The organism is Streptomyces sp. NPDC096311, assembly GCF_044763085.1.
In the GTDB taxonomy this organism is placed as follows: domain Bacteria; phylum Actinomycetota; class Actinomycetes; order Streptomycetales; family Streptomycetaceae; genus Streptomyces.
In genome coordinates this window covers 57672-113677 of the sequence record NZ_JBIWFN010000029.1, presented here as the reverse complement: position 1 = coordinate 113677, position 56006 = coordinate 57672, and the positions used below count along the sequence as shown (strand labels likewise).

Below are 56006 nucleotides of genomic sequence, written 5' to 3'. Positions count from 1 at the left end.
CCTGGCCGACACCGAGTCTGGACGGGAGCCAACCCTGAAGACACCCGGATCCTTACAGATCTGGCCCTGGTACGTCACTGGGGCGCGTATCACGGTCTACGTCCGCAAGGCGCAGTCCACGGTGGTGGTGGCCGTCGACGGCTGCCCGGTGGACGCGAAGGCATCGCGCGATTCCCACCGGCGCCTGCACCGTCGTCATGAGCTCAGAACTGGGGCATCGAGTCCACCCATGTGGCACGCCAGGCGGGCGGAGGGAACGGCTCCGCGAAGTACTGGGTCTCGTGGGCGACCTTGCCGTCGTGGAATTCCATAATGCTGATGGTGGACGCCGGTTTCCCGTCGTAGTCGATCACATATTCGGTGATCCAAAGATCCCCCCTACCGAGAATCCGGCGGACGGTGAAGGTGAGCTTGGCCGGGTGGTGTGAGCGCAGCGCCTGGAGATTGCGGCGGCCGTGGATGCGCTCACCCGACTGGGGGTAGTCAGTGATGACGTCGTCGTGATAGATCTCGTGCTCGACGTCTTGGTCCCCGGCAGCGGACGCTGCCCAGTGCCGGTCCAGCGCCGCTCGAGTCTGCTGGTCTCCCACCGCGTTCCCTCCGATCACAGAAGTATCGGACGAGATCCATCCAGGCCGTGTCCTCATTCTCTCCCCAGGCAATGCCCCCCGGCCAGCCGTAGCGGGCACTGCGCCAGGGCGATCGGCGAACGGATCACGTTCAGAAGACTTCATTGAGCCGGGTCTCCCCATCCGAGGTGCCGGCCGCCGTGCCCGATCCCCGCCGTGTGCGCGGGCGCCGCTGCCGCCTCGGCGTGCTGCCGGCCCTGTGCCTGACGACGGTGCTCGGCGAAGCCCGCCCCCTCGCGCAGACCGCCCGGTACGCAGCAGACACCGACCCGGAGGTCCGCGTCGGACGTGACCCGGACAGTGAGGCGATGCGCGGCTCGCGCACCGGCGCCAACTCGGCGGGCCACCCGCAGGCTGCCGCCCTGCACGGCACCCAGACCGTCATCACCCAGCGCCAGGTGGCGGCCGAAAAGCAACGAGATCCCGGCGTCCCCTCCGTTGTTGGCACGCTTCGACCTGCACGGCGTGGTCGTCATGGCAGACGCGATGCCGGACCACGCTTCCCCACGCCGTCCAAGCTGTCGAGATCGAGCGACGCCGCGTCAACACCAAGACAGGCAAGGTCCAGACGAGGACGGTCTACGCCGTCACGCCGACTGGACCAACATCACCCCCGCGGCCGACCACTCCCGGTCGACGGCGTCCGCCCGGATGCCGAGGTAACCGTAGTTCGGGCGTGACGGTGGGCCCAGGTCAGGGCTGCGGTTGCGGTCAGTGCGAGGCAGGGGACGGTGAAGCCGGCTCGTGTGCCGCCTGGACCGTCGACGAGTCGACCGACCGTGGCGGCAGAGACGGCGATGCCCGCCGCGCTCGCGGAGTTCGTCCAGGTGAAGGCTTGGGTCAGGACCGACCGATCCATGACCGACTCGAAAAGCGTCGAGGAGGCGATGATGCACGGAGCGACGCCCGCACGGGGGAGCAGGAAGGCAAAGCCGAGCTGCCAGGGGGAGTTGGCCAGGAGCGGCAGCAGCGATGCGCAGGCGAAAAGGGTCAGGATCAGGGACAGTCGGTCCGCGGGCGGGGTGTGCCGGCGGTGTCGCCCGTAGGCCAGACCGGCCGGCAGGCTCGCCGCGCTCATCAGCGGACTGCGGCCGGAACTGCGGTCGGGTGAGGACGGCAGCCCGCCGCCCGTCGCTGCCCTCCGCCAGCGACGCGCCGTGCTCCGCCGTGCCTTCCAGCGGCTCCCTGAGCGAGGCCAACTGCTGCTGTGGCACACGGAGGTCGAGGACATCGCGACACCCGCGGCCCTCGCCGGCCTGGAGGTCGACGAGGCGTGGCTCGAACTCGAACGCGCCCGCACGCGGCTGCGGGTGGAGTCACGGCAGGCCCATCTCGATCTGGCCCCGACGACTACTGCCGCCGATACGGCGGGCTCATCGGGGTCTACGCGTGCCCACGCGCCGTGCGGCCCATGCCCGACATCCAGCGGCACCTCGAGGGGTGCGCGTACTGCCGGACCGCGGCCGAGCAGTTCGACCAGTCGCCGACGCGGCCGCCGCTGTTGCTCGCTGAAGCAGTTCTGGGCTTCGGCGCCGCGGACTACCGCGTGCCGCGTGCCTGGGCCGACGACACGGAGCCGGTCCGGGGCGCACGACGCCCCCGGCACGGGGCCGGGACCGGGCACGGTGGACACCCCCATCGTCCGGTTGCGAATCCCGACTTCGGCGCCGGTGTTGAGGGTCGTCACGAGCCGGCCGCGGCGTTCCGCGGGGCCGTAGCTCGTGCTCGTCGGCGTCGGACTTGCTGGCGGCCACACGGGTGTACCGCGCGGTCACGGACGAGGGCGGGGGAGCGGGCTCCGGAGCCGAGGGAACGGTGTTCCCCGCGCCCACCGCCGGCGATCCGCCGACCGGCGGCTCGTCCGCAGTGCCACCGGACGTCTCCGCCACCGCGGGCGGTGGCACGGATACCCGTTTTCGGAACGCGCGGACCGGTCTGTGCCTCGACGACGACGGCGACCGGGCCACCATCGGTGGCCCCGCGATCACCGCCACCTGCACGGACCGGCCGGGCCGGCTGTGGAGACTCGGCACGGACGGGCTGCTGCGCAACGCGGCGGAACCGGAGCTGTGTCTCGACTCCCCGCAGCCGTTCGGCCTCGAACGCAGCCCGTGCATCATCGCGACCGGCGACCGCGCCGACGACTTCCGCTACGACCTCTCGGCCGATGGGCTGCTCAGCTCCCGTCAGGATTCAGACCTTGTGGTGAACCCGGTCAACGCGGCCACGGGCGCGCCCATCATTCTGAGGACCCTCGACAGTGCCGCACCCGGAAGGGGCTGCCTCTGGACCACGCAGACGGAAACCCCGTTGTCGGCGTACGGCCTCCGCTCCCCAGTTCCCTACGGATGAACGGGGTCTGACGCCGATCTTGTGTGCGCCGTAAGGCGCTGTTGCTTCGAGCGGAGGTCGAAGACCGGGCGCCACGGAGCGCACGCGTCACCCTCCAGGAAGACCTTCTGGCCCGGCTCGCGCCCATAGGTCGCCTCAGCAGCCAGCCGCGGGTAGTGAAGCAGAGTGCCCGCGCACCGTGCGCAGCGGGTGCCGCAGATCATGGGGGGAGGCACTATTTACCTGTAGATGCCTTGGGCGTGACGCGGCCGAGTGGCACGATCTACGGACGGTGCGACACGATGCTTTCTGACACGCTGGTCCAGCCGCGAGGGGACGCGTTCGCCGTCGTGGATGCACGTGGCGTAGTGGTCAGCTGGAGCCCCGGAGCAGAGCGTCTCCTCGGCCACACCGCAGCACAAGCACGGGGGCTGACCGGGGCGAGCCTGCTGTTCTCGCAGGCCGACGCGGCCCGGCTAGCGGGCCTTCGCCCCACCGAAGGTTCCGTCTTTCTCGGTGCCTCAGCACTGCGGCACCGAGACGGCCACGCAGTAGGGGTCGTGATGTGGGCGCACCCCTGCGCGCGCGACCACGCGGAGCAATGGCTCGTGCAGGCCGAAAGCGCGGAAGCGCTGCGGCAGTACGAGCTGCGGCAGGCACTCCTGAGAGGTCTGTTCACAGAGTCGCCGTTCATCATCGACATCTTCGATGCGCGCCTGCGGTTCCTGGCACAGAACCACTCACGCAACCGTGCCCCGGGATTCGCCGACACCGTCGTCGGTCACACTATGCGGGAAGTGGCTCCGCCCGGGCTGCTGGACATGAATGCGCTGGAGGAGCGCCAGCAGCAGGTCTTCGCCAGCGGCAAGGCACTGATCGGCACCGAAGTACACGGGCGTGACCCTCGGGAACCGGACCGCGACGCGGTGTGGTCGGAAAGTATCTTGCCCCTGCGCAGCAGCTCCGGAGAGGTGGTCGCTCTGGCGCACATGGTGTTCGACGTCACCGAGGAGGCCCGTGCACGGGAGCGGCTGGACCTGGTGAACGCGGCAAGTGCCCGGATCGGCAGCAAGCTGGATGTCCTGCACACCGCGAAGGAACTCACCGAGGTGGCCGTGCCGTGGTTCGCCGACTACGCCTACGTGAATCTGCTGGATCCGGTCTTCGGCGGCGAGGAGCCGGTGAGCGGACCGGTCCCGGACACGGTGCCGCTGCGGCGGGCCGCGGAGACGATGCTGCCCGGGGAGCCTGCTTCCATGGCGGTCGGTACGGGTGAGATCGACCCGTTCGCCGCAGCGCCCGGATCGCCCACCGCGCGGGCCCTCGCCCTTGGCAAGCCTGTGCTGCTGACCGGGCAGGAGCTTGATGCGGAGCTGACCACATCAGACTTGGGTCGGGCCGCGGAAATCCGGGAGCGCGGAGTTCATTCCTGGCTGATGGTCCCTATGCATGCGCGCGGTGCCGTGTTGGGTGTGGTGGTGTTCGCGCGCTTCGCCCGAGCGCATCCCTTCGAGACCGACGACATCCTGCTGGCCGAGGAGTTCGTGACGCGTGCGGGGGTCTGCATCGACAACGCGAGCCGGTATACCCGCGAACGGGCCACGGCCGCGGCGCTGCAGCGCAGTCTGCTGCCGCAGCACCTGCCGGTCCTCGGCGGCGTGGAGACCGTGTCGCGCTACCTGCCGGCGAACGGGCAGGTGGCACTGGGCGGTGCATGGTTCGACGTCATTCCCCTGTCGGGTGCGCGGGTCGCGCTGGTGGTGGGCGATGCCGGGGGACGCGGACTGCACGCCGCGGTGACCATGGCCCGGCTGCGGACCGCGGTACGCACCCTGGCAGAGCTGGACTACTCTCCCGAAGAACTGCTCACTCATCTGGACGACCAGGTCAAGCGGCTCCGGGACGAGCAGAGCGGCGGACCGGCTGCCGACAAGCCGTCGCCGACGTGTCTTTACGCGATCTTCGACCCGATCTCAGGGTCTTGCGCCCTGGCAAGCGCTGGCCATCCCCCGCCGACGCTGCTGGCGACGTGCGGAGGGGTGAAAGCCATCGAGATCCCCTCGGGCGCGCCGCTGGGCGCGGGCGGCATCCCCTTCGAATCCGGAGAGGTGACGCTCACCGACGGGGACACCCTGGTGCTCTACACCGTGGGGCTGAGCAAACCCTGGGGCAACAGTGCCGACGCCCGGGCCCGGCTCCGTACGACATTGTCATGGCAACGCCCCGTGCCGGCCCCGCAGGACGCGGGCCCGCCCGGTGGCGTCGGCGGTCTCTGCGACGAGGTACTGCGCAGGCTCCTTCCGGACCGCCTCCAGGACGACGTGGCGCTGCTGCTGGCGCGGGTACGCGCCCTGACCCCCGAGCACCACATGTCCTGGGAGTTGGCTGCCGAGCCCGAGTCTGCCGGGCAGGCACGTGCCGTGGTGACGCAGTGGCTGGCCGCCTGGGGATTGGAGGAGCTGGCTTTCACCACCGAGCTGCTGGTCAGCGAGCTGGTCACCAACGCGATCCGCTACGGCACGCCCCCCGTCACGCTGCGGCTGATCCGCGACCGCAGCCTGATCTGCGAAGTCTCCGACGGCAGTAGCACCTCCCCGCACATACGACGCGCCCTGGACACCGACGAGGGAGGACGCGGACTGTTCATGGTCGCGCAGTTCGCCAAGCTCTGGGGCACCCGGTACCACACGAGGGGCAAGACGATCTGGGCAGAGCAGCCGCTCCCGCAGAGTACGGACACCGACGGGGCAGGGGCTACATCGTCGGCGAACCGCTCCGTAGAACAGGGCACCTGTATGCAGGGCACCGGCCTCGAAGACATATGAGCGCGCATCCCGAGACGGCGCCGCTCCTTGGGAGGACCAGGCCGCAGTCGTCCTCGAACTGACGGCGACCGAGGCTCGGCACTGGACAGGACAACCGAAGAAGGAGGCGACTCCGGAAGTCGGCGTGTTGACCGTGGATTCCCCCGTCGTCCCGCCGATGAGGAGTCTCCTGGTGATCACACTGGGAATCGACCTGCACAAGTCCACGCACACCGCCACCGCGGTGGATCCAGCGACGCACCAACCGATCGCGACGATCCGTAGAGAAGGATCGCCATCATCCAGATTCGCAAGCCTGGCAGCCCCGGACGTATCTCCTACCACCGGAAGATCGCAGAAGGCAAGACCGCCGGGGAATCCCGATGATGCCTCAAAAGACGTCTGGCCGACCACATACGGCGCACCATGGTCAACGACCAGACGATCTATGTATGGCGTCGCCAGTACCTCATCGATACTGGGCAGTTGCCCGGCATGAACAGCAGCGACCTGTGCGAACTCGCTGCGGCCTGCAAGCATGTCGCCGAGCTGTCTCGCGCCTGCATCGTGACCACTTCGACCCTGACTGGCTGAAGCGGCACAAGTCCAAGGAGACCACCGTCGTGCTGACCGGCTACCCCGTCCCTGATCTGCATGACGCCTGAACAGGGGACCGACGACCTGCACGCGGCTTGCGGAGACAACCGGGAAGAGCCGTTCGAGACGGGGCGCCGGAGCGAGGTCACCGGCACGTCTTCCGCGCCCCGGCACACCGTCAGGGTGACCGTCGGCGCAGAGGGCGACGTCTCGGAGATTGACCTCCCCATCGATGCCTACCAGCCGATGGCCCCGAAAGAGCTGTCCGAGGTACTGGTGACCGCGGTTTCGGAGGCTCAGAAAAGGGCCTTGGAGCAGGTGGCCGAGTGGACCTCGGCCCCCCGCCCTCCGGAAGCCGAGATCGGCAATCCACCTCGAGGCGGGTGCGAACCGGCCCGACCGCCGTCCGAGAAACTCAACTCGCCGCCGTCCGTGGGCGCGAACGCCGACGACGGTAAGCCCGGGAACTCGGGTCTTCTCCGGTGGATTGCCCCGGGAGACTTCGCCGACTGACGGCAGGCCTTTCCGATCCGGATTGGCCGCAGGGTGAGGCGACAGGGGGCCGGAGGCAGGAAGCCCCGGGGCTCCGGGCAGCACTCCTGGCGACATGATTTTCGAAGTGGTTGGATCGCTCCAGGATTGGTGATCTGGGGGTGCGGGGTGGCACGGCCGAAGCCGTGGGAAGTCGATGACGAGCTGTGAGTGGTGATCGAGCCGCTGCTGCCCAAGGTTGAGCGTCGGATGCGGTACCCGGGGCGCAAGCGGCATCCTGACCGGCTGGTGTTCCAGGGCATCCTGTTCGTGCCGCATACCGGGATCGTCTGGGAACGCCTGCCGCAGGAACTCGGCTTCGGGTCGGTTGTGACCAGCAGGCGTCGCCTGGCCGAGTGGGCCGAGGCCGGGGCGTGGCCCCGGCTGCACGAGGTTCTGCTTGCCAAGCTGCGCGGCGCGAGCGTCCTGGACTTCTCCCGGGCTGCTGTCGACGGCTCCCGCATCCGGGCGTTAAGGGGGAGCCAAGACCGCACGAGGCCCCGTCGGCCGGGGCAGGACGGGCAGCGAGCATCATGTGATCACGGACGCCATCGGCATCCCGCTCGCCACCACCTTGACCGGCGGCAACCGCAACGACGTCACCCATCGACTCCGCAGCATCCGCTGTGAATGAGCTGTGCGTTCCTCTTGACTCGACGTACAACAACGACGATCCTCGTGGGCGAATCTCGCGCTGGGCATGACAATTTCAGGCCAAGGTCCACGGGGGCGTTGGCCGGCCTGGAGCGTCGACCGCGCATCCCGCCGACCGAGGGACGTGGGCCGTGACCCCGACCAGTCGCCCGTACCGCAGAGGCAAGCACGTCACCATGGTGTCGCTGCTGCTCCTCCTGTTGTCCTTCGCCCTTGGCCCCACCCCGAGTGCGGCGGCGGGCGGCGACTGGTGGGACCCGGTCGCACGGCCCGCACCAGACTCCCGGATCGACGTCATCGGCGAGCCGTTCACCGGCACCGACGCGGACGGTCACGTGCGCGGCTTCGTCGACGCCCATGACCACCTGTTCGCCAACGAGGCGTTCGGCGGCCGGCTCATCTGCGGCAAGGTCTTCTCCGAGGCCGGTATCGCCGACGCGCTCAAGGACTGTCCCGAGCATTACCCCGACGGCTCCCTCGCCATCTTCGACTTCATCACCAAGGGGGGCGACGGTCGGCACGACCCGGTCGGCTGGCCCACCTTCAAGGACTGGCCCGCCCACGACTCGCTCACCCACCAGCAGAACTACTACGCGTGGGTGGAACGCGCCTGGCGCGGCGGCCAGCGCGTGCTGGTCAACGACCTCGTCACCAACGGCGTGATCTGCTCCGTGTACTTCTTCAAGGATCGCAGCTGCGACGAGATGACCTCGCTCAGGCTCCAGGCAAGGATGACCTACGACCTCCAGGCCTACGTCGACAAGATGTACGGCGGCCCCGGCAAGGGCTGGTTCCGGATCGTCACCGACAGCGCCCAGGCCCGCGAGGTCATCCAGCAGGGCAAGCTGGCGGTCGTCCTCGGGGTCGAGACCTCCGAACCCTTCGGCTGCAAGATGATCCTGGACGTCCCGCAGTGCGACAAGGGCGACATCGACCGGGGTCTGGACGAGCTGTACTCGCTGGGCGTGCGCAGCATGTTCTTGTGCCACAAGTTCGACAACGCGCTGTGCGGCGTGCGCTTCGACTCCGGCACGCTCGGAACCGCCATCAACGTCGGGCAGTTCCTGTCCACCGGCACCTTCTGGAAGACCGAGAAGTGCACCGGTCCCCAGCACGACAACCCCATCGGTTCGGCCGCGGCGCCCGAGGCCGAGGCGAAGCTCCCGCCCGGCGTGAGCGTCCCGTCGTACGGCACGGACGCCCAGTGCAACAGCCGCGGTCTCACCGACCTCGGCGAGTACGCCGTGCGCGGCATGATGAAGCGCAGGATGATGCTGGAGATCGACCACATGAGCGTCAAGGGCGTCGGTCGCGTGCTCGACATCTTCGAGTCCGCCTCCTACCCCGGCGTGCTCTCCTCCCACAGCTGGATGGACATCGACTGGACCGACCGGGTCTACGGCCTCGGCGGCTTCGTCGCCCAGTACATGCACGGCTCGGAGGGGTTCGTCGCCGAGGCGAATCGCACCAAGGCCCTGCGCGACAAGTACGGCGTCGGCTACGGCTACGGCACCGACATGAACGGCGTCGGCGGCTGGCCAGGACCGCGCGGTGCGGACGCCCCGAACAAGGTCACCTACCCGTTCCGCAGCGCCGACGGCGGCTCCCTCATCGACCGGCAGACCACGGGGCAGCGCACCTGGGACTTGAACACGGACGGAGCCGCGCACTACGGCCTCGTCCCGGACTGGATCGAGGACATCCGCAAGGTCGGCGGCCAGAGCGTGGTCGACGATCTATTCCGCGGTGCCGAGTCCTATCTCGGCACCTGGGGAGCCACGGAACAGCACCAGGCATCGGTGGATCTGGCCAGAGGAGCGCCGGCCACAGCCAGTTCGACCGAGTGGAACCCGTTCGTCAGTTACGCGCCCAGCCGCGCCGTCGACGGCACCCGGGACACCCGCTGGGCCAGCGACTGGAGCGACGACCAGTGGTTGCAAGTCGACCTGGGCGCCACCCACCGGGTCGGGGGCGTCACCCTCGACTGGGAACGTGCCTACGCGAAGTCGTACCGCATCGAACTGTCCACCGACGGTGTGAACTGGCAGACCGTCTGGTCCACGACCACCGGCGACGGCGGACTGGACACCGCCCACTTCAGCGGCACACCCGCTCGCTACGTCCGCGTCCACGGCCTGCAACGCGGCACCGGCTGGGGCTACTCGCTCTGCGACGTCGGCGTCCACAGCGACTGACAGCAGCGATCGACAGTGCGCCCACACCGGCATCCCGCCCACAGGGATGCCGGTGCACCGCGCCAACCCCGTACAGCTGTGGCCGGATCGGCCGTCTGACGGGTGCTCACACGTGCGCTACGTCGGCGGCGCCGCCGACGAGGCAGCGCTCACCTACCCGAGCGACTCCCTCCGTCCTGCCGGAACCAGATTCACACAGCCCCATCAACGTCCTGCTCTTCGCCACCGCGTCGATGGGCGGCATGGGCAGCTCGGGCGCGCAGGGTGCCTACGGGCGGCTATGGGCATGGCGTTCGATGGCGGGGCGCAGCGGCGCGCTGGGCGACTGGATCCGGCAGGCCGAAGGCTGCGACCCGAGGTCGATCCGCATGGGTTTCTCGCGGTGGGGTGCGGGAGAGTGTTGAATACCCGCCGCGGAAGCCCCGTTCGCGGATCTGCTGGTACAGCTCGGTGGCAACGGTGTTGACGGCGGCGACCTCGGCCTGCGGATACGGCTTGAACCGGTCGAGGGGTACGTTCTTGCGGTCGCGGGCGGATGCGAGCAGGACGTCGAAGGCGGTGTCGCGGTAGCGGCGCACGGTATTGCGGTCCAGTCCGAGGCGGCGGGCGATCTCGCTGAGCGTCAGGCGGGCCAGCGGGGCCCGGCGGAAACCCAGGTGGCCTCAGGGCGCCATCTGGGTAGAGTCGGGCCATGCCCGAGCTGCAGCGACTTCAGGCCGGCCATGCGGCGGCGGTCCTGGCCTTCGAGCTGGCGAACCGTACCTATTTCGCTGCCGCGGTCTCTGACCGTGGCGACGACTTCTTCGACCAGTTCGCCGACCGGCACAGCGCCTTGCTGGCTGAGCAGGAGATCGGCACCTGCGCGTTCTATGTGCTCGTCGCCGAGGACGGCTCGGTACTCGGCCGGTTCAACCTGGTCAACATCGAGGATCGCACGGCGGAACTCGGCTACCGGGTCGCGCAACACGTTGCCGGCCGCGGCGTGGCGACGGAGACCGTCCGGAATCTGTGTCAGGTGGCGGCGACGTGGCACGGGCTGCGCACACTCAGGGCGGCTACTGCCCGCGAGAATGCCGCGTCACAGAAGGTGCTGACCAAAGCCGGGTTCGTCCCGGTCGGCCCTGCCGACCCAGCCGATGTCGGAGGTAAGCCAGGCACCTGGTATAAGCGCCATATCCAGCCTTGCCCCGCCAACCGACCCTGAAGCGCTCCCCGTTGGGACCGACCGTGACCCGGCGCTGTCCGCGCTGCCGGCACCCCGTCACCATCACGCTTCCCTCGCCCCCGGAGGCCGCACGTCCCTCCATCACCACAGCCATCCCCGACGTCCTTCCGCCGCGAAGGACTCCGTGACCGTTCACTGATCGTCCGGGAGGGCGCAGTCCCGGAGCATTGTCACGGCCGGGAGCGCCTCAGACGGCGGCCCAGGAGGACGGCTCCTGTGCCGGCGATCAACCAGCCGGCGGCGTGCCGGTGAGTGCGGTCTCGGCCCGGACGTCATGGGTGGTACCGGTGGCGGCCAGCGCAGGCCGGACGGGATCGGCCGCCGCGGCGGCTTGGGGGAGGGCGGTGACCGCGTCGGGGTGGGAGACCATGGCCACGTGGGAGGAGTTGATCTCCACCATGTGTGAACCTGCGCGTTTCGCCTCGAAGCGTTCCTGGTCGGGATTGATGGTCTTGTCCTGCTTCGCGACGAGGAACCACGAGGGGATGTGCTTCCAGGCGGCTACCTTGGCCGTCTCCGAGAACGCGGTCGTGGCCGCAGGTCGCTGGGTGACCGCCCTGACCCTCGCGGTGTTTTCCGGCAGGTCCGCGGCGAAGACCGGGTGGATCCTGTCGGGCTTGAGATACAGGTCTGTCCCGCTGACGCCGCCGGCCCGGTAGGGCACGGACTTCGTGGCGGCGCCGAGTTCACTGGGGAACCTGGCACCCAGGGACATTCCGCTCTCGCCCACGTCGGGCATCAGTGCCGACACGTACACCAGCGACTTCACCCGGGGGTTGGCCGCGGCGGCCGTGCTGATCACGGCGCCGCCGTATGAGTGACCAGCCAGTACGATCGGGCCCTTGACGCTGTCCAACACGGAGGCGATGTAGGCGGAGTCGGTGTACAGCCCGCGCAGCGGATTGGCGGGAGCCATGACGGTGTAGCCACGGCGTTCCAGCCGTTCGACTACCCCATTCCAACTGGAGGCGTCCGCGAACGCCCCGTGCACCAGCACGATGGTGGGTTTGGCCGTGGTCGTGGTGGTGGCCGTGCCGCCGACCGCGGCGACAGGGGCCGCCAGGGCCGTACACATGGCCACGGCGCACCCGGCCGCCATGACGTGTGTGCGACGTATTCGGCTCCGTGAACCCGGGACCGGAAATGCTGGCAGCGGAGGAGCCGCCAGGTCTTGGGGGTGGCGGCGGCCTGTTCGACGAGGGCCCGGATCTTCGCGTGGGCCCGGTTGACCGCCGGCTGGCCCGTGGACAGGCTTTCCCATCGGTCCCAGTGGGGGACTCGGACCGCCCCCGGCACCGCGGTATCCCTTGTCGGCCCAGTAATTGATGCGGGCCCGGGCGAGTGCGTCGATGATGCCGTTCTCGCGGGCTGCCCGGACATCGTGGACGACCGCGGGCAGGGCTGGTGAAGCCCGTAGGAGGCGTCCCTCGGGGTCCGCGATGACCTGCACGTTCATGGCGTGTCTCGTGTGCTTGCCGGAGGAGAAGGGCCGGTCGGCGGTGATCCGGTCGACCGGCAGCAGCGTCCCGTCCAGGATCACGAATGCCTTCGTCGACGCGGTCTTGACGGCTTGTGCGAGCGTCGGCGCGAGAGCGGCCAGACGCGCGACGGCCATCGTGATGTAGCGGTGGACGGTGGCGGTGCCGACAGCGAAGCCGGCCCAAGTGCGCGGCGTTTGTTCCCGCAGCCGGGCGGAGAGGAAGCGCAAGACAGCACCGGACATGTCGAGGCCGGACGGGTAAACAAGCAGCGAAGCCTCTGATGGAGACGGTTCTCTTGGTCGAAAACCCATCTACCAGGGGCTTCACCCGTCCGTCGGGCCAACTACCCAACCCAGCCGCCAGGTTGGAAAGGGAGTGCTGCTTCTGACATGCGGCGGGACGGTGACACCCCATGAGACGGTCAGAAGAAGCCGCAGCTGTCTTTGGTCATGGTTCGGCCGTCGCAGTGGAACGCACGCCGGGCGTCGCAGAGGCGGACGGCGGAGGATAACTCGGGTGCAGCGAGGGGGACAGCGGAGCCAGCGACTCGCACAGCGAGGACGGGAAGGCGGGCTCCTTGCGCTGCACGTCCCGGCAGCCTCCGGCCGAGGTCCGGATGATCGACTCCCAGCCCGATTTCTTCGCCCGGAAGTACCAGCGGTCGCCCAGCCGGGAGGAGCAGGCAGGGTCCGTCGAGTCGTCACAGGCCGGTCCCGTGCGCCAGGAGAAGTCCAGCACCAGCCACTTCCCGTCGCAGTTCTCCGCGTTCAGATACGTGTGCTCGGGCGCGCCGACCGCCATCAACGCCTGATCATAGGAGGCGGTGGTACAGCCGGTGACGGGCGGTGTGCAGCCCAGCTCCCCGCACAACCGCAGTGCGGGCGGCTTGGCACCCTCGGCGGTGAAGTGCGTGTAGTTGTCGACGATCACGTCCCGGTCGCCCAGCGGCTCGGGCAGCCTGACCTTTGCCGTGGCCGTGCTCTCCTTGGTGCACCCGGAAGCCCTGTCCCCGGACGGCGAGGTGAAGGTGACCTGCACCCGCACGAGGTCCGTCATCGGGTCGGTGAGCACTGCCTTGAGCTTGCGCACGCACGCGTGAGCGCCACTGGGCACCTGCGTGTCGAGGAGCAGCGTGCGGCGGTCCCCGCTGAGATGAACTCCGGTGACCGCGGAAGGCTGCATCGTGGTCCACGGGATCGGCTCGGTTGCCGCCGACGAGGGTGACCTCTTGCCCGCCTGACCGGCCACCTGTGTCCCGCACGCGCCGAGGAACAGCACGGCAACGGCGCAGAGCAAGACGGCTGCTCGACGTGTTCTACCTGATCGTCGCAAGAGCGCTCAATCCCCCCGGCACGCACCGACGTTTCCCAGGCCAATATAAGGCTGTGGCCGGGACGGCTCACCAGTTGGGTGGGTGGGCTACCGGGCCGACTCTGCCTCGCCTCATCAACCCGGCCTTGCTCGATGGCCCGTCGCATTCAACGGGCCATCGAACAGCCAGTGGCACTCGCTACGCGGCGTCACCGGGAGAACAGGGACGATCAGGAAGCGACCCTGGCGTTCAGCCCGTAGTCCAGTTCTGCACCATCGACCAGCACCGCCTCGACCGTGCGGGTACGGGGGTCGATGTCGGCCACGATCCCGTCCCCGGCGTAACGGGGGTAGCCCGAGGCGCCCGTCTCGCCCGTCGCCTCGACGACTGCCGATCGCACGGCCGAGTCCTCCACGGAGGCGCCGCCTCTGCCCTCGATGTGTTCAGGTACCAACAAGATACGGAAGCGCTGCGGCTCTGTAGTCATGCTCCGGTATTTAATCGCCTGTCCCACCCACCGTGGGAAAGGCGCACGATAGGTCTGCGCAAACAGGCTCCGTCGGCTGGGCTTCCCCATCCGGCACGGAGGTACGGCAGGAATCGAAACACCCGTCCGTCGCCTCGCTCTACCGCCCCTTCGCTGACGCCGAGGAGGCCGCCGCCGGGGCCCAGCAGGAGGCCCCGGCGGCGCTGCAACCCACGCTTCAGCTCTTCGGCGAGCGGGGAGAGCTCGGCGCGAGCCTCTTCTTCGCCCTCCTCGGACAGCTGCCCCGGTCTCTCGGGCGACGCCGAAAGTTGACGGTTGTTCGGTAGTCCAGCACTGGCAACTGCTGGTTGGGTCATGCGCGTTGGTCAGGGCACTCGTATTTCGTCACGATTTGATGACGAAGGGTCTTCGTGGGTGTGCTGGGCGGACGTCTGTGGCGTGGGGGTGGTGAGACGGCGGTGGGGCTCGCCCTGTGGTTCAGGCCGTCGGACCTTTCCTCCAGGACGAATGAAGGATCGACTATGCAGCACCGCACATGGGGATTTGCCGCTGTCGGCGTGGCCGCCGCGGGTCTTTGCGCCGTGTTGGCCACGACGGCGCTCGCCTCGTCCGATCACGGAACCGGGCGTCAGGCCATCAAGCAGTCGCAGACCGCGGTCCAGCAGCCCGCGAAGACGAAGGTGTCCACCAGCGACGGGACCAAGTCTTAGATGCCCGAGGAGAACCAACTGCTCTTGAAGATACAGATGGAGATCAAGGCGTCTACCAGTGGTCCGACCGCGGCCCAGGTCGCCAAGGCCACCAAGCTGGTCGGACAGTTGAAGGCGGAAGGCAGGGCCACGGCGGCGCAGCTTGCGTGGCTGGCGCTGACTCCCGCTCAGAAGCGCGTGGAGGCGGCCCCGGTGGGCACCAGCTGAGTGGAGCGTGAAAGCAATGGTGGCCGAGGGCGGCAGGCCGACCTGACGGGCTTCGAGGAGTTCTACCAGTCGGCGTACGCGCGGCTGGTCGGTCAGTTGTTCTCGGTCACCGGCAGTCTCGAGCAGGCCGAGGACGTCGTGCAGGAAGCGTTCATCCGGGCCTTGGACCGCTGGCCCCGGATCCAGGTTTATGACGTGCCGGAACTGTGGGTGCGCCGGGTGGCGATCAACCTTGCGGTCAGCGAGATCCGGAGGTTGCGCCGACGTGCTGCGGCTCTGCTGCGCCTGGGCGCCCAGCGCCCGCAGCCCCAGCTCACGCCGCAGACGATGGGCGTCGCCGAGATGCTGCGCCGGGTGCCGGTGAATCAGCGCCCCGTGCTGTTGCTGCACGATGTATTGGACCTGCCGATCGAACAGGTCGCCAAGCAGTTGGGCCTGCCAGTGAGTACCGTGCGCGGCAGGCTCGCCCGAGCCCGCGCGAACCTGGCACGCCACCTCGCCGCCCATCCGGAAGGAGCCCTGTCCCGCCATGGCCGACCCTGAGCGCAGCCTTCGCGATCTCGTCGAGGAGGGCATCCGGGCCTCGCGGCAGCCACCGGTCGCTGACCTGCGGCGCCGCGCCTGGCGTCGCCGTACGTTCCGCGAGGCCGCGATGATCGCGGCTGCGGCCATGGCCGTGACCGCAACGGTGGTGGCCGTCCTCCCTTTGGTCGGTTCCGAGCGTTCCGGATCCAGCGCGCCCGGTCCGACGGCGCCCAGCGCACTCCAGCCCACGGTTACCGAGTCCACGAAGTCTCTGGTCGCTTCGCCGATCGAGACCGTGTCCGGCGGCACGATCACGCTCAAGGGCACGGGCTGCGCTCCGGGGAAGGCGGTGTCCTTCGGGATCCGTTGGGACCGCGGTGCGAAGTTGAGCCTCTCGATGGAGGAGCAGAAGGCACAGGGGCAACCGCAAGCAACCGCTACGGCAGGCGGGTCGTACAAACTGATCTCCGTCAACGCACGCGCCACCGGGTCCTTCGAAGCCAGGGTCACGCTTCCGACCACCCCTGTGATCAGCAAGCCCAGGCTGTGGGCGCAATGCCAGACCCCGGCCCCGGCCCACCAGCTCACTCAGTACATCTCGATCCTTGTCCACAGCGCTTAGGGCGTGTACCGAGTGGGGACAGCGGGTCAGTGGCCAGATGGTGGTGCGACACGTTGGCGATGTGCCTGGTCAGCGGACTGGTGTGGGAATGGCAGCGGGTGATCGGTCTGCTGCTGCGGAGCGACTACGCGCCCGCGATCCGCGACGGGGTGCCGCACTCCAAGCTGAATTCGACGTCGGATCGGGCGGACCTCGCTGCGATGGACGCATCGTGCGGCTACCTGACCCAAGCGCGCGGACACCTGCCCCGAGACTGGCCCACCGTGACCCCGCGCAAGCCGGACGTCGACGAGCGTGCCGAGGCGGCCCGGAAGCTGGACGCAGCCGGGCCGCCTGACACCGGATCAGCGCCTCCTTCGCATACTCCTCGACGACGGCCAGCACGCCTTCGAGCAGGCTCTCGTGGCCCGGCTCATCGAGCACCGGAAGAGCGCGGGATCCGATCCCGCCCCCAGTACTCTGCTGCCGCTCACAGCCCTTGCCCTGGCCGCGCTTGCGGTCCAAGCGCACGGGTGGGAGTGGGGCGTCCGGTCCGGTTATCTGCCGCACGGCATGCTGGGCAGTCCGTCGAGCGCGGGCCACCGAGCTCGGCCTCACATCACGGACATCGTCCGTGTCAGTCGTGCAGGGCGGTCTTGAGTGCGTCGATGGCGAGGTGACGAGCGACCTTGGTCGCGTTGGTGTCACGGAGGAGGTCCAGCATCAGGAAGTCGTGGACCATGCCCAGAACGCGGACCGCGGTGACGTCGACGCCGGCTTCACGAAGCTTGGCCGCGTAGGCCTCGCCCTCGTCACGCAGGACGTCGGCCTCGTCGGTGATGATCAAGGTCGGGGGCAGGCCGCGCAACTGGTCGATGCTGGCCCGCAGCGGCGAGGCGTAGGGCTCGGCGCGCTGGGCGGCATCGGTGGTGTACTGGTCCCAGAACCAGATCATTCCGTCCCGGGTCAGGTAATCCCCGTCCGCGAACTGAAGGTAGGACGGGGTGTCGAAGTCGGCGTTGGTGACGGGGTAGAGCAGGACCTGGCAACCGACCCGGACATCATCGCTCCTGTCCTTGGCCATCAGGGCGAGAGCCGCGGACATGTTTCCGCCCACGGAGTCGCCGCACACGGCGAGGCGCGAGGCGTCCAGGCCGTGCTCTGCGCCTTCGCGGGCGGACCATTGGGCCACGGCGTAGTTCTGCTCGATCTGGGTGGGGTACTTGGCCTCGGGGGCCCGGTCGTAAACGGGGAAGACCACAGCCGCGTCGGCGCCGACGGCGAGTTCGCGTACGAGACGGTCGTGGGTGTTCTCGTCGCCGAACACCCACCCGGCGCCGTGGATGTAGAGGATGACCGGAAGCGTCCCGGAGATGCCGCGCGGGCGCACGATGCGGGTGCGTACCTGCCCCCACTTGCCGGCGTCGACGGTCACCCACTCCTCCTCGACGTCGGGTTTCGTGACACCTTCCCCGGTCTGCAGGCCGGCGAGGATGTCACGTCCCTGGTTCGGCGGCACCTCGTAGATGCGCGGGTGCGGGGAGGTCGCCTCGGCAAGGTCTTGCGCAGCGGGTTCCAGGATCGGAGTGGGAAACACTGAAGGCATGCTGATCTTCCTTTCCCTGCAGGGGGCGGGGCAGCAGCGAAGACGCCAGATGCACTATTTGCATAGATATATGCACCCCTGATCAGGATAGCGGGGCGGTGGTGCGCCCGCGATGGCACCAGTCCGTCCCTGGCTGGGCAGAGGAAGGGCAACGGCAACGTGCTGGGCGCGGCTCGGAAGAGCGGAGCAGATCCACGCGCTCACCCTCCAGGCGTACGACCGCATGACCGGCCTGGAGCTCAACGAACTGTCCGTGGACGGCTGCAGTACCAAGTCTCCGTGCGGTGGCGAGGCCGCCGGGCGCTCCCCCGTGGCTCGGGGCAACAGGGCCTGAAGCGCTCGGTGGCGACCGAGGCCACGGGCGTTCGGCTCGGCATTGTGGCGACAGGGGCCAACCGCCATGACTCCCCGCTGCTCGTGCCCACACTCAAGGCCGCAGACGAGCAGGTCGGCGGCCTTCCCGACCAGGCCAACGTGAACCTGGACCGAGGCTATGACAGCCACAAGACCCGGTCCGGGTAAGGGGAGTTGGGCTCGCCGGGGAGATCGGCCGCAAGGGCGTCCCTGTCCGATTCAGGCCGGCAAGAGGTGGGTGGTGGAGCGTAGCCACGTGTGGATGAACGGCTTTGGCAGGCTGCGGCGCTGCGCAGAGAAGTGCAGCCGCGTCGTGGACCTCTACCTCTCCGCCGCGATCGTCACACTGCGCCTGTTCGTTCGTCGGGCGACCCCGCGCTACCGCTGGGACAGCCGCTCCACCACCAGGCGCCTGAAGTGACGCCTGGAGTACGACCGCGCAGGGTCGTGTCCTGGCTACTGTTCTGCGGCCTTTAGGGCGAACCGGTCGGCGAGAAGTTCAGCGAGGATCTCTGCAGCGGTCTGCTCCACGGTCTGGTCACTTGAGTCGACTACGTGGTCCTCCAGCGCCCCCACGTTTTCGAAGGCGCCGGGTCGTCCTGTTGGCAGGTCGTGCGGAAGGGCGCCAGCAGCCAAGGGCTGAGGATGCCGTCCAGGACGACGTCGTATCCGCCGTGCGCGTTGGATTCACCGATCTCCGAATTAGCGTGAGGGGATCGCGAATGAGTAACCGTGGCCAGACTCCCCATGCCGGCATCGTCAAATGATGTTGAGGCAGTCGAGGAACGGTGTGGCGGCCGAGGCGTTTCCTGTGATGCGGCAGTGGTCGCGCCAGGGTTTGCGGGTGGTGGCCCACGCGATGAAGTCGAGTGCCGTGCTGTGCATCCGGGTGGTGGCGTTCGCACCGGGTGCCATGGTCAGCTTCCCGTCCGGCCCGGACGCAGGGAAGACGGTGACGGTGGTGGCGCCTGGCCCGGTCAGGTCGAGGACCAGGGGCCTATCGACGGTGGCGGTGAGTTCGGGTCCCTGCATCTGGGGGAGGCCGGCGAGCATGAAGTCGACGGCGGGGGAGACCTGGTCATCGGTCGGTTCCGGCAGGGTGAACGGGAGCGGGCCGTCCGGGGCGAGCATGTCGTTGCGCAGATGGCAGAAGACGTTGAACGCCATGGTGTTCGCCAGGAGGTGGCGCGGATACGTCCCGAGCCCGGGCACCTCGACAGCCTCGTCGGCCCCGGGCGGTTCCTGGGCGGCTTCCAGGAGGTCCAGCTGTCGGGGTGTGCTCCGCCGCCACTCGTCGAGGACTTCCGCATGGCTCCAGCCGCGTCGTTCGTCGACGCGCAGGTCGTGGTACCGCTCGCGGTTCGTCGGCAGGGAAGGATCGGGCGGCGGCGGGTCCACCGCCTCGGAGGCGAGGGCCGCGAGGTGGGCCACCACGTCGATGACACGCCAGCCGGCGCACGCGGACGGCAGCTCCCATTGCTCGTCGTCCACCTGCGGGATGATCTCAGCTAGTTGCGCCGTACTCGAACGTGCGGCGGCGATGCCGGCACGGGTCATCGGTCCTCCCTCGCCTCTCTCGGTTGGACGGCCCGGTCAGGATGCGGCCTTGCGGGACATGCGACAGGTCGCGGCGACGTCCGCGCGGCCGGGTCTGTCGTCGGCCGCGACGCGGAGGCGTTCGCGTACGACGTCCGCGCGGCTCAGGTGCAGGTCGGCGGCGCAGGCGGTGTCGGTGATCAGGCCGGCGTCCTTGGCCGGTCAGGACCCAGGCGTTGTAGGCGAGTTTGAGGCTGCTTGGCTGGCCGACCTCGTCGAGCCACACGGTGCGGGTGCCCACCGCCTCCAGGACCGGTCGCACCTCTTCCCTTGCCTCCTGCTGGGGAGAGGCAGCCAGCATGGTCAGGGTGCCGGTCGCGGCTGGTTCCTTGGTGCCGAGGAGGGGGGCTTCGACGTACGCGACGTTCAGGCGGGTCGCCTGTTCCGCGAGACGGCGAGACCCGTCCAGGGAGACCGTGCGCGTCTGCACCCACGCCGTGTGGCCGCCCAGGCCGTCGCGGGCCTGGTCCATCACGTCGGCTACCTCCTGCTCGTTCGCGAGCGCGGTCAGTACGATGTCGGCGCCTTGGCAGGCCTCGGCCGGCGTGTCGGACACCGCGGCGCCGGCGTCGGCCAGCGGTGCGGCGGCGGCGCGGTTCCGGTTCCCCGTGCGCAGCCCCACTCCCGCCGCCGCGATGTTGCGTGCCATGGCCTACCCCGTGGTCCCCGTGCCGAGCACGGCGACCACGGGCCTTCCGTGCCCGGACGACGGGGTCCGGTTCGTACCGCTCATCGTCGCGCCTCCATACGATCGACGCGCCGCGCGCCGCGACGGCCGGCGCGCATGCCAGTGCTGTCGACTGCCGCCCGGTATCGGGGGTTCAGGCGTCCTGGCCGATCCAGACGGTCTTGGCGTTCATGAACTCCCGCATGCCGAGGTCGGACAGCTCGCGTCCGTAGCCGCTGCGTTTGACGCCACCGAAGGGGATCTCGGGGTAGCTGGTCGTGTTGCCGTTGATGAAGGCCATACCCGACTGCACGTCGCGGACGAAGAGTTCGCGTTCGGCCTCGTCCTCGCTCCACAGGTTCGACCCGAGGCCGTAGGGGTGCCCGTTGGCTTCCCGCAAGGCCTCCTCCAGGGAGGGGACCGTCCACACCTGAGCCACGGGGCCGAAGACCTCCTCGTGGTACATCCGCATCTCCGGCGTGACGCCGGTCAGCACGGTGGGCGGGTAGAACCAGCCGGGCCCGTCCGGGCGTTCGCCGCCCAAGAGGACCGACGCGCCCTTGGCGACGGCGTCGTCGACGTAGGACTCGACGTCCCGTCGGCCGGACTCGGTGGCCAGCGGTTCGACGTCGGTGCCCGCGTCCATCGGGTCGCCCACCACCAGCGCGCCCATCTTCGCCACGAACATCTCGATGAATGCGTCACCGATGTCCTCGTGCACGAAGAAGCGCTTGCCGTTGATGCAGGACTGGCCGTTGTTCAGACACCGCGCCTTGACCGCGACGTCGGTGGCCCGCTCCAGGTTCGTGGAGGGCATGACGATGAACGGGTCGGAGCCGCCGAGTTCGAGGACCACCTTCTTGATCTCGTCGCCGGCGATGGTGGCTACCGACCGACCCGCCGGTTCGCTGCCGGTCAGCGTCGCTGCCGCCACGCGCGGGTCGCGCAGCACCTGCTCCACCCTCCCCGCGGAGATCAGCAGGGTCTGGAACACGTCGTCAGGGAAGCCCGCGTCACGGAAGAGTTCTTCGAGGTACAAGGCGCATTGCGGCACGTTCGAGGCGTGCTTGAGCAGACCCACGTTCCCCGCCATCAGTGCGGGCGCAGCGAACCGCATGGCCTGCCACAATGGCAGATTCCATGGCATCACCGCGAGTACCGCACCGATCGGCTGGTACGTCACGAACGTCTGCCGCGCGCCCACGCGCCCGCCGTCACCCTCCAGATGCCGCAGGAACGCGGGGCCCTCAGTGGCGTAGAAGCGCAGCCCGCGCACGCACTTGGCCACTTCCTCCTCCGCCGCCCGGAAGGTCTTGCCCATTTCCGTGGTGATCATCGCGCTGACGCTCTCGACCTCCTTCTCCAGACGGTCGGCCGCATGGTGCAGCCACTCCGCCCGCTGCTCGACGCTCGTCAGCCGGTACGAGGCGGCCGCAGCCGCCGCCCGCGCGAGCTTGTCCTCCAGTTCCTCAGGAGTCAGTTCGTCGAACCTCCTCAGGACCTCACCTGTCACGGGACTCGTCGTTGCGATAGCCATGAATCCACGCTATGACCGTCCGATAGAGTAGGCAATTCGCCCATTTGCCACAGATGGGGCCCGTGAGGTGGCGCGCTCGTCGTCGGGAGGGAGCAGCACCTTCGAGATCAGCCAGCACCTCGCCGACCAGCAGCGACGCCCCGCCGAGCGGCTGCCACCCCGACCGCTGCCGATCACCACGCACAGCATCGGAAGTGCCGCAATCGCAGACACGCGAACTTGGTGATATGTGCATCGACGGCTGCGGTGACCGATGCCGGAACCCCCCTCCCGCCCACGCCGCGCGGCCCGAGCGCCGCCAGGTCCCCTTCGTGGGCAAGGAGCTGTCCTATCTCGGTTCCTTGCAGGGCGATCGGAATCTGGAGGCCCTGGGCCGCGGCGACGTCGTCGGACGCCAGGCCATCGTGTTGGTAAGACGATCACGTCCCGATTGCGCTCGATCGCAGAGAGCACCAGCCCGTCGGGCCATGACATCCAGGATTCGAGGTCGGCACGCGAGCCGACCTGGACGGGCGGTCGAGGGTGGTTGCCCCCGGTCTGCCCCGTCCCGATGGCCTCCCCCTCGGTCAGGGCAGAGCCGCGACGAGTTCTTTGGCGAGAGGGCCCGAGGAGGCTGGGTTCTGCCCCGTGAAGAGGTTGCGGTCCACGACTGTGTACGGTTCCCAGGCGGGACCCCGCGAATAGTGGGTGGGCAGCTTCTTCAGCTCGTCCTCCAGCAGCCATTTGGCCTTGTCGGCGAATCCGACACCGGCCTCCTCCTCATTGCAGAAACCCGTCACGCTGTAGTTCGCGAACGGCGTTTCGCCGTTTGCATCACGTGTGGCGAGGAGAGCGGCCGGGGCGTGGCAGACGATGCCGAGCGGATTGCCGGAAGCGAGTGCCTCCCGCAACAGTGCCCCGGAATCAGGGTCGACCGAGAGGTCCTCCATCGGGCCGTGACCGCCGGGGTAGTAGACCGCGTCATAATCCTCCAGGCGCACCTCCTGGAGGGAGATGGGATGCCTCAGTTCATCCGCGGACTCGATGACGGCCTCCTCCCGGAGGGAGTTCTCTTCGCCGCCCGCCATACGGGGCTCCAGGCTCATCGTGTCCACAACGGGAACGACCCCAGCCGGAGTTGCCACGGTGACCTCGTGTCCGGCGTCGGTGAACACGCTGTAAGGCGCGACGAACTCCTCGGCCCAGTACCCGGTGGGATGTCGGTGCCCGTCCTTCATGGTCCAATAGCTCGCACCTGTCAGCACACACAATATCTTGGCCATGAGAAGCTCCTCGGTAAGCCGTTGCCCTGGAACGGGCATGAGGCGACCAGGTTTCACGTGCCCATCAAGTGTGAGCGGGCGTCTAGGGGTCGGCAACTTGTGGCCGACCGATGAGTACACACATCGGCCTCGCAGAATTTCAACAGGATTTCGACGCCGCTATGCAGGGAATGTGCGACACGAATACACCCCGTTTTGGTGGAGCGTTTTCGGCGATGCGTTCTCTTTCGGGAGCGGAGATCTGGCCGAGAAAGTAAACTGACCAATCCGGCGTTCCGAAGGTCTGCCATGATCAAGCGCCGGTTGACCTAGGATTCCGTGGCCGACGGCGAGCAATTGGGCCGCGAGCAGGTGGGCGGCATCCTGGGAGCAGGCGGATCGGACATCTCACCGCAGCTCATCCCGCAAGGCACTGGCGTGGAGTCGACGAAGCAGTGGTTGTCGAACCAGAGGTCGCTGTCCATGGTCGGCTACCGGATCATCTGCTTGACCAGGGGCAGCGCCGCTCGCAGGCGCTTGTTGCAGTACGACTGCCGCGACAAGCAGGGGAACACGCCGGGCAGGTGCTTGCGGGCGAAGCGCGGTCGGCGTGCCTCGGACTGGTGGCCGAGGAGGGCCTGCGCCACGCCACGCCATGGAAAGGCACTTACATCACATCATGACGCAGCACGGCCTTTTTTCGTGCCCGCGCACCAGTCCAGAGTCAGGACTCATTTGTCGAGTGCTGCGTGGTCGCCCTGTTTCCGGTCGCCCTATTTCCACATGTAGTTCTCGGCGGCGTCGACGATCAGATTCTCGACCGCCTGCGCATGCGAGACCAGGGAAACGTGTGAGGAATCGATCTCCACTGTCTTTCGGGCCTTCGCCCGCTTCGCCTCGTACCGCTCCAGACTCGGGTTGATCGCCTGGTCCTGTTTGCCGACAAGGACGTAGACGGGTCTGTTCCGCCACGCGGCGCCGGTGAGCTTGTCCGCGAACGCCGACAGCGCGATCGGACGCTGTGTGACTGCCATGATGTCGGTCTGACTCGTGGGCAGGTCCGCGGCGAAGACCTGGTGCAGTTTGTTCGGCTGTACGTACACGTCCGTGCCGGTAGTGCCGTCGCTGTTGCGGAAGGGCACCTGCTTCAGAGCCTTGGTGAGTGGGGCGGGAGCGAACTTCGCGGAGAGGCTGGAGAAGGACTCTCCCACATCGGGCATGATCGCGTTGATATACACGAGGGCCTTGACATTGTTGTTTCCGGCGGCGGCTTGCGAGATCACCTCTCCGCCGTAGGAATGACCGACCAGGACGATCGGGCCCTTGACGGACTTCAGGAAACTCGCGAGGTAAGTCGAGTCCTGGGGGATACCGCGGAGGGGGTTGGCCGGTGCGGCCACCGTGTAGCCGTTCTGCTGGAGCCGTTTCGCGACACCGTTCCAGCTCGACGCGTCGGCGAAGGCGCCGTGCACGAGCACGATAGTGGGCTTCTCCCTGCCGGGATCACCGCTCGGGCCACCTGCCTGCGCTGCTACGGGTGTCAGGGCGTAGGTGATTCCCGATACCGCCAGAAGTGCCGCACTCCAACGGACGATGTTCAGGTTGCGGCGCGACTTGCAGGATATTCGCATGTCATTCCTTCGGTGCGAGGGCGTCGAGGGAGGCCCGGGATTCCAGCGTCGAGGACACCTGCCGACATGTCCCCGCGCACGCGCCATCCGAGTGAGCGCACCCCGGTGGTGTGGAGTCTCCCGCTCGCTCGATGACTGTGCTCCCGGGTGGCTTGCGCAGGCCCCAGTCGCCCCCCGAGCCGCTCCCACCCGCTGAGTCGGTCACCGTCCCTCGCGCCAGGACCACCGTCTACGGCGTCTGTAGCGGGCGGCCCATCAATGGTCAGTTGGGATGCCGCCGTGGGCGGCCACTTGGTGAGGGGTCAACCGGCCGCCAGCGGTGACGCTGCGTCGATATTCCGGGGCGGGTGGCTGTGTCACATCCAGGATGCCGTCGACGATGAGGATTCGGCTGGTGAGCCAGGCGGTGGCGAGGTCGATCCAGGCACAGGATGGTGGCGACCTCGCGTGGCTTGCCGTCGCGGCCGAGGGATGCGGCTGGGCCTCTGCCTGCTTGAGCTGCTCGATGGTTGCCTCGGGCAGCCGGGCTAGGGCCTGTCCGGCGGATCATGCCGCAGACGCGGGGTCTGGCACGCCCTCCCCCAAGCTCTTCGAGCAGGGGGTGCCCTCAGCGGCGTTGTCGTCGGTCGCCATGGCTCCCTCCTCCGGCCTTGCAGCTGCACGCACCAGACCCCGCTCACCTGTGCCTATGAGGCGCCGTTACTTCCCTCCGGCCGGATCCGCCGGACAGGCCCTAGGGCCGGAGCACGATCTTGCCGTGGGTGTGCCGTCGTTCCAGTTCGCGGAACGCGTCGCGCACCCGTTCCAGCGGGTAGGTGCGGGCGATCGGCACCTCCAGCTCTCCGCGCGCGGCAAGCCGTGCCAACTCGCCGAGCACGACCGCGCACGCCGCCGCGCCTTCTCCGTAGGTTCGCGCCCCCACCCTGGCCGCGGCCTGCCAGTCGCTGATCGTGTTGATCCGCTCGGGCCGCACGCCCAACTCCACGGCCAGTTCCACGTAGCCGTCGCCGAACGTGTCGATGAACGCGTCGACGTTTCCGCCGGAAGCCTGCCGGATCCGTTCGGCCGCGTCCTGCCCGTACTCGACCGGGATGACACCGAGATCCTTCAACCAGGCGTGGTTCTGCTCGCTCGCCAGCCCGATCACCGTGGCGCCGCGCCGCCGCGCGAGCTGTACGGCGAGAGACCCGACGCCGCCCGCCGCACCGGACACGACAACCGTGTCGGCCGGTTGGGGGTCCACAGCGAACAGGGTGGCGTACGCGGTCGTCCCGGCCACGTACAACGACCCAGCCACGTCCCAGGACAGCCCCTCCGGGCGCGAGGTCAGATTCACGTCGTCGACCACGACGAACTCCGCGTGGCTCGCCCTGTGATGGGTGAAGCCCAGGACCTCGTCGCCCACCGCGACGCCGCGCACTTGCGGACCGGCTTCCACCACGACGCCGGCCAGATCGCTGCCCTGTCCGGAGGGGAACGTCGCCGGCCAGCGTCCGTGTCGGGCGCCCTTGCGGATCATTGTCTCGCCGGGCTGGATCCCGGCCGCGCGGACCTCGACCAGCACCTGCCCGGGGCCGGGCGTCGGCCGCGCCACCTCCTCCACCCGCAGCACATCGATCCCGCCGTACTCGTGGAACCGCACCGCCTTCATCGCGTGATCACCGCTCTTCCTCGTTCGGACAGGTCTTGGACGGTCACGCCCCGGACGGCCACACAGCGACCGGGCCATCGCATTCAACGGTTCAGGAACGGAGCTGTCTTCCCAGGATCAACGGTCTGGGGAAGTATTTGACGAACGGTGAGCATGCACCATCTTGATATAGCCGGTCAGGGGTGGTGCTGTGCGAGGGTGCTCGTGCTGGTCGTGGGCGGGATCGGTGCGGAGCTTGATGAGAATCCGCCAACTTTTCGGGTGCGCGAAGCCGTGCTCGACGCGGCGCGTCCGCTGGCGAGCATCCGATTGGCTTCCTTCTGGCCGGTGGTGAGCTTGGCCGCGCGCGTGGCCTTGAAGCCGTTGACGACCACGGGGTCGTTCTGGTCGTCGTTCATGCCGATGAAGCCCAGATCGGCCAGGGCGCCGAGACTGGCGGTGCGCAGGTGGGCATGTAAGTGGTCGCGGCGGGCGACGGTGATGTCGTGAGTGCGGCCGGACCGGGTGACGGAGATTCCGATCATCCGGCCTCGTTCGCGATCTTCTCCAGGGCGCGGTCCAGCCGCGAGGCTTTCGCAGCGAGCAGGCCGATGATCTCGTCGCCCCAACGCCCCAACGCCCCAACGCCCCAACGCCCCAACGCCCCAACGCCCCAACGCCCCAACGCCCCAACGCCCCAACGCCCCAACTTAAGAAGTGGCTGCGTGCGGTTGATGCCTTGTAGGGTCCCGACTATGGCTTGTCGCATTTCCGAGCTGGTGATCGATTGCCGGGATCCGCAACGGCTTGCGGCGTTCTGGTGTGAGGTGTTGGGCTTCATCGTGCTCGACATCGACGACGGCGCGGTGGAGATCGGACCACGGGAAGGGTTCGGCGGATTGCAGCCGACTCTGGTCTTCAGCCCCACCACTGAGCCGAAGGCGGGAAAGCTGCCGCTGCACATCGACGTCAACGCCACCGACCGCGATCAGGACGCCGAACTCGAACGCCTCCTGAAGCTCGGGGCGCGCCCGGCCGACATCGGCCAGACCGGCGACGAGCCCTGGCACTGCCTGATCGACCCCGAAGGCAACGAATTCTGCCTCCTGCAAGCCCGCCTGAGTTGAGCATCGGCCCGCGCCGGCGAACGCAAGCGTCAGTGGATGCGAACCAGCTTGTCCGCCGGTGCGGCAGATCCATTCCGTATGGGCGCGGCGTTCGAGGTGAACTGTCCACCGCCGTAAGGTTCTTGAAGAACTCCGCGACAGGCTGGATCGGTCTGCCTCACGGGTTCAGCAACTGGTGGGGCGCTCAAGGGGCACCTGTCTCCTGTAACTCACTGATTCCGGGTGAGGCAAAGTTCTTGAGGTCCCGTCCGGGCAGGTCGCCCTCAGCAACGCGGCCATCCCGGGAGCAGGGCTGCCGGGGCTACCGTCGACAGCTGGGGGCGACGTGCGGCGGGAAGCCTCACCGGCTTGTCGGCGGGCTCGAACACTTTCTCCTCTAGCGATCCGTCGTCGGCCATCCGATGGTGCGGAAGGCGACCACGTGGTCGGCGTAGGCGACCCGCAGAACGGGTGTGACGAGGGAGAGGCGGTCGACTCCGGCGAAGGCTGGGGCGTGGGTGGTCGGGTCGTCCCAGTCGAACAGTACGTCGGCGCCGTGGCGCGCCGCGGTGCGGGCGCTCAGCCCCCGCTCGGCGAGCCTCTTCGCCACGAGCGAGCCGGTCCGGCCGGTGCCGCCGAGGACGAGCCGTGACCGTGCTTTCGTGCGTCGGTCACAGACTCGTGAAGAGGTCGTCGAGGGGGGCCGGTACCTGTCCGGGGTCGAGGTTCTCGACCAGGAGATGCCCGTAGCGGATCTTGCGGCCCTTCTTCGTGCCGAGGAAGCGCCGCAACTGCTGCGGCCGGGGCCGACCGTGGTGTGCGGGCTGGTGCAGGAAGGTCTGCCAGGCCCGCAGGTCGCCCTCGGCCTGGATGATCTCCTCGACGCGCGCTGTGCCCAGCGCGCGGATGAGTTCGTCCTCCAGGTCCGCCACGCACACGAAGAAGCCCCGGTGCGGAGCCCGGGCCCGCTTCAGGCCGCGGTCGTAGAAGCGCTGCTCGCCCTCGTCGCACAGTCCCCTCAGACGCAGTCCAAGACCGGGTGGCCCGAGAAGACCGGCGTAGTGGCCGACACTCATCGCCCCGCCCATCGATACGACGCTCACCCCTTCGGCGGCCAGGTCCCGGCCACGCCGTGCGGCCAGCGCCTCGACGGCCGCGAGGTCACTCGGTCCTTCCAGCAGCACCGCCGTGCGCAGCCCGAGTTGCACAACCAGATCATTCGCCGGTCCGCCGGGACCGCCGGCCGCCCAGCGGCTGACCGCGTCCCGGAATGCGTTCATGTCCGCCATGAAGCGAGTCTGCACTTCTACTGACCGGCACGGCACGGGAATATTCGACGGCACCGCTCGACATGTCAGGAATTCTCGTCATCTGGGCCGACGTCGCCTGAGCCGGATGGTGAAGCAGGCGTCGGCGGCGGGGGAACTCGGCGATGCCGGACGGGACGCTGGACTCCCGCGGGTGGCCACGCCACGTCGTCGCCGGGATGCTCAGCCCGCCGTGTAGGGGCTGTCGGGGTTGGCGGGGGTGTTGGGGCTGCCGGGGTCATCGGGTCGAGAATGCGAGGTTTGGCCTTTGCTGCCGGCTCGGTGGGCTACGTCGGCTGAACCGGCTTCAGTGAGGTGACGGTTAGCCGCCATCGGCTGGTTGTGCCTCGTTGCGGCTTGGCTACGGAGACACCGCTGCGGGTGCTGGGTCCTTCGTGCCCACGCCGGTCGTGCGGAAGCTGGTCCGGAATGCGCCAGGTGTCACGCCCAGATGTCGTACAAACGCTCTGCGGAGCGACTCGGGTGAGCCGAACCCAGTGCGCCGTGCCACTACCGGCAGGGAGTCGTCACCCGTCTCCAGCAGCGCCTGGGCGGCTTCCAGCCTGACCTGCTCGACGTAGCGGCCTGGAGTGGTTCCCACCTCTTCGTCGAAGAGCCGGGTCACGTGCCGGACGCTGACGCCTGCTCTACGGGCCATGGCCGTGAGTGTGTGGTTGGCCCCAGGGTTCTCGGCAACGGTGTCGAGGACCCGGCGGAGCATCTCCTGGCGCGTGTGCGGCGCCCTGGAGCGGACGCTGAACTGGGATTGGCCGCCCGGCCGTTGCATGAAGACGACCATGTCCTTGGCGACCGACCGGGCGACCTCCGCACCGTAGTGATCTTCGACCAGCGCCAGGGACAGGTCGATACCGGCGCTGACACCTGCCGAAGTCATCATCTGCCCGTCCTGTACGAAGATGGCGTCCGGTTGGACCCGCACGGACGGGAAACGAGCGGCCAGTTGCCGTGAATGCCGCCAGTGCGTCGCGGCGCGGCGTCCGTTGAGAAGTCCGGCTGCGGCCAGCAGGAACGCTCCTGTACACACCGATGCCGTGCAGCGGCTCTTCTCGTGCACCTGCCGGACCGTATCCAAAAGAGTGTCGTCCTTGATCAGCGTCTCCCATTCCGGGCCGCCCGGGATCACCAATACATCGCACGGTTCTTGTACGTCGTCGGCGGACAGGTCGGCGCTGAGGCGGATCCCGGCGGAGGTGATGACCTCCGTCCCGTCCTCGGACGCGATCTGCACCCGATAACGCCCACCGAACTCGTTCGCCGTCGTGAACACCTCGATCGGGCCGGTCACATCGAGCAGCCGCACGCCCGGAAACACAAGCACGGTCACGACGAGCGGATCCATTGCCAGGCGCTTGTGGTTCATCGGATGCCTCCCGGCTGTGCGCGGTGTGGACACTGGATCGGCAGGGCATTGGCGAGGGCGTGCCCGCCTCGGCATGCCGCCGTCGCATCGCATCGCATCGCCTCGAGATCGGGGCGAGAGCCTCGCAAACAGCCCAGACGCCGACGTAACCGACCCCGATTGCCAGGTGCGCACCGTCGCGTGTCCCGTGGAATGCGGCAGGGCCTGTCCTGACAGGTGCCTCGGGCCGTACGAGCCGGTCCAAGGGCCGTAACCGACCCCGGACCTCCCAGTCGTCGGATTTCCCTGGGCTCATCATGTGCCAGTGACCCGCGCCGAAGCCACGACCGGTTTGCTATCTGCTGGGAGGCACAGCCTCTCAGTCCGCCTTCCGCGACGGCTGCTGGACCCCGCGCGTCTCTGGGTACGGCGCCGGCGGACTCCACACCATGTCGCCTGGATGATCGACCAGTACGGCGAGTCAGCCCAACGGGAGCGATGGCTGCCCCGGCTCTGCGCCCATGGAGGACCCGGCGAGCTACTGCCTCACCGAACGGGGCGCCGGATCGGACGCCGCCGCCCTGCGCACCCGTGGCGTTCGCGACGGCGGCCAGTACGTCCTGACCGGGGTCAAGCAGTTCATCTCCGACGCGGGAGCCTCCTCGGTGTACATCGTCCTGATGCGCACCGGCGCCGACGGCCCGCACGGCAGCTCCGCGTTCCTCGTCGACAAGGACGACCCCGGCCTCTCCTTCGGCCCCGACGAGCGGAAGACGGGCTGGAACGCCCAGCCCACCCGCCAGGTGATCCTGGACGGCGTCCGACCGCCCGCCGAGCGGCTGCTCGACCACGAGGGCGAGGGCTTCCGTATCGCCATGAACGGCCGCAACGGCGGACGCCTCGGCGTCGCCGCCTGCTCCCTCGGCGGCGCCCGCAACGCCCTCGACCGCAGCCTGGCCCACCTCGCCGACCGGAAGGCGTTCGGCGGGACGGCTGCTCGACGCGCCGGCGCTCCAGTTCCGGCTGGCGGACATGGCGGCCGAACTGGCCGCCGCCCACGCGCTGGTCCACCAGGCCGCCCAGGCTCTGGACCGCGGCGATCCACAGGCGCCGTATCTGTGCGTGATGGCCAAGGGGTTCGCCACCGACACCGGATACTCCGTCGCCGACCGGGCCCTGCAACTGCGCGGCGGCTACGGCTACCTGAGCGAGTATGGCATCGAGAAGATCGTCCGACACCTGCGAGTCCAGCAGCTCCTGGAAGGAACCAACGAGATCATGCGCGTCATCGCGGCCCGCGGCCTGACGGAGGCATTCGGATGACCGACACAGACGACATCGTGCCGCCGACCGGTACCGACGACTCCCTGCTGCTGCGCACCGAAGGCCGCGCCGCGTACCTCACCCTCAACCGGCCCAAGGTGCTCAACGCCCTCACCCACGCGATGGTCCGCCGCATCGGCCTCGCGCTGACGGCCTGGGAGCACGACCCGGCCGTGGAGACCGTCGTCCTCACCGGCGCGGGGGAGCGGGGCCTGTGCGCGGGCGGCGACATCCGCGCCATCCACGACGACGCCCGGAACGGGGACGGGACGGCGTCGGCGGCCTTCTGGCGGGACGAGTACCGGCTCAACGCCCGCATCGCCCACTACTCGAAGCCGTACGTCGCCGTGATGGACGGCATCGTCATGGGCGGCGGCGTCGGCGTCTCCGCCCACGGCAGCGTCCGGATCGTCACCGAACGCTCGCAGATCGCCATGCCGGAGACCGGCATCGGCTTCGTACCGGACGTCGGGGGCACCTATCTGCTCGCCCTCGCGCCCGGGGAACTCGGCACGCACCTGGCGCTGACCGGATCTGCGGTAGGCGCGGGTGACGCCCTGCTGTGCGGCCTCGCCGACCTCTACGTACCGTCGGGCTCCCTGCCACGGCTGCTCGCCGACCTCGCCCACGCGCCGGTACGACAGGTCCTGGGCCGGTACGCACGGCAGGAACCGCCCGGTGAACTCGCGGCAGCACGGCCCTGGATCGACGCCTGCTACGCCGCCGACACCGTCGAGGGGATCATCGACCGCCTCCTCGAACACGGCGGTAGCGCGGCCAAGGAGACCGCCGAGACCCTGCTCACCAGATCTCCGACCTCCCTCAAGGTCACCCTCGCCGCACTCCGCAGAGCCCGGCGGCTCGGTCCGCTGGAGAACGTGCTGGATCAGGAGTACCGAGTCTCCTGCGCGGCCCTCACCGCACCCGACCTGGTGGAGGGCATCCGGGCCCAGGTCATCGACAAGGACCGCAGCCCGCGCTGGACACCGCCGACGCTCGCCGAGGTCAATGACGCGGACGTCGAGCGCTTCTTCACACCCCTCGGCGAGCGGGAACTCGGCCTCGCCGCATCCGACACCACGCAGGAGATGCCCTGGTGAGCAGGACCGGCGCGTTCATCGGGCTGGACACGTGGGCGGCCCCATGGCCGCCAACCTGGTCAAGGCCGGCCACCGGGTGCGCGGCTACGACCTGTCACCCGCATCCCTGAGGGCAGCGGCCGACGCGGGTGTCGAGTCCGCGGCATCCGCGAGGGAGGCGAGGCTATAGCGGGCGCGGAGGTGGTGGGCGCGACGGTGGTGATCACCATGCTGCCCGCCGGACGGCACGTGCTGGAGCTGTACCAGGACACCGTCGGGGCCGGCCGGCCCGGCACCCTCGTCGTCGACTGCTCGACCATCGACGTCGCCGACGCCCGCACCGCCCACGACAGGGCGGTCTCGGCCGGGATGCGGGCTTGGACGCACCGGTCTCTGGCGGAGTCGTCGGCGCCGAGGCGGCCACCCTCACCTTCATGGGCGGCTTCCCGGGCTGCGCCCCTTGCGGGGCCTTCATCGCCGCTTCGTGGTGATCCCAGGCGCACGTTGATGGCGTGCTGCTGATCTGCCGCCGCGCACCGGCGGGCGTGGTCGTGGAGCCGCGCTGATTCCTTCAGGCCTGGGCTTTCCTTCAGGCCTGGGCTCCACCCGGACCCCGCGCGCCGGGCCAACCCATCGGGACACGCCGACGTGTTCGTAAGCATGAACAGGAATCACGTACTCATCTATTGACGCGTTCATAGCAAGCGCTTACGTTCCCCTTCGAGAATATCGGAAAGCGCTTTCTCCTGCACGCACCCTTGCACGGCACCCCTGGTCACGGACGAACCTGGAGGCAGAACGATGCAAGTGAGACCCGTCATCGCATGTGTAAGCCTGCTGGCCGGCGCGCTCGTCGCGCTGTCCGGCACCCCGGCCCAGGCCGCGAGTACCACCCAGTACGTCTCGCCGAGCGGCACCGACAGCGCGGCCGGCACGCAGTCCGCCCCGACGACGCTCGCCACGGCGATCAGCCGCATCGCCTCCGGCGGCACCATCTACCTGCGCGGCGGAACGTACAACTACTCCTCGACGATCACCATCCCGGCGGGCAACAACGGCACCTCGAGCGCCCGCACCACCCTGTCCGCCTACCCGGGCGAGACCCCGGTGCTGAACTTCTCGGCGCAGAGCGAGAGTTCGTCGAACCGCGGGCTCCAGCTGAACGCCAACTACTGGCGTCTGTACGGCATCACCGTCCAACGCGCCGGCGACAACGGCATCTACGTCGGCGGCAGCAACAACGTCATCGAGCGGACGGTGACCGCGTACAACCGCGACACGGGGCTGCAGTTGGGCCGGATCTCCTCCAGCACTCCCAGTAGCCAGTGGCCGTCGAACAACCTGATCGTGAGCTCTGAGTCGCACGACAACGCCGACTCCGACGGTGAGGACGCCGACGGCTTCGCCGCGAAGCTCACCACCGGCACCGGGAACGTCTTCCGTTACGACGTCTCCCACAACAACATCGACGACGGCTGGGACCTGTACACGAAGACCGACACCGGCGCGATCGGCCCGGTGACCATCGAGTACTCCCTGTCCTACAAGAACGGGACTCTGAGCGACGGCACCGTGAACTCCAACGGCGACCGCAACGGCTACAAACTCGGCGGCGACGACATCGCGGTCAACCACGTTGTCCAGCACGACATCGCCTATGGCAACGGTCACCACGGATTCACGTACAACAGCAACCCGGGCAAGATGACGGTCTCGAACAACGCGAGCATCGACAACGTGCAGCGCAATTTCTCCTTCGACGCGGGCACTTCGGTCTTCCGGACCAACACCTCGTGCCGCTTCAGCGTCAGCGGCTCGAACGACAAGACCGTCGGAGACGCCGACAGTTCGAACCAGTTCTGGACCGGTACGAACGGCTCCCGCTGCTCCTCCTACAGCGGCGCCCTGGGCTGGTCCTTCGCTTCGGACGGGCACCTCGCCGTAACCTTCGGCGGAAAGGTCGTGACGCCGTAACCACGACCGAGGCGGGGGCCGGGCGCTCGCGTTCCGCAGATGCGCGCACGACGTGTCCAGCCCCTGCTTCAGCACCCCTGCCGTTCTCGACTCACACCCACCCCGACACGAGCGTTGTGGCGTGTGGCCTCCGGCTTCGCCCAGGGTCGCTTCCGGACGTCGTCCTGCGGCCTGCCTTCGATTCGGGCTTGCTCGGTGATCACAACGCGCCAGGTTTTCCGGCGAGTTGCGGGCGTGATGCACAGCATGCGGTGCATCACCCGCCCCGTCAGCAGGATTTATCCCAGGTTCGGGAGATGAGGGAGCGATCGGGGTAGCCCGAACGATGGCAGCACGCTGTTTTCGAAGCGGGTCATGGCGCAGATCCGGTCGCCGGTGAGGGTGAGGACGTAGAGGCCGGTCCCGTGGCTGATGCCGTTGGGGGCGCGCAGGTAGGCACCGAACGCCGGCTGGCCGTTGGCTCGCGTCGGGATGAGGTCGAACCTGCGATCTGCGCGGAAAATGGCGGCGCAGAAGCGGGCCACGACGTCTCGGCCCTGGTATTCGAAGGGCATCGGTGGCATCGACATGAAGACGTCGTCGGTGAGAAGGGCCACCAGTGCGTCCAAGTCGGCGGACTCCCATGCGCGGACGAATCTCGCCACGATCGCGTCCTCGGAGGGTGAGTCGGAGGCGGGAGGCGGTTCCCGGTCATCCGTCGTGGGACGTCGGTGTTGCAGGCCGGCGCGCGCCCGTTTGAGGGCGCTTTTGACCGACTCGATGCTCGAGTCCAGCATGTCGGCCACCTCGTCGGCGTGGAATCCGAGTACGTCGCGCAGGATGAGCACGGCGAGCTGGCGAGGCGGCAGGAGCTGGAGGGCGGTCATGAAGGCCAGGGAGATGGATTCGGTCTGCTCGTAGCGGGCCTCCGGGCCGAGCGGTGCGTCGATGACACCCTCCAGGAGGGCGTTGGGAATGGGCTCGAGCCAGACGACTTCACCGAGCCGAGTGGGCTCCGGTGGTTCCACATGGGGCACGTCCCACTCCTTGGCCTGGCGTCGGCCGGCCGACCGGCGCGCGTTGAGGCACCGGTTGGTGGCGATCCGATACAGCCAGGTACGCAGCGAGGCGCGTCCCTCGAACCCCGCGAAGCCCTGCCAGGCGGCCAGCAGCGTGTCTTGCAGGACGTCCTCGGCGTCCTGGAACGATCCGAGCATCCGGTAGCAGTGCACCTGCAGCTCCCGGTGGTACGGCTCGGTCAGCTGCCGGAACGCCTCGCCGTCCCCGGCCCGCGCCCTGGAGATCAAGTCGGCTGCCGCTTCGCCCATGCTCGGGTCACCTCTTCCCGCATCTCGTCGCACTCCTTGTATGGACACCGGCCGAGGGGCGAAGGGGGCGGTTGGCGGGCGCCCCTTTCCCGACTTCGCGGTGTCTACCTCAGTGGTAAGTGACCACACAGCACAGGGAGAAGCGCCATGGGAAAGATCATCATCAGCGAGAACGTCTCGCTCGACGGTGTCGTCCAGGATCCGACCGGCGAGGAGGGCCTCAGGCCGGGTGGCTGGTACCTCCAGATGGGAGACAACGACCGCGAACCGTGGGCGAAGCTCTTGCTCGCCGAGGCACTGGGCGCCGAGGCCCTGTTGCTCGGCCGGCGGAGCGACGAGTGGTTCGCCACGCGGTGGCTGTCCCGTACCGGCGAGTGGGCGGACAGGTTGAACAGTCTGCCCAAGTACGTGGTGTCCTCCACCCTCCAAGAGCCCAAGTGGAGCGACTCGACGGCCTTCAAGGGCAGGGTGCTCAAGGGGGACGTGGTGGACGAGGTCTCGAAGCTGAAGCAGGAGCTGGATGGCGACATCGTCGTATACGCCAGCACCCAGCTCGTGCACACGCTGATGGAGCACGACCTCGTCGACGAGCTGCGGCTCACCGTGTTCCCGGTCGTGCTCGGGGCCGGCGAGCGCCTCTTCGGCGAGACCAGCGAGCAGAAGCCCATGCGCCTCGTCCACGCCCGGACCGTCGGCGACGGCCTCGCCTTCCTCACCTATCAGCCCGTCCGAGACGCCTAGCCTCCGAGACGCCTAGCCAGAATGCGGTGACCGGGAACCTTCACCGGGCTCAGGGACGCTCGCCTGGCCCGGGAGGGGGGCGACCGCATGTCTCGGGCCTCCGATCGAAGTCGTCCCTGCTCATTCACCCATTCGGAGTAATAGTGCGCGCGGGCGGCGCCGTGACCGGCAACTGTTGTAGTCCGAATGAGGGGGAAGATCCCGAAGGGCGAGTACGACAAGGGGTCCCGCGGTCAACGTCATCGACTGCTGACGGGCGCCGCCACCGCAGCGCGTCACAGCGTCGCGGTCGTCCCTTCCCCGGACGCGCTGCCCGCGAGCCACTGGTCCCAGCCCAGGTTGAAGTCGGCGTAGCCGTTGTCGGCCGGCGCCTTGGCGCGGGGCGAGCCGGTGATGGTGACGGGGTCGCCCTGCTTGACCTGGCCGTAGAACCACTTGGCGTCCGACATGGACAGGTGGACGCAGCCGTGCGAGCCGCGGGCGCTGCCGCTGCCCGGGTTGGGGTCGCCGGTCGAGTAGTGCACGTACGTGCCGGACTGGGTCAGGTGGACGTCCCACGGCAGTGTCAGGTCGTAGTAGTTGGGGCTGCCCTTTTCGCAGCTGATACCGACGCTGCAGGAGGTCATGTGGACCTTCTCCTGCTTGTCGATGACGGCCATCGTGCCGTTCCACGTCGGATACTGGGCGCTGCCTGCATTGATGGACAGGGTGCGCACCGCCTTGCCGTTCCGGGTCACCTTCATGGTGTGGCCGGTTACCGAGACGTCCGCGCGCACGTCGTCACCGATCGTGAAGGTGTGCGTGTAGTCGTGCACGCCATAGCGCCCGTTGCCGTTGCTTACGCCGTTTATGTCAGCGTCGATCTTTACCTTTGTGCCCGAGGGCCAGTACGTCTTGGGTCGCCAGTCGGCGCGCTTGTCGCCCATCCAGTGCCAGGCACCGGCCACCGGTTGGGAGGCGCTCACCTTCATGTGCTTCTCGACCGTGGCCCGTGCCTTTGCGGCCACCGGGTTCGTGAAGATCACCGAGATCGGCATGGCGACGCCGACCGTGGTGCCCGTCTGCGGGGTGATCGTCTCCAGCAGCATCGGCGGGCCCGCGGGCTTGGTCGGTGACGGGGAGGCGCTGGCACTCGGCTTTCCCGACGCCTTCGCGTCGTCCCCGCTCGCCTTGTCACTGCCGCCCCCGCCGCAGGCACTCGCGCCCACCAGCATCACACCCGTGACGAATGCGATCCCTATGCCGCCCTTGCGCCGTCCCACGATCTGCCCCGCTCTCTCGCTCTTCGGCCCTGAAGGGCCCGACTCCCTGTCAGACAACGACGAGGTGGGGCGCAGTTGCGTGCATCGCGTAAAGCATGTCTCAAGATTCGGTGCGCGCCGGCGGATCGGGGACGAAGAGGGGCGCGACATCCTGCCGGCCGACTTCGCTCGATCACGGTCGTCGTGTCCGCGCGGAAACCCGTGCGCACTTCAGCTTCGACGTGGACGGTGAAGTCGGCCCCGCGCCACGGGCCGCGGCGGCCGACCCGGTTCTGCGGCCGGTCGAAGGCCACGCCGCCGAGCCGACGTTGAGGACGGCGACGAGTTCACCACGATGGCCCCTTCCGCTACGCCTCCGAAGGCGCAAGAAGCTGAGGACGGCGTGGTGCTGACAGGCGGGCGCATCACCGCCCGCGGCGTCCGCAGCCGTGAGGCAGGCGGCGAGCCGGGGCATGTCCCACGAGATGTACCACCCCACGGACCGTTCACCACCCACCAGCCCCTGTCGGCGGACCCAGTCAAGGTTGCGGCGGCGGGCGCCCTCCATGTCTGCGCTGACCCGAAGCGGGAAGGGTAGATCGAACTCGATGTCCTGGGGCAGGACATCCCTCCACATGGCGGCCCGCCTCTTCCGAACCGGTCATGGCCAGTCTGTCGGCAGAGCGGGCCGTCGCCGATGGTTACCCATGAAATACCGCAATACGCAGGTGGTCGTGGCGAAGGCGGCGTGGCACGGAGGACCGGGAGGCGTGGGAAGCGATGGTCGAGGCGAAGGCCGAGGGCCGAGGGCGGCCCGAACCGAGCACCGAGACGGCTTCCTCGGCAGAGGCAGCGCACCCACGGGCCGGTACGGACGCTCGACGCCGACGCAGCCCTTGTTCGAGCAATGGAGCACCGATGAAAGTGGTCTTGAAGCACCGCCGGTATCTGGTCGGCTCGGCCCTGTTCCGCTTCGCAGGCGACCTCCAGCTGAAGAGACCTCTCCGAGGCACGGTCGCACCGCCTCTTCCTACAGGACCTGGGGCAGCTCGATGGCGGGCAAGAACTCCGCGTCAGCGATCGTCATCACTGAGCTGTGCCGTACGCGTTGGTGGCGAGGCCGTCGGTGAACGCAGTGCTTCGCGCAGGAGCGCGACGGCCGGTGGGATCTCCGTGTCGCTGATGTTGCCGTACCCGAGGACGAGCGCGGGATCCGCCGGCTGATGCGCGCGATAGTCGTCGAGGTCCGCCAGGCGTAGCCCGGCGGCGGCCGCCGCCTGGACCGTCCCGCGGCTGTCGCTGCCGTCCGGTAGGTGGAGCAGGATGTGCAGCCCGGCGGCGGTGCCGGCGACCCGGCCCTCCGGCACCTGGGTGCCGAGCGTCCGGACCAGCAGGTCGCGGCGGGATCGGAACCGCCGCCGCGCCGCGCGCAGGTGGGCGTCGTACCACCCGCGGTCGATGAAGGTGGCGAGCGCGAGTTGGTCCAGCACGGGTGGTGCGGCGGCGACGAGGTTCGCCGCCCGCAGCACCGGTGCCATCGCGACAGGCGCGACCAGCCAGCCAAGGCCGAGGGCCGGCGACAGTGTCTTGCTGACCGAACCGAGGAGGAAGACCCGGCTCGGATCCATCCCCTGCATGACGGCGACCGGGTGGTGGTCGTAGCGGAACTCGGCGTCGTAGTCGTCTTCGATGACAAAGCCGTCCACCTCGCGGGCCCAGCGCACCAGACGTGCCCGGCGTGCCGCGGACAGCACCGTGCCGGTGGGAAACTGGTGTGCCGCACCGACGACGACGGCGCGGGCCGGCGTACGCGCGAGGTCGTCGACGTGGAGGCCGTCGTGGTCCACGGGCACCGCGTGCACGCGTAGACCGGCGCTCGTTGCGGCATCCCGCAGCCGCCCCCAACCCGGGTGTTCCACGGCCAGGTCGGCAATCCCCGCGGCGCGCAGCGCCCGGCACGTGCGTACCAGACCGTCGGTGACGCCCGCGCACACGGACACGGACACGGCGTGCGTGTCCGCGCCGCGCGAGCGGCGCAGATACTGGGCGACGGTGGTGCGCAGCACCGCGTGTCCAGCGGGGTCGGGCAGGCCGAGGTCATAGTGGACGGCCGAGCCCATGACCGCCCGGACGGCGTCGGCCCAGCGGCGGCGGGGAAACGCCCGCAGGTCGGGCAGGCCGGGCGCGAGGTCGTACCGGATCGGTGGCCGTGCCGGTGCGCGCTGCACGCGAGGCCGCGGCGGCGCGGTGTCCGGTGACCACGAGACACGCGTGGCGGAACCCACCCGGGCAGAGAGGTAACCCTCCGCGATGAGCTGCCCGTACGCCTCCGTCACGACCCAGCGGGAGCAGCCGAGTTCCTCGGCCAGCGCTCGGCTCGGTGGCACGGCGGCACCCTCCGCCAGCCGGCCGTTCCGGATCGCGGTGCGCAGCGCGTGAGCCAGGCGATCGTGCAGGCGGCGCCGCCCGCCATCCGGAGGAGCGACATCCAGCAGGGTCGCCCACGCGAGATTGGTCTGGAAAACAGCCACGAGATTGGAGCGTACCGCCGATCCGAATCCGCCTAGCGTGAGGGACATGACTGAAAACCTGGCTCTTGGGGCCATGCTGTTCGGCACGGCCCAGGACGAGCGCCGATCGTTCGAGCTCCTGGACCGTTTCGTGGACGCCGGAGGCGTTTGGATCGACACCGCCAACTGCTACGCGTTCTGGGACGATCCGACCGGTTTCGGCGGGCAGAGTGAGACGTTGCTCGGGCGCTGGCTGGCAAGCCGCCCGGGCGTCCGTGACCGCGTCAGGATCAGCACCAAGGTGGGCTGCGAGCCGACCGTGGCCGGACGATTCCCCGAGACGGCCGAGGGACTTTCGGCAGGGGCCGTCAAGAGCGGGATCGAGGGCAGTCTCCGACGACTGGGTACGGACCACGTCGAGCTGTACTGGGCCCACAAACCCGATCCGGCCACACCGCTGGAAGAGACCGTCGCCGCCTTCGACGAGCTCGTGTCCGCGGGTACGGTCGGCCGTTTCGGCTGCTCCAACTACCCCGTCTGGCAGATCGAGCGGGCACGGCAGATCGCGTGGGCCCACGGCAGTGCCGGCTTCACCGCGGTGCAGCAGCACCACACGTACCTGCAACCGCGCCCCGCGACCAGGCCCACCGTGGTGCACCGCTTCGGTGCGGTCACCGACGAGGTGCTCCACTACCTGGAGCACCACCCGGACATGGCTCTGTGGGCGTACACGCCGCTGCTGAGTGGCGGTTACACCCGCGCGGACAAGCCGCTGCCCGCGGAGTACGACCACCCCGGCACCGCCCGCCGTCTTGCGGTGCTCGACACGATCGCCGCCGAGACCGGCACGAACCGCAACCGGGTGGTGTTGGCGTGGCTGACCGGAGGGAACCCGGCTGCCACGCCGATCGTCGGCGTCAGCACGATCGAGCAGCTGGACGAGGCGGTCGCGGGGGTGTCACTCGAGTTGACCGCCGATCAGCGCGAACGCCTGGACTCCGCGGGGTGACCCGCGAGACGAGTTGATGCGATGAGGCACCGAGGGCCGGGCGGCTTTCGGTGTTGCCATTCGGTGTTGTCAGGGGAGCGACGATGGTGACGGGCTGCTGCCACTGGGGCAGTTGCGGGTCGCGGTCGGCTTCAACGGGTGCCGTTCCGCGGTCCGGCAGTAGACGTCTGCCTGGGGCTGCGCGACCTCGCGGGCCCCGTCGAGCCGCCCGCCCGGCTGCACGGTGACCTGTTCACGCGGGGAGCATGGGCACCGTCCGGAGTGACGTCAAGGGCGAGGAAAGCGAAGGGACTCATACATTTAAGCCGCTTTCACGGCGGAGGAGAAGGAAGCCCTTTCATGGCCTCGCCTCAGGCAATGCTATCAGTCGGCTCGGGACCGAGTCGTTCGTGTTTTCAGGGGTGACGGCCGTCGGCGCACACACGAAAACTGGGAGGCGCCGCGCGGGCGCCTCCCAGTCGAAGCCGACGGCGAGGAAAGCGAAAGAACTTGTTTTCGGGAAAGGAAATTGAGAAGGAAGCCCCTTCATGGCCTCGCCGTGGGCAACGCTATCACTCAGACCGGAATCAAGTCGCGCAGATTTTCGAGGGTGATGACTCGGGAGTCCGGGTGCAGCCCCTCCGGACGTTCGAGACCGATGTACATCACGGGCTCGTCCGGGACCGGCTCGCCGTCCCACAGTTCCACGGCCGTGCTGTCGCCGGACATCAGGCCGATCAGGTACCGCACCGTCAGATGCTCGCGCTCTACGATGGCGCGCACCACCTTGGACACTGACGCCTGGTTCTCCTCGACCCGGTTGGCCGACGAGATGCCCTTCAGATACAGGTGCAGCCACTTCGCGCGCCACCGGCCGTCGTCCTCGCGTCGGAACGCCAGCGGCAGCGCCACCCGGCCCACCCCGCGAAGCTCCGACTTCATCCGCACCGTGCGCGGCTCGAACGGCCGGCCCTTCTGCTCACCGTCGCGCAGCATGAAGCCGAAGAACGACTCTTCGACCTCCTCGAAGCTCTCGCCGGCATAGATGTTGACCTGCGGAACGATGAATGTGCTGCGCACCCGGTCCAGGGACAGGTTGATGAATTCCGAGGCCCCGTCGGGCGCCTCGGTGACATCGCCCGAGTGCTCGCCCCCGACCGCCTTGAGGGAGGTGTAGGAGAGCCAGGAATCGGTGGTGTAGTCGGCGTGGAGAAGCAGCGCCGAGAGGTCGTAGTCGGTCCGATTCTCGGTCTCCTTCCAGTACACGAAGAAGCGCAGCTGTTCGCCGTCGACCGCCGAGACCGAGCCCCGCGGCAGTACGCCGAGTCCGGCAGCGGTCGCCCTGCCACTGAGCGGGAGCGCCACGTCGAGGACGTCGGGGTCGAGCAGCAGTCGGCCCGGAGCAGGGAGCCTGCGGCGCAGCTCGGCGTCGAGGGCGGCGATCAGACGGTCGCGATCGGCGGCCGGGACGGTCGGCCGGTAGTCGGGGGTCACCCAGGCGCGGCCCCTGCGGTTGACGAAGATGCGGGGTTCGTCGGTCTCCCGTTCCCGGTTGTGGAAGTGCTCGCGGACCGAGAGCACGACCCGGCCGGAGACCTCGGGGGCGACCCGTACCGCGGCGTCCACCACTGCGTCCCGCTCCTCCTGGTCGGCGGCGATGCGCAGCAGGAGGTCCAAGGCGCGGAACAGCCGGCCGGGAGCGGACTTCAGCAGCCGCACCGCACCGAGGACGTCGAACTCGTCGAGCAGCTTCTCGACACGACTGTCGAAGGACCGCGCCTCCTTCTCGCCTCGCGCTACGGCGAACACGTCGGCGGCGTGCGGCCAGCGCGGGTACTCGTGCGGGTGAAGACGCTCGCCGAGCCGCTTGAAAGGCTCGCGGTGCGCGTGCACATCCGCCAGCTTGGCGGGGTTCGCCGCGACCACGGCGTCGAGGCCCGCCAGCAGCGCACGGCGGGTCGGCCGCGAGAGCGCCCGAAACCGGGTCGGCTCCTGCAGCGTCACGTCGCCGCCCGACAGTGCGCAGGCCAGCCGCAGCACATCGATGACGGTGTCCAGAAGGAGGTCCGCGCCGACAGCGAGACGGGCCTCGTTGACGACCGCCCGGTTCTCCCGGACAGGGATCGACTCCGGCTGGGGGCCGAGCGCGCACCGCTCGGCGAGGGCCTTGAGGTCGCGCAGGTGTTCCTCGCCCAGTGGCGTCGTACTGCCCGCCAAGGCCAGGTACAGGTCAGTGAGTTCGTCGTCCAGGTCCCGCCCGAGGTGCAGGATGGTCACCCGGTCGCCCGCAGAGGCGATCAGCTCGTCCTGCGCCGCGAGCATCTCCTCGTAGGTGTGCTGGTAGCGGCCGTACGTGGGGAGGCTGAGCAGGTCCAGCACCCCGTGCGCCAACTGCGTCAGCACGTTCTCGCGCGACTTGTCGTCGCCGAGCGCCTTCGTCACACACCGCATCCAGAACTCTTCGGTGTCCGGCACGTTCGCTGGGAAGTCGATGAAGTACGAGTTGTGCCGGACGTGGTCGCCCACCATCTCGCTCACGGTGCGCAGCGTCCGCTTGGCGGTGTGCACGACCGCTGCTTCGGACAGCCCCGACAGCCGCTCCAGCAGCTCCGCCGAGAGTTTGAAGCCCACGGATGTCAGCACCGCGTCGAACTGCCGTGCGGCGGTGGCTCCTTCCCCGGCGGAGCCCTGGGGGGAGGAAACGCGGTGGGTGTGCCGGATGACCAGCGATTCGAGACTGTGCGCCATTCGGGGATGATCGCAGAGGTGTGCGAGTCGGCGCACGGGAGTTTTCTTGTACGCGCTTCGACGCCGTGCTGTGGGGCTGACGGTGTGCGACGTACTGGTTCGGTCGGATCTGTTCCGAGCGGGTTTCGCCGACGCCGCGGGTGGCGTCACTGGGCGTCGGCGGCGAATTGGTCGTGCCCAGCACGGTGAGCAGGGCGAGTTTCTCGTGGCTTTCCGTGCCCGGGGTGGCGGTGAATATCAGTAGCGACTGGCCCTGGTCCGGCTCCAGCAGGAGTTGGCAGTAGAGGTCCAGCTGTCCGACCTGAGGATGGACGAAGTCAACCTGCCCACGTCGTGGCGTGCAGGCTCACGACCGCGACCAGGGGGATGGCGACCGAGCTGAGCGAGGAGCCCCAGGTCATCGCTGGCCTGGCCCGTCCAGTAGAGGCGGAAGTCGCGGCGGCGCCACAGACTCGAGTCTGCGCTGGATGTCATGCCAGGCCGTCCACCGTCATCTCGGGCGGTGTGCCGTGGGCGAAGGGCGTGAAGTGCGCGGGGGTGTGGTCGACGGGCAGGTCGGGACGCCAGGCCGTGAGGATTTGTGCGCTGCACACGAACAGGTCGTCGGGAAGATGATCGAGGGGATGCCAGGCCCAGTCGCCCACGCTCTCGTTCGGCTGCGTGGCCGGCTGTCCCCGCCAGGCGTGAACGAGCGCGCTCACGGTGACCCGCAGGACATCTTCGACGCGGTCGACGAGCGTTCCCAGGAGCCTGACGTCGCCAGGGCGGGCGATCAGACCGGTCTCCTCACCGAGTTCGCGGACCACCGCTGCTTCGAAGGACTCCCCGGGCTCGACGGTTCCCCCGGGCAGTTCGATGGTGCCGTGCCGATGGCGGCCCAGAAGCAGCCCCTGCTCGCCGAGGAGGATCGCGGCGACACCGACGGCCGCGTGCGGCACGGGTGGCTTGGCGGTGCGGGGGCGGCTGGAAACTCGTGCACGCCGGTCGGGCAGGCGGCGGGCCCGGATGAGCTGCTGGACCACCGGGGCGCTCTCATCGGGGTGGTGAAACAGGTCGATGGCCTCGACGCGAAAGCTGTATTCGGTGAGCAGGTCCTCCCACAACTGCGGCGCTAGGACCCACATCTGGGTCGGCAGGGGCGGATCGTCACGCAGCAAGATCGTCTGTTCGCGGGGTGCCACCTCCGTGGACGGGCCGCGGCCGTGCAGGTCGGTGTGCAGGAGCGAGAGGATCAGCGGCGCGCCGGGGCGCAGGCCCTCGCGCAGGGCGGGCAGCGCACGGTGTGGGTCGATGAACGCCAAGGTGCCGATGGCGTACGCGGCGTCGAACGGCTCGGCCTCGGCGAGGTACTCGGCCACATCTCCGTGCGCGAATTCCACACCCGGAACCTCCGCGTGCGCGGAGGCGGCGCGTTCGTGCTGGGTCGGCGACAGCTCGATCCCGGTGACGCGCGCGCCGTGGGCCTGGGCGAGATGCACGGCGTGGTGGCCGGCCCCGGAGCCGATGTCCAGGACACGCCGGCCGGTGATCTCGCCGAGGACTTCAGCACCCGGTCCGACCCCCTCCCAGGGCGTCCAGGCCAGGTGGTCGGGGAGGGGCGGCATGTAGGCGCGGGCCAGCTGGCGCCTCCCGTAGACGGTCCAGGCTTGGGTGTTGATGTCTTCGGCGGGCACGTTTTCTCCTCGGTGGGCAGCGCGATGTGGATCAGGTGTGCGTGATGAGGTAGGTGGGGCCTTCGCCGTGCCGGGCTCGTTCGATGCGTCGAGACGGGCGAAGGCCCGGGGCGCCATCAACTCCTGCCAGCCGGCGAGGTCGTGGACGGCCCACATGTCGTGCTCCGCGGGATCGAGGCGGATCCGACGGAGCTGTGCGGCGGTGAGGCGCCCTCCGTCGACGACGGCGGCTTCCATGTCTTCGCGGTGGCCGGCGGGCAGGTGCCAGGTCGACGGTGCGAAGGTGCTGCTCGGGTGGCGTCTGCCCAACAGAACGGCACCGTCCTGGACGAGGACGAGGTGGGCGCCGATGATGCTGCGGCTGCGGTGATCGCGGGGCTCGCGGACCTCCACGACGGGGAGCGTGCCGTCGTGGCTGCCACGGGGTTCGGAAGCGTTGTGGTGGGTGTGGGGGACCGCGGTGGTGCCGGGTCCATGGTCATCTCCGCGGTCTTTTTTGATGCGGGTCCAGCGCAGCTGGATTCCCTAGCGCAGTTCGATCTCGTGCACGGGAGTGTTCAGCGTGCCGAGGCACGGTGCGCAGGGCGTTGTCGACCGCGGGGGTGCGGATGGGGTCGGCGTCGGCGCGCTGGTCGATCAGCCGGTGGCGCAGGGCGCTCGTCTCGTCGAGTTCGGTGGTGGGAGGTGTCGTCGCGGCGGCCCTTTCGGTGGATCGGGTCATGCGGGGTCCGCGGCGGTGGGTGCGGCGGGTTTCGGGATGCTGGCGTTGGGGGCGTACTGGGCTGCCTGCGCGTCGAACATGGCTGCGTACCGCCCCTGTGCGGCGATGAGTTCGTCGTGGGTGCCGTGTTCGGCGAGGCGCCCGTGAGTGAGGACGTAGATGCGGTCGGCGTGGCGGACGCCGGACATGCGGTGAGTGACAAGGACGACGGCCCGGTTCGGAGCGGCGAGACGGCGGATACGGTCGAAGGCTTCGATCTCGGCTTCGGGGTCCAGGGCGGAGGTGGGCTCGTCGACGATGAGGACGCTGTCCGCCTGCGATGTCGAGCTACGCCAGTGCGTGCGGGCGAGACCCACTTTCTGCCATTCCCCGCCGGACAGTTCGATGGCACCGCGGAACATGCGGGCCAGCAGACTCCGCAGGCCGGCGGGGAGTTTGGCGATGACCGGGCCCGCTCCGGCGTAGTCGACGGAGGGCTGCAGATCCTGCGGTGTGGCGGCGTGGGCGGGGCGGCCGAGGCGGATGTTCAGCGCGGCGGTCACGGGCCAGCGCTGGAAATCCTGGGTGAGCAGGGAGACGCGCTCGAAGACCTGGGAGCGGTCGAGGTCGCTGATGTCCGCCTCGCCCCAGCGCAAGGTGCCGGCCTGGGGCAGCAGCATGCCCGACAGGATCTTCATCAGCGTGCTCTTGCCGGAGCCGTTCTCGCCCACCACGGCGGTGACGGAGCCCATCGGCAGGGTGAGCGACACCTGGTCCAGGGCAGCTGCGTCACGGTCTGGGTAGCGATAGGTGATGCGGTCGAGGACGATCTCCTTGATCTCTTCGGGGACCGGATCGCCGCCCTCGGGGATGGTGCGCTGCGCGGCTTGGGCCAGGAACCGGCCGTGGTCGCGGACGTACAGGGACTCCTCGTGCAACTGGTTGATGTTCATCACCAGTCCGCCCAGACTCGTCGACCCGGTCCGCACCGCGATCACAGCGGTGCCGGCGATGGCGAGGCTCATGTGCCCGGCCAGGATCAGCCAGAACATGGCCCCGTACGTCGCGGCCATGGCCAGGCCGGACAGCGCGGAGGCGACCCACTCCGTCAGGGCCTTGCTGGAGGCGAGGCGTTCCTGTTCGGCCTCGGCGCTCTCGGCCATGCGCTGATAGCGGCTGAGGAGGAAGGCGCCGACGGCGTGAATGCGGACCTCCTGGGCGGCGCTGCGCTCGGTGAGCAGGTTGCCGATGAGGCGGCTGGCCCGCACGTGCTCGATCCAGCTCATCACCGACACGTACCGTTCCTGAGCCACGCGCATGGCGCCCCAGCCGCGCGGGGCGGCGATGAGGATCAGCATGGGCAGCAAAACGGGGTGGAGGACTGCGAGTACGCCGGCGGTGGTGATCAGGGAGATGAGGCCGTTCAGCGCGGCGACACAGGCACCGATCATGCGGCGGGCGGAGCCCGGACCGTACTGGGCAACGTCGACGAGCCGGCGGAAGTCGGGGTCGTCGATGGCTTCCAACTCGACACTTGCGGCGGCGGCCAGGTACTGGGTGGTGGCGATCCGCTCGACCATCGGCTCCAGGCGCCCGGCGCGAGAGGTCGACCACGCGGAGAGGGCGGAGTTGACCACTCCGATGGCGGCGGCGGCGAGCAGTCCGGGCAGCAGCGCGTGCAGCCGCTGGGCGGCGTCGCCACTCCCGGCGAGCAGGGCATGCATGACGGCGTTGATGGCGAGCAGGCTGACGGCCGCGGCGACGCCCTGGCCGATCTCGCTGACCACCACGGCGAGCAACGCCCGCCGGTCGGCGCTCCACGCCATGCGCAGGGCGGCGCCGACGAGGGCCGGCATGGAGCGCAGCGCGGACATCATGGTCAGGTCCAGGCCCGCGTGCTCGTGGTGGGACCAGCCCATGTCGTAGCGCAGCGGACCGCCGAACAGCTCCTGTTCGGCGTCGGAGACCTGGGGTTCGGCCATCTTCACCGGTCCGAAGAACCTCTTCACCGGGCGCCTCCTGAGGTGGGCCAGTTCAGTGCCCGGTACGACGGGCCGTGGGTGAGCATGTGGAAGATGGCGACGGTGTAGGGGTGGCAGTCCGGCGGGGGTTTCTCCATGGGCACCCAGAACAGCCCTTCGTGCTTGTCCGGCTCGGCGTTGTGCGGTTCGCCGGTCCAGGACTGGGTGACGAACACGGCGGTGATCCGATCCGTGCCCCCGGGCTCGTGGTGGTGGACGAGGCCGCCGAACTCCTGCTGGTCGGCGCTGATACGGACACCGGTCTCTTCCTCCGCTTCGCGCCGTGCCGCGCGGTCCAGTGGTTCGCCTGCCTCCAGATGTCCTCCGACAACGGTGAGCTGTCCTGGCGCCAGGTCCGAGTCGGGTCTGCGGCGTACGCACAGGACGGCGCCGTTCGCCCGGAGCAGGATCTGGGCCACGTCCGCGATCAGCGGGTGAGGAGCTTTATTCAACGCCGTCCCTCCTGCATCAGTCGCTCGACGGTGGCCCGGCCGCGCGCGGTCACGAATGCCTCGCTGCACCGGGGGCCGTACGCGAGAGCGCTCGCCGCGTCGGCTGCGGCGAACTTCCCAAGCGCGCATTCCTCGGCATCGGACAGCAGCGTGCTCACGACGCGGCGCGACATATCGGATTCGCCGGTGGCGAGTTGGTCACCGGCCTGCGCGATGTGCTTGTCCAGCCCGGACTGTGCGTTCTCGACAACCTGCGCGGCCTCGACCTGCGCTTGGAGGCCGGGTAGAGCCTCGTGAAAGCGGCGCAGGAGTTGGCCGGCGTGCCGGTGGGCGGCGCGGCGGCACGCCGGTGGCTCCTCTCCCTTCAGCGGTTCGCCGTCCACCGCGGTGAGGATCAGGGCGAGCAGGTCGGCGGAGCTGTCCTTCAGAGCGGGGGCGTTGCCGTGACCGGGGTGGGGGATCGCTTCGCGGTAGGCGCGGGTCTCCCGGGTAGACAGGACAGGCTTGGGCGCCACGTTCAGGTAGTGGTCGCCGGTACGTTCGATCACCTTCCACACCGGGGAGTTCTCTCGGGGGTACGAGGCGTCCTGCGCGGGCTTGAGGGGGCTCAGGAGCGTTTGCCTCCAGGAGGCGAGGGGCGCCGGGAGACGTGTGGAGTCCGTCATGCCAGGTACCTCGTATCCGGTCGTGCTCCGTCGGAGAGGAAGACGGCGCAGTCGGTGGCAGGGCGGGCGGTGGTGTCCGAGGAGACAGCGGTGTTTTCGAACGCAGGATGAACGAGCGCAGTGCGGTGTACGGGATGCATAGGGGCTCCTCGGGGTGAGATGCGGACAGGTGATCGGGTAACGGGGGCTTTCCTGTCGCCGTCACGGGTGCGCGAGGGCGAAATCTAGAACCTGATTTCGAATATCCGGGTCTCTCCGTGTGCGGCCAAGGGCGGTGTGCTGTGACGCTGTGTTCGATCACTCGTGTGGGTTCCGGTACCTCCTGTGGGGGATTGTCAGGCGCGGGCGTGGTCATCGCAGGGGCCAGTTCCGGGCGCAGATCGACGGCGTGGCGCAGGAAGTTGTGCTTCGAGTGGTAGGTGTGCTCGGTGGCCCACCCGCGGGAGGAGAGGCGGCCGCGGAGTCAGTCGTTGATGCGTTCCATTTCGTGCGGCACCTCGTCCTGGTCATGGCCGAGGACGCTGCGCGAGCGGAGGTACTCCAACTCGCGCTGGGAGAGCACCAGTTCGGGTGCTGCCACGGGCGAGCGGCGGTCGAGGAAGGTGCCGTGGACGTGGCCGGTGCGCAGCGGCTCGCACTGGATGTCGTAGCGGACGCGTGGGAAGGGCGGCATGGCCCGGACCTGGAGGTCCCGTTCTTCGCTTGTGTCGCTGTCGAGAAGCGAGCGCTCATGGAAGGCTGATGCCGCTGTGGTCAGTTGTCGTGGCTTCGGGTCGCTGCCTGCGCACATCCCCACTCCCGGAGGCGGCGACCGAAGGCGGACATGTCTGCGGTCCCGGTCCCCGAGCGACTGAGGTTTTCTCAACGAGATGATCTCGTGCGGTGACGCGGCCCAGGGGATTGCGCGAGCGGCGATGAATCCTGCGGCGTCCGGCGGTCGTACTGTCGAACCCGTTACCGAGGAGGGCTTCTGATGCGCGGGGTGATGTATGCGATGGGCGTCTCGCTCGACGACTCCATGCTCGAGTGGGCCGCGATCTGGAAGCCGCTCCCCAAGGTGATGTTCTCCGCCACGCTGTCGGCTGTGCAGGGCCATGCCCGCCTGGCCTCCGGCGGCCTGGCGGAGGAGATCGAGCGGTTGCGAGCAGAGCCGGGAGAGGGCGACATCGCGATGGGCGACGCGACTCTCGCCGCCGAGGCTGCCGCGTTGGGTCTGATCGACGAGTACCGGGCCAGGGTCTACCCGGTGCTGGTTGGCGGTGGCATCCCGTTCTTTCCCCAGCACGGGCGCCGGGTGGATCTCGAACTCGTGGAGACCCGCACCTTCAGATCGAGAGTCGTCCACCCGCGCTACCGCGTGGCGCGCTAGTGTCCTGCGCCCGAGACGCGTCGGCAGATGCGTGCGAGGGAGTCGCTGGGACCGGTCCAGGGCCTGGATCTACGACCTTTCGTCCACCGGCAGGACCACAGCACCTTCGGGCGGGTAGAAGTACAGGCCGACGTCGTAGTCGACCCCTTCCACGAACAGCGGCGTCCGTCGACGACTTGAACGTGTCCCTCGGATGCGGCTTGAGCTGGAACTGCCGCCAGATCCGGCCGACCGTAGACTTCGACAGACCACTGTGCTGCGCCATCGACGTGCGCGACGAGTGGGCGGCGTTCTTCGGGAGCTGTTCCAGCGTGGTGACCACGACCGCTTCCCCCTGATGGACACCGAGGGTGGACGGCCGACCCGGCCTGGGCTCGTCGATCAGCCGTCCAGCCGCTCGGCGACAACCCGTCGTCGCCACTCGCGGACCGTGTCCGCGGTCACCCGCGGATCCCGGGCGACCGCCGCGATCAGCGGTACTTCGGATTCCCGTTCCCACGGGCGGGCGTACCCGTGCCGCGCCAGCAGCTCCTCGGCCCGAGAGATACCCCCGCCTCCTGGGCGATGCGCGTCAGCAGACCGTACTACCGACCAGGAGAGACACCGCGTGAGCCTGGCCTATGCCATGTGGCGGATCCGCCGTGGGTGCCAGCCCGGTCGCGGTACGGCTTCGAGCAGGGCCTGCGTGTAGGGGTGCTGCGGTGTGGTCAGGACGCGGGTGACGGGGCCCTCCTCGACGACGCGGCCGGTCCGCATGACCACCGCCGCCTGACAGAGCTGCCGTACGACGGCAAGGTCATGGGTGACGAAGACCAGGGTCGTGCCGCAGCGTTCACGCAGGTCGGTCAGGAGGTTGAGGATCTGGGCCTGGACGGAGACGTCGAGGGCGGCGACCGCTTCGTCGAGGAGCAGGATGTCGGGTTCCACGGCCAGAGCGCGGGCGATCGCGGCGCGCTGGCGCTGGCCGCCGGACAGGTGGGCGGGGCGGGCGCCGGCCTGGTCGGGCAGGCCGACCGTGTCCAGGAGTTCGGCGACGCGGTCGGCCGTGGCCGAGCCATGGCCCAAACGGCGGCCGTGCAGGCGCAGCAGTTCGGCCAACCCGGCTCCGATGGTCTGGCGGGGGTCGAGGCAGGAGTACGGGTCCTGGTGCACGATCTGGACGGTCGCCGCCCGGGCCAGGCGCGCCGTGCGCCCCCTGGGCCGTTCGTGGACCGGCTTGCCGTGCAGGAGGATGTGGCCTGCGGTCGGCTGTTCCAGGCCGGCGACGAGACGGACCACCGTCGACTTCCCGGCGCCGGATTCACCGACCAGGGCCAAGGTCTCGCCCCGGCGGACCTGGAAACTGATGTCCTCGCAGGCGGTGACCTCGCCGTGGCGGCTGGGGTAGCGCTTGGAGAGGCCCGTGACCTCGAGCAGGGCGGTCACACTTCCTCCTTCGTACGGTCGAGGTCGCCGGCGAGTTCGTCGGCGCGGTGACAGGCGACGGCGCCGTCCAAGTCCGGCAGCAGCGGCGGGCGTTCCACGCGGCAGCGGTCCTCGGAGAAGGCGCAGCGCGGGGCGAAGGGGCAGCCCTGGTGGGACTCGTAAGCCGCTGCCGGCCGCCCGGGGATGACGGGCAGACGGGCGCCGGGCGCACCCAGGCCGGGCCGGGCGGCCAGCAGTCCGGCCGTGTAGGGGTGCCGGCGGCCGGAGTGCAGGGCGGCGGCGGGGCGTTGCTCGACGATGGTGCCCGCGTACATGACGGCGATGCGGTCGCAGACCGCAGTGGCCAGTTCCAGGTCGTGGGTGACGAAGAGCAGGGCGAGGTTCCGCTCGTGGCGCTGTTCGTCGAGGATCGCCATGACGTCCTGCTGAGTGGTGACGTCGAGGGCGGTGGTGGGTTCGTCCGCGAGCAGCAGGCGCGGGGCGGTGATGAGGGCGGAGGCGATCATCATGCGCTGGAGCAGGCCACCGGAGAGCTGGTGGGGGTACTGGTCGAGGCGGCGCGGGCCGTCCGGGATGCCGATCTCGGCCAGCAGTGGTATCAGCCGTTCCTCCGCCTGGGCCCGGTTCAGGCCCTGGTGGCAGACGAGGGGCTCGGTGAGGAAGTCGCCGAGAGTGCGGACCGGGTTGATGTGGGCGCGGGGGTTCTGGAAGATCATCGCCGCGTCGTGGGAGAGGTAGCGGGTGAGCAGGGCCCGGTTCATCGCGCGGACGTCATGGCCTTCGAAGGCGACCGTGCCGCGCGAACGCGCGCCCTGCGGCAGCAGTTTGATGACCGCACGTGAGGTGAGCGACTTTCCGGAGCCGGATTCTCCGACCAGGCCGAGCGCCTCGCCGGGCGCGAGGTCGAAGGAGGCGTCGCGGACGAGGGTGCGCGGTGCCTGACGGGGGCGGTGCAGGTCGATGCCGAGGTGCTCGACCCGTAGCAGAGGCGGAACGGCGGTCATCGCAGGGCCCCCTGGTGGCTGCGGGCGATCATCGTGTCCCCGAGGAGGTTGAACACGACGACCGTGAGGACGATCAGGCCACCGGCCATCAGGCTCTGCCCGGGCGCACCGGCGAGCAGCGAGGACTGCCCCTCCGACACCGTCAACCCCCAGTCGGAGGTGGGCGGTTGGACGCCGAGCCCGAGGAAGGACACCCCGGCGAGGTCGATCAGCGCCGAGCCGAACGCGGCGGTGGCCTGGGCGACGACGAAGGGCGCGAGGTTGGGCAGCAGGTGGCGCAGGTTGATCCGCCAGGCCGACATCCCGGCGGCCTCCAGGGCAGCGACGTAAGGGAGCCGGCGTTCGCGCACCGCCACTCCGCGCACGATGCGTGTCATGTACGGCAGGTAGGCGATCGCCAGGGCCACCACGGGTGCGGTCAGTCCGGGGCCGAGGACGGCGACGGTGAGGACCGCCAGGAGCAGGCCGGGGAAGGCGAAGAGGACGTCGTTGATCCGGCTGACGATCCGGTCGAGGCGGCCGCCCCGCCAGGCGCACAGCAGCGCGAGGCCGACGCCGCCCACGGTGGCGCCGGTGATGACGAGGGCCGGGCCGAGCAGGCTGATCCGGGCGCCGTACAGCAGGCGGGAGTACAGGTCGCGGCCGAGGGCGTCGGTGCCGAGCCAGTGTGCGGCGGACGGGTCCTGACTGGCGGCGGCCATGTCCACGGCGTCCGGCCGGTGCGTGGCGAGGACCGGGGCGAGCACGGCGAGCGCCACGAGGAGTGCGGCCACCGTGGCCAGCAGCGTCGTGGACGGGGCGAGGCGGCGCAGCGGCAGACGCAGGGAGAGCACGCGGGTGCCGAGTCGCACGGAGGACGCGTCGCTCATCGGGAGCCCACCGCCCGGATTCTCGGGTCCAGGGCCGCTTGCAAGGCGTCGGTGGCGGCGTTGACGACGATGAAGACCACGACCATGAGCAGGCCGACGGCCTGGACGACGGGGGTGTCCTTCTGGGCCACGGCGGCCACCAGGGTCGCGCCGAGGCCGCTCAGGCCGAATGCCTGCTCGACGACGACGTCCGCGGCGATCAGCCCGCCGACGGTCAGGCCGGCGGCGGTAGTGATGGGGATCATGGCGTTGCGCAGGATGTGCCGGCGCAGGATGCGACGCGTGGGCAGGGCCCGGCTGCGCGCGGTCTCGACGTGTTCGCGGTCGGCTTCCTCGCGTACGGCTGCCTTGGTGATCTGGGCGAGGTAGGCGGCCGAGGCGAGCGCGAGGGTGAGGGCGGGCAGGGTCAGGTGCTGGAGGCGGTCGCCGAGGGACGGTCCGCCGCCGCCGAGGGCCGGGAACCAGTGGACCTTCACGGCGAGGAGCGCGACGAGCGCGGAGGCTGCGACGAAGGAGGGCACCGCCAGGCCGACGCCGGTGAGTGCGGTGATGGCCGTGCCCGTACGGCGGGACAGCGCGGCCCAGATGCCGAGCCCCAGACCGGCCACGAGGATCAGCACGGCGGCGTATCCGACGAGCAGCAGGGTGTCGGCGATGCGGGGGCCGATGAGCGAGGAGACGGACTGACGGTATGTCAGCGAGGTGCCGAGGTCGCCCTGGAAGAGGCCGGTCAGCCAGTCCCAGAACCGTGTGAACAGGGGCTGGTCGAGGCCGAGTTGGTGGCGGATGGCGTGCAGGGTGCGTTCGGAGGCGTGCGCTCCGGCCAGGCGGCTGGCGGGGTCGCCGGGGGCCAGGTCCAGCGCGGCGAACAGGGCGAAGGCGGCGGCCAGCACGCTACCGACGGTTCCGATCAGCCGGAGGAGGACCGTGGACGCCGTACGGGCGAGGGGCTTCATGGCGTTCACCTGCTGCCGACCAAGGCGAGGGACGGGGAGAAGAGCTGGGCGAAGGAGGTGGTGGCGCCGGTGATGCGCTTGTTCATGTACGTCACCTCATGGAGGGAGAGCAGTGGGACGGCGAGGGTCTTGGCCTCCCAGCGGCGCTGGGCACCGGTGATCAGCGCGGCGCGTTCGTGGGGGTCGAGAGTGGCTTGTGCCTTCGTGAGCGCGGACGTGACGGCGGGATCGTCGAAGCCGGCCCAGTTGAACATCGCCTTGGGCAGGACCAGGTTGGGGATCCAGTCCAGCGGGTCGGGGATGTCCAGGAAGGTCTCCGCCAGTACGAAGTCCAGTCCACGGCGGTAGGTGGGGTCGTAGAACATGCTGGAGAACTGCAGGGCGGGTAGCTGGCGGATCGTCAGTTTGATGCCGAGGGACCGGGCCGCCTGCTGGATCACGGCGGCGGCGTTGACCTGGTCCTGGTTTCCCGCCGGGACGGCGAGGGTGCCGGAGCGAAGGTGGGGGTACTTGGCCACCAGGGCGCGGGCCTGCGCCAGTTCGGCGGTGGTGGGGGAGGCGTGGGCGAGGGGCAGGGTGGCGGCGGCCTTCTCATAGACCGCTTTGGCCTCGGGATCCCAGCCGGCGGACGGCAGCA

48 protein-coding genes and 8 pseudogenes (1 of these 56 only partly in view) are annotated in these 56006 nt (G+C 69.0%); 21 read left to right on the top strand and 35 right to left on the bottom strand.

Annotated features, from left to right (window positions below; genetic code table 11):
• Positions 1-203: 203 nt before the first annotated feature.
• From ACIRA5_RS47245 to ACIRA5_RS47235, 3 genes are all read right to left on the bottom strand, one after another.
• Positions 204-590, bottom strand: coding sequence for a nuclear transport factor 2 family protein (locus ACIRA5_RS47245; protein ID WP_403702893.1), 387 nt, complete (start codon positions 588-590; stop codon positions 204-206).
• A 140-nt stretch (positions 591-730) separates the two neighbouring features.
• The gene (locus tag ACIRA5_RS47240) at positions 731-1105 is read right to left on the bottom strand and encodes a hypothetical protein (RefSeq protein WP_403702890.1); all 375 of its coding nucleotides are present in this window, start codon (positions 1103-1105) and stop codon (positions 731-733) included.
• Positions 1106-1236: 131 nt separating this feature from the next.
• Positions 1237-1707: a hypothetical protein gene (locus tag ACIRA5_RS47235; RefSeq protein ID WP_403702887.1), complete on the bottom strand. Its 471-nt coding sequence runs from the start codon at positions 1705-1707 to the stop codon at positions 1237-1239.
• A 662-nt stretch (positions 1708-2369) separates the two neighbouring features.
• Between ACIRA5_RS47235 and ACIRA5_RS47230 the strand changes: the two genes are divergently transcribed.
• From ACIRA5_RS47230 to ACIRA5_RS47205, 6 genes and pseudogenes are all read left to right on the top strand, one after another.
• Complete coding sequence (locus tag ACIRA5_RS47230; RefSeq protein ID WP_403702884.1) at positions 2370-2981, top strand: ricin-type beta-trefoil lectin domain protein; 612 nt, start codon at positions 2370-2372, stop codon at positions 2979-2981.
• A 587-nt stretch (positions 2982-3568) separates the two neighbouring features.
• The gene (locus ACIRA5_RS47225; protein ID WP_403702881.1) at positions 3569-5785 is read left to right on the top strand and encodes a SpoIIE family protein phosphatase; all 2217 of its coding nucleotides are present in this window, start codon (positions 3569-3571) and stop codon (positions 5783-5785) included.
• A 405-nt stretch (positions 5786-6190) separates the two neighbouring features.
• Positions 6191-6358 (top strand): hypothetical protein, encoded by a 168-nt coding sequence (locus ACIRA5_RS47220; RefSeq protein WP_403702878.1) that lies wholly within the window; start codon positions 6191-6193, stop codon positions 6356-6358.
• Between the two features lie 60 nt (positions 6359-6418).
• Positions 6419-6874: a YbaB/EbfC family nucleoid-associated protein gene (locus ACIRA5_RS47215; RefSeq protein ID WP_403702873.1), complete on the top strand. Its 456-nt coding sequence runs from the start codon at positions 6419-6421 to the stop codon at positions 6872-6874.
• 189 nt (positions 6875-7063) lie between these two features.
• Positions 7064-7496 (top strand): annotated as a pseudogene (locus ACIRA5_RS47210) (transposase); the annotation flags it as partial.
• A gap of 226 nt (positions 7497-7722) precedes the next feature.
• The gene (locus tag ACIRA5_RS47205) at positions 7723-9741 is read left to right on the top strand and encodes a discoidin domain-containing protein (protein WP_403702937.1); all 2019 of its coding nucleotides are present in this window, start codon (positions 7723-7725) and stop codon (positions 9739-9741) included.
• Between the two features lie 278 nt (positions 9742-10019).
• Here ACIRA5_RS47205 and ACIRA5_RS47200 read toward each other — a convergent pair whose 3' ends face one another.
• Complete coding sequence (locus ACIRA5_RS47200; protein ID WP_403702934.1) at positions 10020-10367, bottom strand: hypothetical protein; 348 nt, start codon at positions 10365-10367, stop codon at positions 10020-10022.
• A 65-nt stretch (positions 10368-10432) separates the two neighbouring features.
• Between ACIRA5_RS47200 and ACIRA5_RS47195 the strand changes: the two genes are divergently transcribed.
• Positions 10433-10945: a GNAT family N-acetyltransferase gene (locus tag ACIRA5_RS47195; RefSeq protein WP_403702870.1), complete on the top strand. Its 513-nt coding sequence runs from the start codon at positions 10433-10435 to the stop codon at positions 10943-10945.
• 247 nt (positions 10946-11192) lie between these two features.
• On the opposite strand, the gene ACIRA5_RS47190 is transcribed toward ACIRA5_RS47195, so the two are convergent.
• From ACIRA5_RS47190 to ACIRA5_RS47175, 4 genes and pseudogenes are all read right to left on the bottom strand, one after another.
• On the bottom strand, positions 11193-12227 hold the full coding sequence (locus tag ACIRA5_RS47190) for an alpha/beta fold hydrolase (RefSeq protein WP_403702867.1): 1035 nt from the start codon (positions 12225-12227) through the stop codon (positions 11193-11195).
• Positions 12119-12716: pseudogene (locus ACIRA5_RS47185) on the bottom strand (transposase family protein); the annotation flags it as partial. The gene ACIRA5_RS47190 and the pseudogene ACIRA5_RS47185, both read right to left, overlap by 109 nt.
• Before the next feature lie 178 nt (positions 12717-12894).
• A complete protein-coding gene (locus ACIRA5_RS47180; protein ID WP_403702864.1) occupies positions 12895-13779 on the bottom strand; it encodes a hypothetical protein in 885 nt (294 codons plus the stop codon).
• Between the two features lie 209 nt (positions 13780-13988).
• Complete coding sequence (locus ACIRA5_RS47175) at positions 13989-14246, bottom strand: hypothetical protein (RefSeq protein ID WP_352050665.1); 258 nt, start codon at positions 14244-14246, stop codon at positions 13989-13991.
• Between the two features lie 521 nt (positions 14247-14767).
• Here ACIRA5_RS47175 and ACIRA5_RS47170 point away from each other — a divergent pair.
• The 5 genes from ACIRA5_RS47170 to ACIRA5_RS47150 all read left to right on the top strand — a co-directional run bounded on the left by ACIRA5_RS47170 (position 14768) and on the right by ACIRA5_RS47150 (position 16949).
• The gene (locus ACIRA5_RS47170) at positions 14768-14956 is read left to right on the top strand and encodes a hypothetical protein (RefSeq protein WP_403702859.1); all 189 of its coding nucleotides are present in this window, start codon (positions 14768-14770) and stop codon (positions 14954-14956) included.
• Entirely contained in the window at positions 14957-15163 is a 207-nt protein-coding gene (locus tag ACIRA5_RS47165) for a hypothetical protein (protein WP_403702856.1), read from the top strand.
• Positions 15164-15706: a sigma-70 family RNA polymerase sigma factor gene (locus ACIRA5_RS47160; protein ID WP_403702854.1), complete on the top strand. Its 543-nt coding sequence runs from the start codon at positions 15164-15166 to the stop codon at positions 15704-15706.
• A complete protein-coding gene (locus ACIRA5_RS47155; RefSeq protein ID WP_403702851.1) occupies positions 15693-16310 on the top strand; it encodes a hypothetical protein in 618 nt (205 codons plus the stop codon). Before ACIRA5_RS47160 ends, ACIRA5_RS47155 begins: the two co-directional genes overlap by 14 nt.
• Before the next feature lie 294 nt (positions 16311-16604).
• The gene (locus ACIRA5_RS47150) at positions 16605-16949 is read left to right on the top strand and encodes an Imm49 family immunity protein (protein ID WP_403702848.1); all 345 of its coding nucleotides are present in this window, start codon (positions 16605-16607) and stop codon (positions 16947-16949) included.
• On the opposite strand, the gene ACIRA5_RS47145 is transcribed toward ACIRA5_RS47150, so the two are convergent.
• Entirely contained in the window at positions 16927-17895 is a 969-nt protein-coding gene (locus ACIRA5_RS47145) for an alpha/beta hydrolase (protein ID WP_403702845.1), read from the bottom strand. The two genes, ACIRA5_RS47150 and ACIRA5_RS47145, sit on opposite strands and share 23 nt — an antisense overlap.
• Before the next feature lie 181 nt (positions 17896-18076).
• Here ACIRA5_RS47145 and ACIRA5_RS47140 point away from each other — a divergent pair.
• Positions 18077-18670 (top strand): annotated as a pseudogene (locus tag ACIRA5_RS47140) (transposase); the annotation flags it as partial.
• Positions 18671-19008: 338 nt separating this feature from the next.
• Here the strand turns inward: ACIRA5_RS47140 and ACIRA5_RS47135 are convergent.
• The 8 genes from ACIRA5_RS47135 to ACIRA5_RS47100 all read right to left on the bottom strand — a co-directional run bounded on the left by ACIRA5_RS47135 (position 19009) and on the right by ACIRA5_RS47100 (position 27096).
• Positions 19009-19806 (bottom strand): maleylpyruvate isomerase family mycothiol-dependent enzyme, encoded by a 798-nt coding sequence (locus ACIRA5_RS47135; protein WP_403702842.1) that lies wholly within the window; start codon positions 19804-19806, stop codon positions 19009-19011.
• Positions 19754-20494, bottom strand: a complete 741-nt coding sequence (locus tag ACIRA5_RS47130) for an NAD(P)-dependent oxidoreductase (RefSeq protein WP_403702839.1) — start codon at positions 20492-20494, stop codon at positions 19754-19756. The genes ACIRA5_RS47135 and ACIRA5_RS47130 overlap by 53 nt, the downstream gene beginning before the upstream one ends.
• Before the next feature lie 172 nt (positions 20495-20666).
• Complete coding sequence (locus ACIRA5_RS47125; RefSeq protein WP_403702836.1) at positions 20667-22049, bottom strand: NADP-dependent succinic semialdehyde dehydrogenase; 1383 nt, start codon at positions 22047-22049, stop codon at positions 20667-20669.
• Positions 22050-22615: 566 nt separating this feature from the next.
• Positions 22616-23311: a type 1 glutamine amidotransferase domain-containing protein gene (locus tag ACIRA5_RS47120; protein WP_403702833.1), complete on the bottom strand. Its 696-nt coding sequence runs from the start codon at positions 23309-23311 to the stop codon at positions 22616-22618.
• A gap of 470 nt (positions 23312-23781) precedes the next feature.
• Positions 23782-23937: a hypothetical protein gene (locus ACIRA5_RS47115; protein ID WP_403702830.1), complete on the bottom strand. Its 156-nt coding sequence runs from the start codon at positions 23935-23937 to the stop codon at positions 23782-23784.
• Positions 23938-24063: 126 nt separating this feature from the next.
• Complete coding sequence (locus tag ACIRA5_RS47110; RefSeq protein WP_403702827.1) at positions 24064-24921, bottom strand: alpha/beta fold hydrolase; 858 nt, start codon at positions 24919-24921, stop codon at positions 24064-24066.
• A gap of 733 nt (positions 24922-25654) precedes the next feature.
• On the bottom strand, positions 25655-26572 hold the full coding sequence (locus tag ACIRA5_RS47105; RefSeq protein WP_403702825.1) for an NADP-dependent oxidoreductase: 918 nt from the start codon (positions 26570-26572) through the stop codon (positions 25655-25657).
• 176 nt (positions 26573-26748) lie between these two features.
• Complete coding sequence (locus ACIRA5_RS47100; RefSeq protein WP_403702823.1) at positions 26749-27096, bottom strand: hypothetical protein; 348 nt, start codon at positions 27094-27096, stop codon at positions 26749-26751.
• Between the two features lie 210 nt (positions 27097-27306).
• Between ACIRA5_RS47100 and ACIRA5_RS47095 the strand changes: the two genes are divergently transcribed.
• Positions 27307-27678 carry a VOC family protein gene (locus ACIRA5_RS47095; protein WP_403702820.1) on the top strand — a complete coding sequence of 124 codons (372 nt, stop codon included), beginning with the start codon at positions 27307-27309 and terminating at the stop codon, positions 27676-27678.
• Between the two features lie 376 nt (positions 27679-28054).
• Here the strand turns inward: ACIRA5_RS47095 and ACIRA5_RS47090 are convergent, their stop codons facing one another.
• From ACIRA5_RS47090 to ACIRA5_RS47080, 3 genes are all read right to left on the bottom strand, one after another.
• Entirely contained in the window at positions 28055-28267 is a 213-nt protein-coding gene (locus tag ACIRA5_RS47090) for a hypothetical protein (RefSeq protein WP_403702818.1), read from the bottom strand.
• Between the two features lie 61 nt (positions 28268-28328).
• Complete coding sequence (locus tag ACIRA5_RS47085; RefSeq protein ID WP_403702816.1) at positions 28329-28946, bottom strand: TOPRIM nucleotidyl transferase/hydrolase domain-containing protein; 618 nt, start codon at positions 28944-28946, stop codon at positions 28329-28331.
• Between the two features lie 379 nt (positions 28947-29325).
• Entirely contained in the window at positions 29326-30345 is a 1020-nt protein-coding gene (locus ACIRA5_RS47080; protein ID WP_403702813.1) for a GlxA family transcriptional regulator, read from the bottom strand.
• Between the two features lie 430 nt (positions 30346-30775).
• Here ACIRA5_RS47080 and ACIRA5_RS47075 point away from each other — a divergent pair.
• From ACIRA5_RS47075 to ACIRA5_RS47060, 4 genes and pseudogenes are all read left to right on the top strand, one after another.
• A pseudogene (locus tag ACIRA5_RS47075) lies at positions 30776-31647 on the top strand (acyl-CoA dehydrogenase family protein); the annotation flags it as partial.
• Positions 31644-32747, top strand: a complete 1104-nt coding sequence (locus ACIRA5_RS47070; protein ID WP_403702810.1) for an enoyl-CoA hydratase/isomerase family protein — start codon at positions 31644-31646, stop codon at positions 32745-32747. The pseudogene ACIRA5_RS47075 and the gene ACIRA5_RS47070, both read left to right, overlap by 4 nt.
• Positions 32744-33169: pseudogene (locus ACIRA5_RS47065) on the top strand (NAD(P)-binding domain-containing protein); the annotation flags it as partial. The gene ACIRA5_RS47070 and the pseudogene ACIRA5_RS47065, both read left to right, overlap by 4 nt.
• Positions 33170-33617: 448 nt before the next feature.
• Positions 33618-34700: pseudogene (locus ACIRA5_RS47060) on the top strand (right-handed parallel beta-helix repeat-containing protein); the annotation flags it as partial.
• A gap of 278 nt (positions 34701-34978) precedes the next feature.
• On the opposite strand, the gene ACIRA5_RS47055 reads toward ACIRA5_RS47060, so the two are convergent.
• On the bottom strand, positions 34979-36007 hold the full coding sequence (locus ACIRA5_RS47055) for a sigma-70 family RNA polymerase sigma factor (protein WP_403702808.1): 1029 nt from the start codon (positions 36005-36007) through the stop codon (positions 34979-34981).
• Positions 36008-36154: 147 nt separating this feature from the next.
• Between ACIRA5_RS47055 and ACIRA5_RS47050 the strand changes: the two genes are divergently transcribed.
• Positions 36155-36748 carry a dihydrofolate reductase family protein gene (locus ACIRA5_RS47050; RefSeq protein WP_403702806.1) on the top strand — a complete coding sequence of 198 codons (594 nt, stop codon included), beginning with the start codon at positions 36155-36157 and terminating at the stop codon, positions 36746-36748.
• A gap of 275 nt (positions 36749-37023) precedes the next feature.
• On the opposite strand, the gene ACIRA5_RS47045 is transcribed toward ACIRA5_RS47050, so the two are convergent.
• Entirely contained in the window at positions 37024-37962 is a 939-nt protein-coding gene (locus ACIRA5_RS47045; protein WP_403702931.1) for an Ig-like domain-containing protein, read from the bottom strand.
• Between the two features lie 1100 nt (positions 37963-39062).
• On the bottom strand, positions 39063-40520 hold the full coding sequence (locus ACIRA5_RS47040) for a PLP-dependent aminotransferase family protein (RefSeq protein ID WP_403702803.1): 1458 nt from the start codon (positions 40518-40520) through the stop codon (positions 39063-39065).
• A gap of 46 nt (positions 40521-40566) precedes the next feature.
• Between ACIRA5_RS47040 and ACIRA5_RS47035 the strand changes: the two genes are divergently transcribed.
• The gene (locus ACIRA5_RS47035) at positions 40567-41508 is read left to right on the top strand and encodes an aldo/keto reductase (RefSeq protein WP_403702800.1); all 942 of its coding nucleotides are present in this window, start codon (positions 40567-40569) and stop codon (positions 41506-41508) included.
• A 555-nt stretch (positions 41509-42063) separates the two neighbouring features.
• On the opposite strand, the gene ACIRA5_RS47030 is transcribed toward ACIRA5_RS47035, so the two are convergent.
• The 7 genes and pseudogenes from ACIRA5_RS47030 to ACIRA5_RS47000 form a co-directional block, all read right to left on the bottom strand.
• Positions 42064-44235 (bottom strand): hypothetical protein, encoded by a 2172-nt coding sequence (locus ACIRA5_RS47030; protein WP_403702797.1) that lies wholly within the window; start codon positions 44233-44235, stop codon positions 42064-42066.
• A 247-nt stretch (positions 44236-44482) separates the two neighbouring features.
• Positions 44483-44527: pseudogene (locus ACIRA5_RS47025) on the bottom strand (hypothetical protein); the annotation flags it as partial.
• 178 nt (positions 44528-44705) lie between these two features.
• Positions 44706-45908: a bifunctional class I SAM-dependent methyltransferase/NUDIX hydrolase gene (locus ACIRA5_RS47020; protein ID WP_403702928.1), complete on the bottom strand. Its 1203-nt coding sequence runs from the start codon at positions 45906-45908 to the stop codon at positions 44706-44708.
• Positions 45909-46625: 717 nt separating this feature from the next.
• On the bottom strand, positions 46626-48617 hold the full coding sequence (locus ACIRA5_RS47015) for an ABC transporter ATP-binding protein (protein WP_403702794.1): 1992 nt from the start codon (positions 48615-48617) through the stop codon (positions 46626-46628).
• Positions 48614-49081 carry an NUDIX domain-containing protein gene (locus tag ACIRA5_RS47010; RefSeq protein WP_403702791.1) on the bottom strand — a complete coding sequence of 156 codons (468 nt, stop codon included), beginning with the start codon at positions 49079-49081 and terminating at the stop codon, positions 48614-48616. The genes ACIRA5_RS47015 and ACIRA5_RS47010 overlap by 4 nt, the downstream gene beginning before the upstream one ends.
• On the bottom strand, positions 49078-49746 hold the full coding sequence (locus tag ACIRA5_RS47005) for an aminoglycoside phosphotransferase (protein WP_403702788.1): 669 nt from the start codon (positions 49744-49746) through the stop codon (positions 49078-49080). The genes ACIRA5_RS47010 and ACIRA5_RS47005 overlap by 4 nt, the downstream gene beginning before the upstream one ends.
• A gap of 463 nt (positions 49747-50209) precedes the next feature.
• A complete protein-coding gene (locus tag ACIRA5_RS47000) occupies positions 50210-50419 on the bottom strand; it encodes a hypothetical protein (protein ID WP_403702785.1) in 210 nt (69 codons plus the stop codon).
• 330 nt (positions 50420-50749) lie between these two features.
• Here ACIRA5_RS47000 and ACIRA5_RS46995 point away from each other — a divergent pair.
• Positions 50750-51115, top strand: a pseudogene (locus ACIRA5_RS46995) (dihydrofolate reductase family protein); the annotation flags it as partial.
• Positions 51116-51733: 618 nt separating this feature from the next.
• Here the strand turns inward: ACIRA5_RS46995 and ACIRA5_RS46990 are convergent.
• The 5 genes in view from ACIRA5_RS46990 to ACIRA5_RS46970 are tightly spaced (at most 5 nt apart) and all read right to left on the bottom strand, a layout consistent with a single transcriptional unit that may run on beyond the window.
• Complete coding sequence (locus ACIRA5_RS46990; RefSeq protein WP_403702782.1) at positions 51734-52540, bottom strand: ABC transporter ATP-binding protein; 807 nt, start codon at positions 52538-52540, stop codon at positions 51734-51736.
• A complete protein-coding gene (locus tag ACIRA5_RS46985) occupies positions 52537-53544 on the bottom strand; it encodes an ABC transporter ATP-binding protein (protein WP_403702779.1) in 1008 nt (335 codons plus the stop codon). Before ACIRA5_RS46985 ends, ACIRA5_RS46990 begins: the two co-directional genes overlap by 4 nt.
• Positions 53541-54413, bottom strand: a complete 873-nt coding sequence (locus ACIRA5_RS46980) for an ABC transporter permease (protein ID WP_403702776.1) — start codon at positions 54411-54413, stop codon at positions 53541-53543. Before ACIRA5_RS46980 ends, ACIRA5_RS46985 begins: the two co-directional genes overlap by 4 nt.
• On the bottom strand, positions 54410-55369 hold the full coding sequence (locus tag ACIRA5_RS46975; RefSeq protein ID WP_403702771.1) for an ABC transporter permease: 960 nt from the start codon (positions 55367-55369) through the stop codon (positions 54410-54412). Before ACIRA5_RS46975 ends, ACIRA5_RS46980 begins: the two co-directional genes overlap by 4 nt.
• Positions 55370-55374: 5 nt before the next feature.
• Positions 55375-56006, bottom strand: partial view of an ABC transporter substrate-binding protein gene (locus ACIRA5_RS46970; protein WP_403702768.1) — the 3' end only. The gene runs 991 nt beyond the window's last position; 632 of the gene's 1623 nt are visible here — the last part of the coding sequence; its start codon lies off the right edge, out of view; it ends in the stop codon at positions 55375-55377.

Excerpts from the sequence above, each read along its gene's own strand:
- ACIRA5_RS47240 (WP_403702890.1), bottom strand. The coding sequence starts at position 1,105 with ATGACGACCACGCCGTGCAGGTCGAAGCGTGCCAACAACGGAGGGGAC.
- ACIRA5_RS47235 (WP_403702887.1), bottom strand. The coding sequence starts at position 1,707 with ATGAGCGCGGCGAGCCTGCCGGCCGGTCTGGCCTACGGGCGACACCGC.
- ACIRA5_RS47220 (WP_403702878.1), top strand. The coding sequence starts at position 6,191 with ATGGTCAACGACCAGACGATCTATGTATGGCGTCGCCAGTACCTCATC.
- ACIRA5_RS47215 (WP_403702873.1), top strand. The coding sequence starts at position 6,419 with ATGACGCCTGAACAGGGGACCGACGACCTGCACGCGGCTTGCGGAGAC.
- ACIRA5_RS47205 (WP_403702937.1), top strand. The coding sequence starts at position 7,723 with ATGGTGTCGCTGCTGCTCCTCCTGTTGTCCTTCGCCCTTGGCCCCACC.
- ACIRA5_RS47195 (WP_403702870.1), top strand. The coding sequence starts at position 10,433 with ATGCCCGAGCTGCAGCGACTTCAGGCCGGCCATGCGGCGGCGGTCCTG.
- ACIRA5_RS47190 (WP_403702867.1), bottom strand. The coding sequence starts at position 12,227 with ATGGGAAAGCCTGTCCACGGGCCAGCCGGCGGTCAACCGGGCCCACGC.
- ACIRA5_RS47175 (WP_352050665.1), bottom strand. The coding sequence starts at position 14,246 with ATGACTACAGAGCCGCAGCGCTTCCGTATCTTGTTGGTACCTGAACAC.
- ACIRA5_RS47170 (WP_403702859.1), top strand. The coding sequence starts at position 14,768 with ATGCAGCACCGCACATGGGGATTTGCCGCTGTCGGCGTGGCCGCCGCG.
- ACIRA5_RS47165 (WP_403702856.1), top strand. The coding sequence starts at position 14,957 with ATGCCCGAGGAGAACCAACTGCTCTTGAAGATACAGATGGAGATCAAG.
- ACIRA5_RS47155 (WP_403702851.1), top strand. The coding sequence starts at position 15,693 with ATGGCCGACCCTGAGCGCAGCCTTCGCGATCTCGTCGAGGAGGGCATC.
- ACIRA5_RS47145 (WP_403702845.1), bottom strand. The coding sequence starts at position 17,895 with ATGCCTTCAGTGTTTCCCACTCCGATCCTGGAACCCGCTGCGCAAGAC.
- ACIRA5_RS47135 (WP_403702842.1), bottom strand. The coding sequence starts at position 19,806 with ATGACCCGTGCCGGCATCGCCGCCGCACGTTCGAGTACGGCGCAACTA.
- ACIRA5_RS47130 (WP_403702839.1), bottom strand. The coding sequence starts at position 20,494 with ATGGCACGCAACATCGCGGCGGCGGGAGTGGGGCTGCGCACGGGGAAC.
- ACIRA5_RS47125 (WP_403702836.1), bottom strand. The coding sequence starts at position 22,049 with ATGGCTATCGCAACGACGAGTCCCGTGACAGGTGAGGTCCTGAGGAGG.
- ACIRA5_RS47120 (WP_403702833.1), bottom strand. The coding sequence starts at position 23,311 with ATGGCCAAGATATTGTGTGTGCTGACAGGTGCGAGCTATTGGACCATG.
- ACIRA5_RS47110 (WP_403702827.1), bottom strand. The coding sequence starts at position 24,921 with ATGCGAATATCCTGCAAGTCGCGCCGCAACCTGAACATCGTCCGTTGG.
- ACIRA5_RS47105 (WP_403702825.1), bottom strand. The coding sequence starts at position 26,572 with ATGAAGGCGGTGCGGTTCCACGAGTACGGCGGGATCGATGTGCTGCGG.
- ACIRA5_RS47100 (WP_403702823.1), bottom strand. The coding sequence starts at position 27,096 with ATGATCGGAATCTCCGTCACCCGGTCCGGCCGCACTCACGACATCACC.
- ACIRA5_RS47095 (WP_403702820.1), top strand. The coding sequence starts at position 27,307 with ATGGCTTGTCGCATTTCCGAGCTGGTGATCGATTGCCGGGATCCGCAA.
- ACIRA5_RS47085 (WP_403702816.1), bottom strand. The coding sequence starts at position 28,946 with ATGGCGGACATGAACGCATTCCGGGACGCGGTCAGCCGCTGGGCGGCC.
- ACIRA5_RS47080 (WP_403702813.1), bottom strand. The coding sequence starts at position 30,345 with ATGAACCACAAGCGCCTGGCAATGGATCCGCTCGTCGTGACCGTGCTT.
- ACIRA5_RS47070 (WP_403702810.1), top strand. The coding sequence starts at position 31,644 with ATGACCGACACAGACGACATCGTGCCGCCGACCGGTACCGACGACTCC.
- ACIRA5_RS47055 (WP_403702808.1), bottom strand. The coding sequence starts at position 36,007 with ATGGGCGAAGCGGCAGCCGACTTGATCTCCAGGGCGCGGGCCGGGGAC.
- ACIRA5_RS47050 (WP_403702806.1), top strand. The coding sequence starts at position 36,155 with ATGGGAAAGATCATCATCAGCGAGAACGTCTCGCTCGACGGTGTCGTC.
- ACIRA5_RS47045 (WP_403702931.1), bottom strand. The coding sequence starts at position 37,962 with ATGCTGGTGGGCGCGAGTGCCTGCGGCGGGGGCGGCAGTGACAAGGCG.
- ACIRA5_RS47035 (WP_403702800.1), top strand. The coding sequence starts at position 40,567 with ATGACTGAAAACCTGGCTCTTGGGGCCATGCTGTTCGGCACGGCCCAG.
- ACIRA5_RS47030 (WP_403702797.1), bottom strand. The coding sequence starts at position 44,235 with ATGGCGCACAGTCTCGAATCGCTGGTCATCCGGCACACCCACCGCGTT.
- ACIRA5_RS47005 (WP_403702788.1), bottom strand. The coding sequence starts at position 49,746 with ATGACGGACTCCACACGTCTCCCGGCGCCCCTCGCCTCCTGGAGGCAA.
- ACIRA5_RS47000 (WP_403702785.1), bottom strand. The coding sequence starts at position 50,419 with ATGCCGCCCTTCCCACGCGTCCGCTACGACATCCAGTGCGAGCCGCTG.
- ACIRA5_RS46985 (WP_403702779.1), bottom strand. The coding sequence starts at position 53,544 with ATGACCGCCGTTCCGCCTCTGCTACGGGTCGAGCACCTCGGCATCGAC.
- ACIRA5_RS46980 (WP_403702776.1), bottom strand. The coding sequence starts at position 54,413 with ATGAGCGACGCGTCCTCCGTGCGACTCGGCACCCGCGTGCTCTCCCTG.
- ACIRA5_RS46975 (WP_403702771.1), bottom strand. The coding sequence starts at position 55,369 with ATGAAGCCCCTCGCCCGTACGGCGTCCACGGTCCTCCTCCGGCTGATC.